Here is a 55445-nt window from a genome sequence, read left to right as displayed (position 1 = left end):
TCGTGCTCGCGGTCTACACCTTCGGCGTCACGACGCTGCTCGGGTTCATCTGGTTCGGCTTCGCCGGCGCGATGCTGGGCGCGCTCGCGGTGTTCGCGATCGGCTCCCTCGGCCGCGGCGGCCCGACCCCGGTGACGCTGGCGCTGGCCGGCACCGCGATCAGCCACCTGCTGCAGGCCATCACCTCGGCGCTGGTGATCTCCGACCAGCAGACCATGGACACCTATCGGTTCTGGAAGGTCGGCTCCATCGCGATCACCGACACCGCGGTGATCCCGCAGGTGCTGCCGTTCCTGGTGGTGGGCGTGGTGCTGGCGCTGGCCAACGCGTCGAGCCTCAACGCCCTGTCGCTCGGCGACGACGTGGCCCGCTCGCTCGGCCACCGCGTCGAGTGGGCCCGCCGGACGGGCATCGCCGCGATCGCGATCCTGGTCGGCGGCGCGGTCGCGATCTGCGGGCCGATCGGGTTCGTCGGGTTGATCGTGCCGCACGTGGCCCGCTACTTCACCGGCGCCGACTACCGCTGGCTGCTGCCCTTCGCCGGGCTGCTGGGCGCGTCGCTGGTGCTGCTCGCCGACGTGCTCGGCCGGGTCGTGGCGCGGCCGTCCGAAGTGCAGGTCGGGGTGATGCTGGCGATGGTCGGCGCACCGTTCTTCATCGCGCTCGTGCGCCGCCGGAAGTTGGTGCGGTTGTGACCCAAGTCCTCGACGACGAGCAGCCAGGCGTCTCCGGTCGCCGGTCGGTCCGGGTGGGCCCGTTCTCCGGGGTGCTGCGCTTGCGGCCGCTGCTGGCGCTGCTGGGCGGCCTGGCCGTGCTGCTGGCCGTGTTCGTGCTCAACGTCGGCCTCGGCGAGTACCAGATCAGCCCGCTGGAGGTGCTCAACACGCTGTTGGGCGGCGGCGACCGGGCGCAGCAGATCATCATCTGGGAGCTGCGGCTGCCGAGGTCGCTGACCGGCCTGCTGGTCGGCGCCGCGCTCGGCCTCGCCGGCGCGATCATGCAGGCGCTCGCCCGCAACCCGCTGGCCAGCCCGGACATGCTCGGCATCACCTGGGGCGCGGGCACCGCCGCGACGCTGGTGATCGTGCTCGGCGGCACCGCGGGCAGCCTCGCGGGCGCGCTCGCCGACTACGGCCTGCCGCTGGTGGCGCTGGCGGGCGGGCTGGTCACCGGCATCGCCGTCTACGCGCTGGCCTACCGCCGCGGCGTGGACTCCTTCCGGTTGGTGCTGGTCGGCGTCGGCGTCAGCGCGCTGGCGGGCAACGCGACCTACTGGCTGCTCACCGTCGGCGACGTCACCGAGGCGAGCCGGGCCATGGTGTGGCTGACGGGCAGCCTCAACGCGCGCGGCTGGGAGCACGTCATCCCGGTCGGGATCGCCCTGGTCGTGCTGATCCCGCTGGCCCTGATCGGCGCGCACGTGCTCGGCGCGCTGCAGTTCGACGACGACACGGTGCGCGGCCTGGGCGTCCGGATGGACTTCGCGCGGGGCGCGCTGCTGCTGGCCTCGGTCGTGCTGGCGTCGATCGCCACCGCCGCGGCCGGGCCGATCCAGTTCGTCGCGCTGGCCACCCCGCAGATCGCGCTGCGCGTGGCGCGCACCTCGCGGCCGCCGCTGCTCACCTCCGCGGTGCTCGGAGCCGCGCTCGTCGTCGGTTCGGACGTGATCTCCCGGACCGCCTTCGGCGGCACCGAGCTGCCGGTCGGCATCATCACCGCCATCCTCGGCGCCCCGTACCTGATCTACCTGCTCGTCCGTCGGTACCGGGAGGTCCGCGCATGACCGCATCCGCCACGTCCAAGACGACCGACGACGGACTCGCGGTGCCCGCTGGCGACCGGCAGCGGCTGCACGCCACGGACCTGCAGCTGGCCTACGGCGACCGCGTCATCGTCGACGGCCTGGACTTCGACGTCGTGGACGGCACCATCACCGCGGTGATCGGCCCGAACGGCTGCGGCAAGTCGACGCTGCTGCGTGCGCTGGGCAGGCTGCTGAACCCGCGGCGCGGCAGCGTGCTGCTGGACGGCAAGCAGATCCACAAGATGTCCACCAAGGAAGTCGCCAGGGTGCTCGGGGTGCTCCCGCAGTCGCCGGTGGCGCCGGAGGGCCTGACCGTCGCCGACCTGGTCGCCCGCGGCCGCCACCCGCACCAGTCCTGGTACCGGCAGTGGTCCTCCGACGACGAGTCGGCGGTGGCCGAGGCGCTGGGCATGACCGGCATCGCCGACCTCGCCGACCGCACCCTGGACGAGCTCTCCGGCGGCCAGCGGCAGCGCGCCTGGCTGTCCATGGCGCTGGCGCAGGGCACCGACCTGCTGCTGCTCGACGAGCCGACCACCTACCTGGACCTCTCGCACCAGGTGGACGTGCTGGAGCTGGTCGGGCAGCTGCACGACGAGAGCGGTCGTACCGTCGTGATGGTGCTGCACGACCTGAACCTGGCCGCCCGCTACGCCGACCGGCTGGTGGCGATGAAGGCCGGCGCCATCGTCGCCGAGGGCGAGCCGGGCGAGGTGCTCACCGAGGAATTGCTGGCCGAGGTGTTCGGGCTGAAGGCGCGGGTGATTGCTGATCCCGTCGCGGGTACCCCGATGGTGGTGCCGGTCGGCGGGAGGCGTGGCGCATCCGCCGATCAGTCCAAGTAGTAGGACCTGTTCGCGCTGAGCGGACAGGGCCAACCTATCGGTCGAAATCCGGAATCTCGCAGGCCAGCGCGCCGTTGGTGAGGGTGCCGGACAAGAATGAGGGCAGTAGGCCGTAGCGGGCACGGACCGCGACCGGGTGGGGCTACTACAGTGGTCCTCAAGAGTGCTGAACCCGTCGTGGGCATCGGCGATGCAGGAGCCGTGTCCCGCCAACGAGACCGCCGGCGCAGCAGTCAGGGAGTGCGAATGTTCGAGAGGTTCACCGACCGCGCGAGGCGGGTGGTCGTCCTGGCCCAAGAAGAGGCCCGGATGCTCAACCACAACTACATCGGCACCGAGCACATTCTCCTGGGCTTGATCCACGAGGGTGAGGGTGTCGCCGCCAAGGCGTTGGAGTCGCTGGGTATCGCGCTTGAGGGCGTGCGCCAACAGGTCGAGGAGATCATCGGCCAGGGACAGCAGGCCCCCAGCGGACACATCCCGTTCACCCCACGGGCCAAGAAGGTGCTGGAGCTGTCGTTGCGCGAGGCGCTGCAGCTCGGCCACAACTACATCGGCACCGAGCACATCCTGCTCGGGCTGATCCGCGAGGGCGAAGGCGTCGCCGCGCAGGTGCTCGTCAAGCTCGGTGCGGACCTCAACCGGGTGCGCCAGCAGGTGCTGCAGCTGCTCTCGGGCTACCAGGGCAAGGAGCCCGCGGAGGCCGGTGGCCGCGGCGAGGGAACGCCGTCGTCGTCGCTGGTGCTGGACCAGTTCGGCCGCAACCTCACGCAGAGTGCTCGCGAGGGCAAGCTCGACCCGGTCATCGGTCGGGAGAAGGAAATCGAGCGGATCATGCAGGTCCTCTCGCGGCGCACCAAGAACAACCCGGTGCTCATCGGCGAGGCCGGCGTCGGCAAGACGGCGGTCGTGGAGGGGCTGGCCCAGAAGGTCGTCAAGGGCGAGGTGCCCGAGACGCTGAAGGACAAGCAGCTCTACACCCTGGATCTGGGCTCGCTGGTCGCCGGTTCCCGGTACCGCGGTGACTTCGAAGAGCGCCTGAAGAAGGTGCTCAAGGAGATCAAGACCCGCGGCGACATCATCCTGTTCATCGACGAGATCCACACCCTGGTCGGCGCGGGCGCCGCCGAGGGCGCGATCGACGCGGCGAGCATCCTCAAGCCGATGCTGGCCCGTGGTGAGCTGCAGACCATTGGTGCCACCACGCTCGAGGAGTACCGGAAGTACGTCGAGAAGGACCCGGCTCTGGAGCGCCGCTTCCAGCCGATCCAGGTCGGCGAGCCGTCGCTGCAGCACACCGTCGAGATCCTCAAGGGCCTGCGGGACCGCTACGAGGCGCACCACCGCGTGTCGATCACCGACTCCGCGCTGGTCGCCGCGGCGAGCCTGGCCGACCGCTACATCAACGACCGCTTCCTGCCGGACAAGGCGATCGACCTGATCGACGAGGCCGGCGCCCGGATGCGCATCCGCCGCATGACCGCGCCGCCGGACCTGCGCGAGTTCGACGAGAAGATCGCCGACGTGCGCCGGGAGAAGGAGTCCGCGATCGACGCGCAGGACTTCGAGCGGGCCGCCCGCCTGCGGGACGAGGAGAAGCAGCTCCTCGGCCAGAAGGAGGAGCGGGAGAAGCAGTGGAAGGCCGGTGACCTCGACGTGGTCGCCGAGGTCGACGACGAGCAGATCGCCGAGGTGCTGGCGAACTGGACGGGCATCCCGGTGTTCAAGCTCACCGAGGAGGAGACGACCCGCCTGCTGCGCATGGAGGACGAGCTCCACAAGCGGATCATCGGCCAGAACGACGCGGTCAAGGCCGTGTCGCAGGCGATCCGCCGTACCCGCGCGGGCCTGAAGGACCCGAAGCGGCCGTCGGGGTCGTTCATCTTCGCCGGGCCGTCGGGCGTGGGCAAGACCGAGCTGTCGAAGGCGCTGGCGGAGTTCCTGTTCGGGGACGACGACGCGCTGGTGCAGATCGACATGGGCGAGTTCCACGACCGCTACACCGCCTCGCGGCTGTTCGGTGCCCCTCCGGGCTACGTCGGCTACGAGGAGGGCGGCCAGCTCACCGAGAAGGTCCGGCGCAAGCCGTTCTCGGTGGTGCTCTTCGACGAGATCGAGAAGGCGCACCAGGAGATCTACAACACGCTGCTGCAGGTGTTGGAGGACGGACGCCTGACCGACGGTCAGGGCCGCACGGTCGACTTCAAGAACACGGTGCTGATCTTCACCTCGAACCTCGGCACGCAGGACATCTCCAAGGCCGTCGGCCTGGGCTTCTCCAGTGGTCAGGGCGCTGATTCCAACTACGAGCGGATGAAGTCCAAGGTCCACGAGGAGATGAAGAAGCACTTCCGGCCGGAGTTCCTCAACCGCATCGACGACGTGATCGTCTTCCACCAGCTCACCGAGGCCGAGATCATCCAGATGGTCGACCTGCTCTCGGGTCGGGTGGAGAAGGCGCTCAAGGCCAAGGACATGGCCCTGGAGCTGACCGACAAGGCGAAGAAGCTGCTGGCCAAGCGCGGGTTCGACCCGGTGCTGGGTGCGCGGCCGCTGCGCCGGACGATCCAGCGGGAGATCGAGGACAAGCTGTCCGAGAAGATCCTGTTCGGGGAGATCCAGCCGGGTCAGATCGTGATCGTGGACGTCGAGGGCTGGGACGGCGAAGGCGCCGACGACAAGGCGCACTTCACCTTCCGCGGCGAGCAGAAGCCGTCGCTGGTCCCGGACGCCCCGCCGGTCGCGGTCTCGGCCGCCTCCGATGAGAAGTCCGAGGGCACGGACTCCGAGTCCGCCTGACGCAAGACCCAGAAGGCCCCGCGCTCCACGGCGCGGGGCCTTCTGCGTTGCGGGTCCGGGTCTTCGAGAACGGGTGGGGCCGGTGAGTGCTTTGGGGCGCTGTGGCACCTCGCGGGTAATGGACTGCGGTGACGGTGTTCCTGGAGTTGTGGAGGAGTTCGGGTGCGGGCTGAACTGGCGGAGTTCCTCAGGGACCGGCGGTCTCGCGTCGGGCCCGCCGATGTCGGGTTGGAGGCGCGCGGCGGCCGCCGGACGCCCGGGTTGCGGCGGGAGGAGGTCGCGCGACTCGCCGGGATCTCCGTCGACTACTACATCCGCATGGAGCAGGGGCGCGGGCCGCGCCCGTCCCGGCAGGTGCTCAACGCGCTCGCCGCCGCGCTGCGCCTGTCCGACGACGAGCGGAACTACCTGTTCCGCCTGGTGGGCGAGGCCCCGTCGGTCGTGTCGTCGCGGGAGGTCCCGGCGAGCGTGCTGCGGCTGCTGGAGCGGTTCGACGACGTTCCCGCGCTGGTGCTCGACGTGAAGTACGACATCCTCGCCTGGAACCGGATGGCGGTGGGCCTGATGGGCGACTTCGGCAGCCGGTCGGAGAAGGAGCGCAACATGCTCTGGTGGATGTTCTGCCACCGGCCGTCGGTGCTGGAGACCGAGCACGGGCGGCGGTTCGCCAAGTCGTGCGTGGCGAGCGTGCGCGCCGCCGGCCGCTACCCGGGCGATCCCGGCGTTCGGGCGCTGGTCGACGAGCTGGGCGAGCGGAACCCCGCCTTCGCCGAGATGTGGGCCGCCCACGAGGTCCAGGTGCAGCGCAGCACCCCGAAGCGCGGCGTGCACCCGGTCTTCGGCGAGCTGGAGCTGGACTGCGAGGTACTGCTGATACCCGAGCTGGACCAGCGGCTGATGTTCTTCACCGCCCCCGAGGGGTCGCCCACGGGGAAGGCGCTGCAGGAGCTCCGGAACTGGGATCGGCAGACCTAGGTTCGACCGGTCTCTCCCGGGCGGCCGCCGCCGCGGCGATCGTGGTGGCACATCGCTGAAGGGAGATCAGATGACGATCCTGGTGACCGGAGGACGCGGCAACGTGGCGCGCAGCGTGGTCGAGCAGCTGCTGAGCGCCGGGGAGAAGCCGCGGGTGATCAGCCGCGATCCCGCCGCCACCCGGCTGCCGGAGGAGGTCGAGGTGGTCCGCGGCGACCTAGCCGAACCGCCAGAGCCGGTGCTGGACGGGGTGTCCGCGGTGTTCCTCTACGCCGATCGCGGCGGGGTGGGCGGTTTCCTGGACGCCGCCCGGTCCGCCGGTGTCGAGCACGTCGTGCTGCTGTCGGCCAGCGTCGTCACGACCCCGGGCGACCCCGACGACCCGCTGATCGGGCTGCACGCGTCGGCGGAGCGGGCGGTGCTCGACTCCGGGCTGGCCTGGACCTTCCTGCGGCCGGGCGGCTTCGCCACGAACACCCTGGCGTGGGCCGGGTCGATCCGCGCCCGAGGCGTCGTGGCGGCGCCGTACCCCGACTCGCACGCCGACCTGATCCACGAGGCGGACATCGCGGCCGCTGCGGTGCGGGCGCTGACCGAGCCCGGCCACGAGGGCAGGGCCTACCCGCTGAGCGGGCCGCAGTCGATCACGCAGCGCGAGCAGGCCGAGGCGATCGGGGAAGCGATCGGCCGCCCCGTCGAGTTCGTGCCGCAGAGCCCGGACGAGTACCGCGCGACGATGGCCGAGCTCGGGATGGGGCACCTCGCCGACACCCTCCTGCAGCACCTCGCTGGCCAGGACGGCCGTCCGCTGCCGGTGGTGAACACGGTGGAGGTCCTGACCGGCCGCCCGGCCCGCTCCTTCGCCCAGTGGGCCGCCGACCACGCGTCGGACTTCCGCTGACCCCGGCGCGATTTCGCGGGGAACGCACCGGCCCCGGGGGTGACGATTCCTCGCGAAATCGCGTCCGGTGAGGGTCAGCGGATGCGGCGGATCTCCTCGGTCGGGGCCTCGGCGTGCACCCGGGCGAGGCGGACCGTGGGGGCTTCCGAGAGCTGGCGTTCGCGGCGGTTGTTGCGGATGCGGATCGCGATGAACGCCGCGACCGTCAGGACCGCCGTGATCAGCACGGCGCGGGAGAACAGCCCCGCGTACTCCTCGACGAGGTACCAGTTCTGGCCCAGCAGGTAGCCGGCGAGCACGAAGACGGTGTTCCAGATCAGGCTGCCGAGCGTGGTGAACAGGGCGAACGTGGTCAGGCGCATGCGTTCGACGCCGGCCGGGAGCGAGATGAAGCTGCGGAACAGCGGGATCATCCGACCGAAGAAGACCGCTTTGATGCCGTGCTTGGCGAACCAGGCCTCGGTCCGGTCGATGTCGGAGATCTTCACCAGCGGGATCTTCGCGGCGATGGCGCGGGTGCGGTCGCGGCCCAGCGTCGCGCCGATGCCGTAGAGCGCCAGCGCGCCGACCAGCGAGCCGAGGGTCGTCCACAGGATCGCGCCGATCACGGACATGTTGCCCTGGCTGGCGGTGAATCCGGCCAGCGGCAGGATCACCTCGGACGGGATGGGCGGGAAGAGGTTCTCCAGGGCGACGATCATTCCCGCGCCCGGCCCGCCGAGGGCCTCCATCACGGAGATCACCCAGGCGGTGAAGCCGGTCGGTTCGGCGGAGGTGGCGGCGAAGGTCGTCAGATCCATTCGAGCGGCTCCGGGTAGCGCCCCGCCCGGACGTGTGGAGCACGTCGGCGTGCGAGCCGTGCCGGCGGAACATGATCGGTGGTATGTCCGTTTCTTCCATGATTCCAGCCCGCGGCGGTACTCCGGCTCGGCGGGAGGTGATCTAGGACATAGTTCGCGGGCCGAGCTCGCCGGGAGGTTTTCCGAGATCGAAGCGGGCCCAACCGGGCAAAACGCTTCCCTGGCATCGGTGGGATCCGGCCCGCCGGGCGGCCGGTGATCTCCAGGGACTTGCCGTGCGGCTGCGTGCGCAAGGCCCGAAATGACAGGCGTCGGGTCGGTCCCGTCTGCGAAGCTGGTGCGGTGCGCGTGGCGTTGCTGGGGCCCTTTCGGCTGAACGCACCCGACGGTCGGGCGATAGCGGTCGGCGGCCTCCGGGTGCGGATGCTCCTCGCGCGACTCGCGCTCGACGCCGGCCGCACCGTCTCCACCGAGCTCCTCATCGCCGACCTCTGGGGCTCCGCCCAGCCGGCCGGCGCGCTGAACGCGCTCCAGTCGCTGGTGTCTCGCGCGCGCCGCGCGCTCGGGGGCGACCTGTCCTTGCGCTCCGACCAGTCGGGCTATGCCCTCCTGGTGGATCGCGACGACGTCGACGCCATCCGCTTCGCTGCGCTCGCTGCGGAGGGACGCCGCCTGCTCCGCAGCGGTCGGCACGATGCTGCCGCTGCCACGCTCCGCGAGGCGCTGGCGCTGTGGCACGGGGATGCGCTCGTCGACTTCGTCGACACGCCGTTCGCCGAGGCGCAGGCGGCGCGGCTGGCGGAGCTGCGCATCGCCGCGATCGAGGATCGGGCGGAGGCCGATCTCGGCGCCGGTCGGCATGCCGATCTGGTGCCCGAGCTGGAGGGGCTTTGCGCGCGTTTTCCGCTGCGCGAGCGGCTCACGGCGCTGCGCATTCGCGCGCTCTACGCGAGCGGCAGGCAGGCCGATGCGCTTGCCGCTTACGAGGCCTTGCGGCGCCGCCTGGACCAGGAGCTCGGGGTGTCGCCGTCGCGGGAGCTCCGGGATCTGCAGGTCGCGCTGCTGCGCGGCGCTCCCGGCCTAGCGCCGCGCCGGGAACCGCGCCCGGAGCCGGATCCGCGCGACGAGCTGCGATGGGAGCCGGTCCGGCCGGTGCTGCCGACCCGGTTGAGCAGCTTCGTCGGCCGGGAGCGGGAGATCGAGCGGGTTCGCGCGGAGCTGGCGGACTCCCGGCTGGTCACCCTGTTCGGTCCCGGCGGCGCGGGGAAGACGCGGCTGGCGGTCGAGACCGCCGCCGGGATGTCGGATCGGCGGGTGTGGTTCGTCGAGCTCGCGCCGGTGCGGGACGGGCAGGACGTGACTGCGGCGGTGCTCGCCGTGCTCGGGGTGCGCGAGACCCGGCTGCTGGAATCACCGATGAAGCACGCCTTGAGCCGGGTGGTGGACCTGTTCTCGGCGGAACCGGCGCTGCTGGTGCTGGACAACTGCGAGCAGGTGATCGAGGCCGCCGCCGAGTTCGTGCAGGAGGTGCTGAACCGGGCCCCGCAGCTGCGGGTCGTGGCGACCAGCCGGGAGCCGCTGGCGCTCACCGGTGAGCGGCTGCTGCCGGTGGGGCCGTTGGCGCTGCCGGAGGCCGAGGACGCGGCGCCGGAGGCCGCTGCGGTGCGGCTGTTCGTGGATCGGGCGGCCGCCGCCCGGCCCGGGTTCGCGCTCGACGACGGCAACACCCGCGACGTCGTGGAGATCTGCCGTCGGCTGGACGGGATGCCGCTGGCGATCGAGCTGGCGGCGGCCCGGCTGCGGGCGATGAGCGTCCGGCAGGTCGCCGAGCGGCTCGACGACCGATTCCGGTTGCTCACCAGCGGAAATCGCACCGCCATGCCGCGGCATCGGACGCTGCGCGCGGTGGTGGAGTGGAGCTGGGACCTGCTGACCGGACCGGAGCAGGTGCTGGCCGGGCGGATGTCGGTGTTCGCCGGGAACGCCTCGGCCGACGCGATCTCCGCGGTGTGCGCCGACGCCGGGATGCCTGCCGCGGACGTGTTCTACGTGCTCGTCTCGCTGGTGGAGAAGTCCCTGGTGGAAGCGGTCGATTCGGAACTCGGCATGAGGTACCGGATGCTGGAGACGGTGCGCGCGTTCTGTGCCGAGAAGCTCGTCGCGGCCGGGGAGAAGGACGCCCTGCGCAGCTCGCACGCGGCGTACTTCGTCGAGTTCGCCGAATCCGCCGCGCCCCGGCTGCACGACGAAGAGCAGATCGACTGGCTGAACCGGCTGGACGCCGATCACGACAACATCATCGCCGCGCTGCACTGGGCGACGGAATCCGGCGACGCGGACCGGGGATTCCGGTTTGGTGCGGCGCTGAGCTGGTACTGGTCGATGTCGGCGCAGTACGACGAGCTGAAGGCACGGCTGGAAGCGGTGGTCGCCTTGCCGGGCGCGGCGCCGCCGGAGAGCCGGGCGGTCGTCGACCTGATGCTGGTGATGTCCGTCGACTCCACCCCGGGCTGGGCCGAGGGCCTGCGCGCCGCGGTGACGGCCGTCCGCGACACCGGCGCGCGGTTCCGCTACCTGTACGTGACGGTGATGGAACCGATCGGCTGGATGCTGATCCGCGAACAGTCCGAATTGGACAGATGCGTCGAGCGGGCGCTGCAGCACCCGCACCCGTGGGCGCGGGCCGCGGGCCTGTTCTGCCGGGGATTCGGCGCGGAGCACAACGGAAATCCCGTCGCCGGGGAGAAGGACATGCTCGCCGCGCGCACCGAGTTCCGCGCCATCGGCGACCGGTGGGGCAGCGCGCAGACCACCACGAGCATCGCCGAGTTCCGGTCGCGGCGCGGCGACCACGAGGGCGCGATCGAGGCGTTCCAGGAATCCGTCGAAACGTTCCGCGAACTGCGCGCCACCGAGGACCTGGTGCCCGCGCTGGCGCGGATCGGCATGGAGCGGCTGCGCGGCGGCGACATCGAAGGGGCGCGCGCCGACCTGCTGCGCGCCGAACGCATCGGCCAGAACAGGTTCCTCTACCACCAGATCGTGGCGCTGACCGGACTCGCCGAGGTCGCCCGGTACGCCGGCGACCGGGACCAGGCCCGCGACTACCTGGCGGCGGCGCGCGCGGCGCTGGCCGAGGCGGCGACGGCGCCGGAGCCGCTGCGGCAGATGGAACTGCTCGGCGAAGCGCGGCTGCGCCTCGACGAAGGCGAGCTCGGCGAGGCGCGGGCGCTGCTCGCCGAAGCCTTCGCCGTGGGACTGGAGGTCCGCGACATGCCGCTGAACTCGACGATCGCGGAGCAAGCGGCGCGTGTGGAGTTCGCCGGCGGCCGACCGCAGCGGGCGGCACGCCTGATCGGCATCGCGACCGTGCTGCGCGGCCTGGTCGACGAAGGAGACCCGGAAGTGCGAGCGCTGCTGCGCGAGCTGGCCGGGAAGCACCGCGAAGAGCGCGACGGCGCAGCCGCGCTCTCGCGGGACGACGCCTTCGCGGAGCTCCGCGACGCGTTGGGGGGCTGAGGCTTTGCCGGACCTGCGGTCGGTCCCTCCCGCCCCCGACGCGGGAGGGGCCGACCGCAGGTGGTCATGAAGATTATTCCGCTCTGGCCGGGGACACCTCCCGGCGACCACCGATAGCGGCGCCGTCACCGCTGGTCAGGCGCTCGTGAGTGGGCCGGGGCCGGGTGTCCGCGGTTCGGTTTCCGCTGGTCACAGGGGCCGTGCGCGTTTTGTGCTGCTATGGCGACACAAAACGCGCACGGCCCTCTGCCTGCGGAAACGCCGCTCCGGAGCGGCGCCGATGGTCACATCCGACGGCGGTACGCCCACATCGCCAGCGGGAAGAACACCGCCACGATCGCGACCATCCAGATCAGCGTCGCCGTCAGCGGCCCGGCGACCGGGCCGCCGATCATCAGGCCGCGCGCGGTGTCCGCGAGCTTGGTGACCGGGTTGATGGTCACCCACGCCTGCAGCCAGCCCGGCATCGTCTCGGTCGGCACGAACACGTTGCTGCCCATGGTCAGCGGGAACATGAACGCCATCGCCACGCCGGGCAGCGCCTGCTGGTTCTTGATCAGCATCCCGAGGAACACCGTGATCCAGCACATCGCCAGCGCGAAGGCGATCACCACCACGATCGCGGCCAGCGCGGACAGCGGATCGGTCTGGATGCGGAAGCCCATGATGGTGGCGAAGACCAGCAGCACCGCCAGCGCCACCAGGTAGCGCACGATGTCGCCCAGCACCGCGCCGATCAGCGGCGCCGACCTCGCCACCGGCAGGCTGCGGAACCGGTCGAAGACGCCCTTGGAGATGTCGGTGTTGAGCGCCCAACCGGTGCCGAGGCTGGCGAAGACCATGTTCATCGCCATCACGCCGGGCAGCGTGAGCTGCAGGTACGAGCTGGTGTCCCCGACGATCGCCCCGCCGAAGAGGTAGACGAACATGACCAGGAACAGGATCGGCTGGATGGTGACGTCGATCAGGCCCTCGGGCGACTTGCGGATCTTGAGGATGCTGCGCCCGGCCAGCGTCAGGCCGTGCCGCAGCGCGCGGATCGGGCCGATGCGCTCCGCCGTGGTCGTCGGCGCGGCCGGCGGACGTTCGATCGTGGCGGTCATGCGGCGGTCTCCTCCTCGGCGGTCTTGCCGGTGATGGCCAGGAACACCTCGTCCAGGCTGGGCAGGCGCAGTGCGAGCTCGTCGGCGGTGATCCCGGCGTCGTCGAGCCGGCGGACCAGGGTGGACAGCAGCACCGGGTCGTCGACCGGCGTGGTCAGCAGCCCGCTGTCGTCGTTCGTGGCCGGTTCGGCGCCGGTCAGCTCGGCGAGGATCCCGCGCACCGCGGGCACGTTCGCCAGATCGGTCGGCCGCACCTGCAGGGTCTGGCCGCCGACGCGGCGCTTGAGCTCGTCGGCGCGGCCGTCGGCGACCACCCGGCCGTGGTCGATCACGCTGATCCGGTCGGCCAGCTGATCGGCCTCCTCCAGGTACTGGGTGGTCAGCAGCACCGTCACGCCCTCGGCGGACAGCGTGCGCACCATGTCCCACACCTGGTTGCGGCTGCGCGGGTCGAGCCCGGTGGTGGGCTCGTCCAGGTAGAGGATCTCGGGGCGGCCGACCAGGCTCGCCGCGAGATCCAGGCGGCGCCGCATGCCGCCGGAGTAGGTCTTGATCGCGCGGCCGCCGGCGTCGGTGAGGCCGAACCGCTCCAGCAGTTCGGCCGCCCGCGCCTTGGCGTCGCGCTTCGGCATTTCCAGCAACCGACCGATGAGCACCAGGTTCTCGATGCCGGTGAGCTCCTCGTCGACCGAGGCGTACTGGCCGGTGAGCCCGATGCGGCTGCGCACCGCGACCGGTTGGCGGAGCACGTCGTAGCCCGCGACGGTCGCGGTGCCCGCATCCGGCCGCAGCAAGGTGGCCAGGATCCGGACCGCGGTGGTCTTGCCCGCACCGTTGGGCCCGAGCACGCCGAGGATCGTCCCCGCCGGCACGGCGAGATCCACCCCGGCCAGCGCGGTGGTGGTGCCGAATCGTTTGATCAGGCCCTCGGCCTGGATCGCGAATGACATGCCTTCACCGTCCAGGGGGTTGCTGACAGGCCGCGCACAGCTCGCTGACAGGCTGGGTGACGCGGACGACATGGGGAGCCAGGATGGATCAGACGTTGGTCGTCGAGCCGGAGAGCGACGACCCACCGCGGCGCAAACCCGGTGGCCGCGTGGTCACGGTGCTGCTGGCGCTGGCCGCGATCGGCTTGCTGGCCTGGGCGACGCTGCCGCTGTCGGGCTGGGACAGCGGCCGGTACCTGGTGGCGCTGGCGGCGTTGACCCAGTACGCGGCGCTGTCCGGCATCGTGCTGGCGCTGCTCGCCGTGATCCTGCGGCGCTGGTTGACCGCGCTCGTCGTCGGCCTGGCGACCGCGATCCTGGTGCTTTCCGTGGCGCCGCGCGCCATTCCCGACGCGACTCCGGCGCAGGGCGTTGAGCTGCGGGTGATGTCGCTGAACGGCTACTTCGGCGGGGCGGATGCCGCGCAGGTCGTGGACATCGTGCGGCAGAACCAGGTCGACGTGCTGAGCCTGCAGGAACTCACGCCCGAGCTGGTCGCCGCGCTGGACGCCGCCGGGCTCGCCGAGACGCTGCCGCACCGGGTGTTCCAGCCGGGGCCCAAGGCGGGCGGTTCCGGGATCGCGTCGCGCTACCCGCTGCAGGAACTGTCGCTGGTGCCGGATTCGACGCTGGCCCAGCCGTCGGCGCGGGTGCAGCGGCCGGGCTCGCCGGCCTTCGAGATCGTCGCGGTGCACCCGCTCTACCCGATGGGCAAGGACACGGCCGCGGTCTGGGCCCAGGAGATCCGCGCGCTGCCGGCGCCGGCCACCGACGGCACGCCCCGGATGCTGGTGGGCGACTTCAACGCGACCCTCGACCACACCCGGCTCAAGTACCTGATCGGCCTGGGCTACACCGACGTCGCCGAGGCCACCGGCGACGGCCTGCACCCGACCTGGCCGGGCCCGGGCACCTGGTTCCCGCCGCCGGTCACGATCGACCACGCGCTCACCAGCGGCGGCATCGCGCCCCAGTCGTTCCGCACCATCGACGTGGCCGGCGCCGACCACCGCGCGATCCTCGCCACGGTCGTCCTGACCGGCTGATCGAGCCGTCGCGAGGCAGTGCCCGTGAATGTTCCGGGGTGCTGTGGCGCCCCGGAACACTCACGGGACCTGGGTCACTTGCCGGGGTGGGATTCCTGGACGAGCTCGAACTCCAGCAGGCTGGACCCGGAGGCCACCGGGTTCTTCGCCTCGCCCGCGTGCGCCTCCTTCGCCGGGCCGCTGGCCCACGCCTGGAACGCCTCCTCGGACTCCCACTTCGTGTACACGAAGTAGCGGTTCTCGCCCTTCACCGGGCGCAGCAGCTCGAACCCGAGGAACCCGGGAGCGCTGTCCACCGAGCCGTGCCGCGAAGCGAACCGCTTCTCCAGCTCCGGGCCCGCACCTTCAGGGATCTCGATCGCATTGATCTTCACAACAGCCATGCAGCCAGCCTACGAGCCCGCCGCGGCCACCGGCGACCGCGGCGGGCTCGCCCGCCGGCTGCCGCTCAGCCCACCCACGCCGCTACGAGCCTGGAAACAGGTTTCACAGCTCGATCTGGGGATGCAGGCGGCCGATGTTCCAGACCCGTTGGCGCTGGACCACCAGCGTTGTCAGGGCCAGGAAGACGACCAGGAAGCCCGCCAGCACCACCACGTCCTGGAGCAGGTGCTCGGTGACGCCGCCGGAGATCGTCACGCGCAGCCCGTCGACCAGGTAGGTCATCGGCAGGAACGGGTGCACGGCCTGGAACGGCGCCGGGGCGGTCTCCATCGGGTACAGCCCGCCGGAGGCGGTGAGCTGGATGATCAGCAGCACCAGCGACAGCAGGTCGCCGACGGCGCCGAGCGCGGTGCGCAGGAAGTGGTCGATCGCCACGAACGCGACCGCGGCCAGCGAGACCAGCCCGATCGTCCACCAGACGTGCACCGGGTCGAGCCCGAGCCCGAAGTCGACCACCGCGTACAGCACCAGCCCGCCGACGATGCCCAGCACCGCCGCGGGCAGCAAACCGGCGAGCGCGATGGTGAACGCCCCGACGCGATCCCCGAGCGCGCGCAGGTTCACCGGCTTGAGCAGCAGGTACGCGAACAGCCCGAAGACCCAGAGGGCGATCGCGAAGAAGAACGGCGCCAGCCCGCGCCCGTACACGTGCGCCGGGTTGAGGTTGTCGGTGCGGATCTCGGTCGGCGACCCGAGGACGTCGGCGGCCTGCGCGACCTCGGTGGGGTTCGTCGGCGGGATCTTGTCCAGCGTGTCGTCGACCAGGCCCTGCAGGTTCTTCGCGCCGTCGTTGAGCTGCCCGGCGCCGGTCTCCAGCACGCCGCTGCTCGCCGCCAGCGTGTCCAGGCCGTTGGTGATGCCGTTGGCGCCGCCGGCGAGTTCCGCGACACCCGCGCGCAGCGTGTCCGCCGGCGCGGTGAACGCGCGGATCTGGTTCTGCAGCGGGCCCATGTTGTTCTGCAGCGTCAGCGCCTGCGAGTTGGCGTCCTGCGCCGTGGCCAGGGCCTGCTGGGCGTCCTTGTCGGCGTTGCTCGCGGAATCGGCCAGCTTCTGCGCGTTGTCCAGGGCGCGCTGGTAGGCGGCGTCCTGGGCGATCTCGGGGTGCCGCTTGCCGAGTTCCTCGATCGCCGAGCGGCCCTCGGCGGCGCGCTGGCCGAGGAACCCGGTGGTGGTCTTGATCGTGCTCAGGCTGTTGACCGCGATGTTGCTCGCCTTGACCAGGGCGTTGACCGCGCCGGGCAGCCGCTCGGCGGTGAAGTTGCTGACCGCGGACAGCTGCTTGCTCAGCTGCGCGGTGGCGTCCGAGATGTCCTGCACGCCGCGCGAGACCTGGCCGGTGCCGTCGCGCACCCCGTTGAGGCCCTTGGAAAGCGCTGCGGTGCCCTGCTTGCTCAGGTCGGTGCCCTCGACGAGCTGCTTCGACGCTTCCGAGGCCAGCTGCAGCTTCTCCCGCGCCTGGTCCAGCTCGCCGTAGAGCGCGCGGGCGTAGGTGGCGTGCGCGGCGGCGTTGATCTGGTTCTGCAGCTCGGTCTGGACCGTGTCGGCCATGATCCCGGCGATGTAGCCGTTGGCGTCGTTCTTGACGATCTGCAGCGCGGCGCGTTCCGGGTTGCGGGCGGCCGCGGTCGCGAGCTTCGTGCTGAAGTCCGAGGGGACCTCGATCGTGAAGTAGTACCGGCCTTCCACGAGGCCGTGCCGCGCCTCGGCGGAATCCACGAAGTTCCAGTCGAAGATGTCGGTCGCCTTGAGCTGCTGGACGAACTGCTCGCCTGCGTTGATGTGTTCGCCGCGGGCGTCGACCGCCTGGTCGGAGTTGACCACCGCGACCGGCACCCGGTTCAACTTGCCGTAGGGATCCCAGTTCGACCACAGGTACAGCGACCCGTACAGCAGCGGGACCAGGATCAGCACGAGCGGCACGAAGCGGCGCAGCGGCCCGCGGAAGCGCCGCAGCTCCAGCCAGGCCAGCTTGATCGCTTTCACCGGGCGACCTCTTCTTCCTGCCGGTCGAGCACCTTCGTGGGCCGTTCCGGCTCGCGGACGGGCAGCGGGATCACGTCGACGTCGCCGGACGGCGGATCGGTCGCGCTGGCCAGCACCGTCATCCCGGTGCGGGTCACCTCGCGAAGCCCCGCCCACACCTGCGCGCGGCCCGCCCGGGGGAGGCCCGCGTCGACGTCGTCGACGAGGATTCCGGCGGGGGAGCCGGCGATCGTCAGCGCCACCGCGAACAGCAGTCGCTCGGCGGGGTGCAGCTCGTCGATCAGCGCGGTGCGGTCCGGGGCGATCCGGACCCGGTCGAGCGCGGCTTCCACGGCGCTCTCGGAGACGCCGCTGATCAGGCGGCGTTCCGCGATCGCCTCGCGGACCCGGTGCTTGTCCTCCAGCTCGTAGCCGGGGCGCAGCCGCGCGGGGCGGATCAGCTGCCGCACCGCCTTGGCCTGCGCGGGCAGCACGTGCCCGGAAACGTCCAGGTGCCCGGTGACGAGCGGGAGCCTGCCGGACAGCGCGAGCAGCAGCGCGGTGCGGCCCGTGCCGGACGGCCCGGCGATCACGGCCAGCGCGCCGGGTTCGACGCGCAGGTCCAGGTTGGCGAACACGATGCCCTCGGGGCCCCTGGCGGCGATTCCGCGGGCGAGGATGGCCACGCCGTCGACGTCCATTCACCCTCCTGCGTGCGCGATTTTGCTGCTCCAAAGTGGCGGCTCGCGCGGAGGTCGGCAACTCGTGATCGACGGTAGTCCACTGTGGATCGGATGTCGCGGCCCCGAGGCGTGTCGAGCACGTTCGGGTCACGCGGCCGAAATCGGCGACGGGAGGATCAGCGGGTGGTGACGGTTTCCGCCTCGCCGGTCTTGGTGTCGACGATGGCGATCTCGCCGATCCCGGCGCGCACCGGCTCCGGCGGTTGCAGCGCCCGGAAACCCGCCGCCAGCTGGTCGTCGGTGATGCCCTGGGCGAGCGTGCAGTGCGGGATCCACGTGCCCGGGAAGTAGTAGGCGGAGGGGTGCTGCACCCGCCCGGCCAGCGCGTCGTGCACTGCCGAGTGCACCGCCAGCAGCTCGGTGTCCACGACCGCACCCAGCAGTAGCACCCGCTCCTCGCCGGGGAAGGTTCCCAGCGTGTGCAGCCAAAGGTCCGGAATGGACAGCAGCTCCAGCTCGGAGCGCAGCGCCTTGCGCGCCGCGGCCGGCATGGTGCGGGCCGCGGCGAAGATGACGTGCGGGCGGTGCTTGCGCGCGGCGACGCTCGGCACCCCGGCCGCGTCCAGGCGCCGCCACAGTGCCCGGACGGCGGAATCCGCGGCGTCGTCGAAGAACGCCACCACCGCCTGCGCCATCAGTGCTCGCCGGGCAGTGCGAAGCGGCCGTCGGTGGTCTGCTCGATCAGCCCGTCCACCAGCAGGGAATCCAGGCAGCGGTCGCGCTGCCCGGCGTCCGACCAGACCGCGTCCAGCTGCTCGCGCAGCACCGGGCCGGTCGAGCCGCGCAGGACGTCCAGCAGCTTGCCACGCACCTGGCGATCGGTGCCGGCGAACTTCTGCACCTTCTTCGGCGGCCCGGCGTAGGCCGGGCGGCCGGCGTGCTGCCAGGCGCAGTCTTGCGCGATCGGGCAGGCCTCGCACAGCGGCGACCGCACGGTGCACACCACCTGGCCGAGCTCCATCAGCGCAGCCGAGAGCTTCGCGGCGCTCGCATCGTCGGCCGGGAGCAGGGCGTCGACGTCGTTGAGGTCGCGCTTGGTCGACGGCGGACCGGCGTCGCCAGCGCCGTGCACGGCGCGCGCCACCACTCGCCGGACGTTCGTGTCGACCACCGGAGCCCGCTTGCCGTATGCGAAGGCCGCCACGGCTCGGGCGGTGTAGGCGCCGATGCCCGGCAGGGCCAGCAGCGTGTCGACATCGGACGGCACGACGTCGCCGTGCTCGGCGGCGATCGTCGCGGCGGCCTCGTGCAGCCGCAGCGCCCGGCGCGGGTAGCCGAGCTTCCCCCAGGCGCGCACCACCTCGCCCTGCGGCTCGGCGGCCAGGTCGGAGGGGCGCGGCCAGCGGCGCATCCACTCCTCCCAGATCGGCTGGACCCGGTTGACCGGGGTCTGCTGCAGCATCGTCTCGCTGACCAGCACGCCCCAGCCCGTGGTGCCGGGCGCGCGCCACGGCAGCGGCCGGGCGGTGGCGGCGAACCAGTCGATGAGCTCGACCGGATCCAGGGGCGGGGCGGGATGTGCGGCGGTGGTCTTCATGGCACCACCGATCCTGCCAGGCTCCCGGTGCGCGGGAGAACACGCCCGAAAGGACCACGCGGAGTCACCCCGGCCGTCGCGCGAACCTCACTTGACTGGACTCGGAACAGCCTCGCCCACCTGCGAATATGTCCGCAGTTCCGGGCGCGGGATGCAGTTCCCCGCGAAATCGACCGGTCACTCGAGTCGGCGTCGATCTCGCGAGGAATCGCGCTGCTCCGCGCGGCGGCCGGGAGCGCGTTCGGCGGGCGCGCGTTCCCCGGCTCCGGGACCGGACCGATCGTGATGCGCCCAATTGGGTGATCGTCGGTAACGCTATTTGGAATAGCTGCCGGGTTACTGTCGTTGCCGTGATTGATCCGACCGGTCCGCTCCCGCCCGCGGTGTACTGGCGTCGCCGCGCGGTGGCGATCGGTGCGGTCGTGCTGGCGGTGGCGCTCCTCGGCTGGGGTGCGTTCGCTCTGCTGGGCGGGGCCTCGGGGCCGCAAGCCGTCCCGCCGCCGGGGCCGCCGGTCGCGGTGGCGGCCGACGCGCCGCCGCAGCCTTGCGCGGACGAGTCGATGCGCGTCGTGGCCGAGGTGGCCCGCCCGGACTTCAAGGTGGGCGAGCGGGTCGGCATGAGCATCGTGGTGACCAACGCGGGAGACCGCGCGTGCGTGCGCGACATCAACCGCCTGCTGCGCGAGCTGATGGTGTCGACCCCGGGCGGGAAGCACGTGTGGTCGAGCAGCGACTGCTACTCGGAGTCGACGAACGAGCAGGCGCTGCTGCAGCCGGGCCAGTCGGTGCGCAACGACGTCCAGTGGTCGGGCCAGACGTCCACATCGGACTGCAAGGACGGCCAGGGGAAGGCCCAGGCGGGCGACTACCAGGTGATGGCCAGGCTGGCGGCGCTCAACAGTTCCCCGACCCCGTTCCGCCTGACCGCGGCCAACTGACCGCCGCCCCGAAGCCCTCCATTTTTAGGCAAAGTCAGAGCCTTGCGGGGGTGCCGAGGTGCGATGGGGTTCCCAATTTTAGGCAAAATCGGAGCCTTGCGGGGGTGTCGGGGTGCGATGGGGTTCCCATTTTTAGGCAAAATTGGGAGTCCCGTGCTGGGCGCTCGTCAGGCGAATCGGTCCACTATGGAGGATTCCGCCAGGCGGGAGAGGCCCTCCCGGATCGCGCTCGCCCTCGCCTCGCCGATCGAATCCACCTCGCGCAGCTCGGCCACCGTCGCCGCGAGCAGCCGCTGCAGCGAGCCGAAATGCTCCACCAGCTGCCGCCGCACCGCCGCCGGCAGCCGCGGCACCCTCGCGAGCAGCCGGTAGCCGCGCGGGCTCAGGTGCTCCTCCAGCGCCTCCGGCTTGTCCGAGTAGCCGAAGGCGCCGGCGATCGCCGTCAGGTCCAGCAGTTCCGTGCCGTCGAGTTCGTGCAGCGCCGCCTCGACCTGCTCGGAGGTCGGCATCGCGCCGCTGGTCGGCAGGTACTCCTGCACGATCAGCTCGCGGTCCAGGTCGATGCCGTCCCTCGCGTGACCGCCGCGCGCCTTCCGCGAGGAGCCGATCAGCTCGTCCAGCTGCAGCTCGATCAACCGGCCGTCCTTGCCGAGCTCGACGACGTCGCCCTCGATCTCGTCGGCGATCCGCCGCACCATCTCCATCCGCTGCACGACGGTCATCGCGTCGCGCAACGTCACGTAGTCCTCGATCTCCAGCGCCGACAGCGCCTGCGCGACCTCGGCCAGCCGCGCGGTGTAGCGCTCCAGGGTCGCCATCGCCTGGTTGGCGCGGGAGAGGATCTCCGGCGAGCCGATCAGCACGTGCCGGTGGCCCTGCGTGTAGACGCTGATGATGCTCATCGACTGGCTCACCGACACGACCGGGTAGCCGGTCTGGATCGCGGTGCGCTCCGCCGTGCGGTGCCGGGTGCCGGACTCCTCGGTGGGCGTGCTCGCGTCGGGCACCAGGTGCACGTTCGCCCGCATGATCCGCGTCGCGCCCGTGGACAGCACCACCGCGCCGTCCATCTTGGACAGCTCGCGCAGCCGGGTCGCGCTGAACTCGATGTCCAGGTGGAACCCGCCGTCGCAGAGCGCCTCCACCGCCGGGTCGTAGCCGAGCACGATCAGGCCGCCGGTGCGGCCGCGCAGGATGCGCTCCAGCCCGTCCCGCAGCGCGGTTCCGGGAGCCAGCCGGGCGAGCGTGCCGCGCAGCTGCTCGTGGCTCATTTGACACCCACGATCTTGAGCGCCTCGCTGACGTTCGACACCACCGTGGCGCGCACGCCCTTCGGCAGCGGGCCCGCGTCCGGCGGCACCAGCGCCCGGTCGAACCCGAGTCTGGCCGCTTCGGCCAGCCGCCGCCCGACGCTGCTGACCCGCCGGATCTCCCCGGCGAGCCCCACCTCGCCGACCGCGATCAGGTTCGGCGGCAGCGGCTTGCCCTTCTGGGACGAGGCGATGGCCAGCGCGATCGCGAGGTCCGCGGCGGGCTCGTGCACCTTCGTGCCGCCGACCGTCGCCGCGAACACGTCGTACTCGCCGGTGGGCACCTTGCCGTGCTTGCCCAGCACGGCGAGCATCATCGACACCCGGGCCGAGTCCAGGCCGCTGACCGACCGCCGCGGCATGGCCATCTGGGTCTTCATCACCAGCGACTGGACCTCGACCAGCAGCGGGCGCTTGCCCTCGACCATCACGGTCACCGCGGTGCCGTCGACCTGGGTCTCGTTGCGGTTGATGAACAGCCCGGACGGGTCCGGGACCTCGGCGATGCCGTCGTCGCGCTGCTCGAAGCAGCCGACCTCGTCGGCGGGCCCGAACCGGTTCTTCACGCCGCGCAGCATCCGCAGCGCCGAGTGCCGGTCGCCCTCGAAGTGCAGCACCACGTCGACCAGGTGCTCCAGCACGCGCGGACCGGCCACCGCGCCGTCCTTCGTGACGTGCCCCACCAGCACCACCGGCAGGCCGCGTTCCTTGGCCAGCGACACCAGGGCCGTGGTCACCGCGCGGACCTGCGTGACGCCGCCGGGACTGCCGTCGGCCTCGGGCGACTGCACGGTCTGCACCGAGTCGACGATCAGCAGGCCGGGCTGCACCGCGTCGACATGCCCGAGCACGGCGGACAGGTTGCTTTCGGCGCCGAGGTAGAGCTCCGGGTGCACCGAATCGGTGCGCTCCGCGCGAAGTCGCACCTGACCTGCGGATTCCTCACCCGTGACGTAGAGCGATGGGCCGGGTGAGGCGCCCGCGGCCCAGCGGTGCGCGACCTCCAGCAGGAGTGTGGACTTTCCCACTCCGGGCTCGCCGGCCAGCAGCACGACCGCGCCGGGCACGATCCCGCCGCCCAGCACCCGGTCCAGCTCCCCGATGCCGGTGGACACCGCGCGGGCGGAATCGAGGTCGACCTCGGCGATCGGCCGGGCCGGGGTGGACGGGGCGCCCGCCGCGACCTTGGCCAGCACCGGTCGGGCGGCGGCGGTCTCGTCGATGGTGCCCCACGCCTGGCAGCTCGGGCAGCGACCGACCCACTTGGCGACCTCGTGGCCGCAGTCGGCGCAGCGGTATCCGGGACGGGCGGTGCGGGTGTTCTTCGGGGGCACTCGGCGAGGCTATCCGTCCGCGACGACAGGCCCGGTCACCGGCATCGCGCCGGTCCTGCGGCCGTGCCGGATTCACCGCGATCGAGTGGATCACGCGCAGTCCGCGGCTCCGCGATTTCAACGGAAATCGGACCTTCGACCTCAATGGAAATCGCGGCACCGCGAGAACGCGGAACGGGCCGCCCGCGCGTGCGGACGGCCCGTTCCGGCGAAGCCTGCGGTCAGTGACCGCCGCCCTGCTCGGCGCCCGCAGCCGGGCTGCCGTGCTCGGGGCGCGGCGAGTGGTCGGCACCCACCGGCACCTGCACGGTGACCGCGCCGGCCTTCTCGAAGACGAAGGTCACCGGGACCGTCACGCCGGGCGTGATGTCCTGCTTGAACCCGTTCAGCGTGATCTGCACCACGCGGTCCGCGGCCGTCTCGCCCTGCTGGACCTGCGCGGACCCGCCGGTGGCGTGCAGCGCCGTCCGGCTCGGCAGCTCGGTGATCCCGCCGAGGGTGGCCGACGCGGCGTACGGGCTGGTGACCTGGACCAGCTTGTCGTTCGGCCCCTCGTTGGCGATCACCAGCTGCACCGGCGCGGACGAGCCGGCCGGGTAGCGCGCGTCGGTGGTCGGGAAGGTGAAGGTGGCGTCGCGGATCGAGATCTGCTTGAGGTCACCGCTGCCACCGTTGACGGCGGCGACCTGGGTGTCGGTCTCGGTCACCTGACCTGCACTGCACCCGGCGAGGGCGACGACGGCGCCGAGCCCGATGACGGCCGGGATCAACCGCAGGCGAACGGCCTTGAGGTGCTGAGGGCGGCTCACGGATGCAGCGTCCTTCCTGATTGCCGGACAACCGCTGGAAGCTTAATCCCCACCGCGCGCGGCCGTTCCAGGGGCTAGCCGAACTACCTATTTCCGGGTTGCCGGAGGCCCGGATGGCACTCCGGCCAGACTATCCATAGTGGACGATTTCAGTGGGCCGAAAGGTGTCTCCTTGCACGTTCGGGGCATCCTTGTCAACCCCCGTCTGCCGCCTGACCTGCGAATACGGATGGTGAGGTGGTCGAGGCCCCGTTGCCCCACGTGCTAAACTGGGCATAGCGAAAGGGGCAGAGGACACATGGTTTTCAAGGTCGGAGAGACCGTCGTCTACCCGCATCACGGTGCCGCGCTCATCGAAGCAATCGAGACTCGTGTGATCAAGGGCGAGGAAAAGCAGTATCTCGTCCTCAAGGTCGCGCAGGGCGACCTGACCGTGCGCGTTCCCGCGGACAACGCCGAGATCGTCGGCGTCCGGGACGTTGTCGGCCAGGAGGGGCTCGACCGGGTCTTCGACGTGCTGCGGGCCCCGCACACCGAAGAGCCCACCAACTGGTCTCGACGGTACAAGGCCAACCTGGAGAAGCTCGCCTCCGGCGATGTGAACAAGGTGGCCGAAGTGGTGCGCGACCTCTGGCGACGCGAGAAGGATCGTGGCCTGTCCGCAGGCGAGAAGCGAATGCTCGCGAAGGCGCGGCAGATCCTGGTCAGCGAGTTGGCATTGGCCGAAGGTACTGACGAAGGCAAGGCGGAAACCCTGCTGGACGAAGTCCTCGCCACCGCAGTGTGATCATCGGGAATAGACGAGCGTGAGCGTTGTCGCGCTGGTACCCGCGGCCGGCCGCGGGGTGCGCCTGGGTGCCGGGATGCCGAAGGCGCTGGTTCCGGTGATCGGTGAATCGTTGTTGTTGCGCGCGGTCCGCGGCCTGTTGGCCTCGGGCCGCGTGCAGCACGTCGTGGTCGCGGCCCCGGCCGATCAGGTCGAGGTGGTGACCGCGGAGCTGGCCGCGTTGCCGTCCGCGCACGTGGTCGCCGGGGGAGCGGAGCGGACCGACTCCGTGCGGCGCGCGCTCGACGCGGTCGAGCAGATCGCGCCCGATGCGCGGGTCGTGCTGGTGCACGACGCCGCACGTGCTTTCACCCCGGCTTCGATGATCCGGGACGTCGTGTCCGCGGTAGAGCAGGGCGCTCCCGCGGTGATCCCGGTGCTGCCGGTGACCGACACGATCAAGCAGGTCGACGACGCGGGCGACGTCGTCTCGACCGTGGACCGCTCGCAGTTGCGGGCGGTGCAGACACCCCAAGGTTTCGCCATTGACGTGCTGCGGGAGGCCTACGCCGCGGCCGGTGATGTGGCCACCGACGACGCCGGGCTCGTCGAGCGGGTCGGCGGCAAGGTGCACACCGTCGCCGGGCACCCGCACGCCCTGAAGATCACCACCGCCTTCGATCTGGCCATCGCCGAATCGGTGCTGGCCGTGGCTGGAGAACCCGAGTGACCGAGCTGCTGCCCCGAGTCGGCCAGGGCGTCGACGTCCACCCCGTCGAAGCCGGGCGCGACTGCTGGATGGCGGGCCTGCTCTGGCCGGGCGTGGACGGCTGCGCCGGGCACTCCGACGGTGACGTCGCGGCGCACGCGCTGTGCGACGCGCTGCTGTCGGCGGCAGGGCTCGGCGATCTCGGCGCGGTGTTCGGCACCGACGACGACCGCTGGGCCGGTGCCCACGGCGCGGACTTCCTGATCGAGGTGCGGAACCGGGTCGCCGCGGCGGGTTTTCGGATCGGCAACGCGACCGTGCAGGTGATCGGCAACGCGCCGCGCATCGGCAAGCGCCGCGACGAGGCGCAGCAGGTGCTTTCGGAGGCGATCGGCGCGCCGGTGTCGGTGTCCGGCACGACTTCCGACGGCCTGGGCCTCACCGGCCGCGGAGAAGGCATCGCCGCCGTCGCCACCGCCCTGGTCTTCCCGGCGGCCTGACGATTCCGGCTGGCCACGGGGCCGTGCGCACTTTGTGCTGCGATAGCGACACGAAGTACGCACGGCACCTGATCGGCGGTTGAGCCTGGCCTGTCGAGTAACGGGCGGATAGCTGGGCGTGACGGATAGGCGGAGTCAGGGAAAACTCAGGGCTCGCGGTCTGGAATGCCGGGGTCGGTGCGCGCCATGCTCGACGCATGGTGATCGAGCGGAACCGGTGGGTGCGTCGGCTGCTCGTAGTGCAGCCGGTGTTGGTGTGGCCAGGGTCGTTCGTGTTGTGGTCCGGGGGCAGCGGCCTCGGTCTGGCGGCGGCCGTGATCCTGTTGTGGGTGAGTGCGGCGATCTGCATCGCGGGCATCGTCGTCCCGATGCGCAGCCACCAGACGCCGCGCTGCTGACTGCGGCGGAGGAGTGGGCCGGGTCGTGAGCTTGACCGCATGTCGGTGCCCGGCCCGGTCCAGGCCACCTACCGTTGGTGTCGTGACTTCGCGCGCGGTGCTCTTCGATTTCTCCGGCACGCTGTTCCGTCTCGAAGAAGACGAGTCCTGGTTCACCGACCTCGCCGACGGCGACGGCGCCCCGTTCGACCTGGAGGCGCAGGCCGAGGTGATGCGCCGGATGACGGCGCCGGTCGGCCAGATCGTGCAGCTCGGCCCGGAATTCCAGGACGCGTGGGACAACCGCGACCTCGATCCGGCCCTGCACCGCAAGGTCTACGTGGAGGTGCTGCGCAGCTCCGGCGTGCAGGACGGCCAGGCCGTGGGCCTCTACGAGCGGCTGATCGATCCCGACTACTGGACGGCGTACCCGGACACCTTCGAGGTGATGCGCCGGCTGCACGAGTCGGGCACCAAGATCGGCGTGATCAGCAACATCGCCTTCGACATCCGGCCCGCGTTCGAGCGGATCGGCGTCGCCGGCTACGTCGACGAGTTCCTGCTGTCCTACCTCGAAGGCGTCATCAAGCCGGACCCGAAGATCTTCCTGCGCGCCTGCGAGCGGCTCGGCGTCGCGCCGGAGGAGGCGCTGATGGTCGGCGACAGCGAGGAGGCCGACGGCGGCGCGGCGGCGGTCGGCTGCCGGGTGGCGATCGTCGACCCCGTGTCCACCACCGAGCGGCCGGACGGATTGCTGACCGCCGTCGCCGACGTATTGCGCTGACGATCACTACCCCTTGACGCGCCAGCCCCTGTCGTGATTGCGCGCCGACCTGCCCCCGTACCATCAGGGGCGTGAGCCTGCACCTGCACGACACCGCGACCCGCACGACGCGCGAATTCCACCCGCGCTGCGACGGAGTGGCGTCGATCTACGTCTGTGGTGCCACCGTGCAGGGCATTCCGCACGTCGGCCACGTCCGCAGCGGCCTGAACTTCGACGTGCTGCGTCGCTGGCTGCAGCGGGGCGGCTACGACGTGCGCCTGGTCCGCAACGTCACCGACATCGACGACAAGATCCTCACCAAGGCCGGTGAAGCCGGTCGGCCGTGGTGGGAGTGGGCCGCGACGCACGAGCGCGCCTTCGAGCTGGCCTACGACCAGCTCGGCTGCCAGCCGCCGTCGGTGCTGCCGCGAGCGACCGGGCACGTCACGCAGATGGTCGACCTGATCCAGCGGCTGATCGACAAGGGTCACGCCTACGCGGCGGGCGGCGACGTCTACTTCTCGGTGGCCTCCTACGCCGATCACTACGGCAAGCTATCCGGTCAGCGCCTCGAAGAGGTGCAGCAGGGCGAGACCCTGGCCAGCGGCAAGCGCGACCCGCGCGACTTCACGCTGTGGAAGGGCGCGAAGCCGGGCGAGCCGAGCTGGCCGACGCCGTGGGGTCACGGCCGCCCGGGCTGGCACCTGGAATGCTCCGCGATGGCCACCTTCTACCTCGGCGGCGAGTTCGACATCCACGGCGGCGGCTTGGACCTGGTGTTCCCGCACCACGAGAACGAGCTGGCCCAGTCGAACGCGGCCGGAGACGGCTTCGCGCGGTACTGGATGCACAACGCCTGGGTGACCATGAGCGGCGAGAAGATGTCGAAGTCGCTCGGCAACACGCTGTCCATCCCGGCGGTGCTCAAGCGCGCCCGCGCGGCCGAGCTGCGCTACTACCTGGTCACGCCGCACTACCGGTCGACGATCGAGTTCTCCGAGGGTGGGCTGGCCGAAGCGGTCGCCGCTTACCGGCGCATCGAGTCGTTCGTGCGACGCGTCGGGCAGCGCGCCGGCAACGTCGAGCCGGGCGCGGTGGCCGCGGAGTTCGCCGAGGCGATGGACGACGACCTGTCGACGCCGCAGGCGATCGCGGCGGTGCACAACGTGGTCCGGGAGGGCAACGCGGCGCTGGACCGCGGTGACGACGAGGCGGCTCGCGACGCGGCGGCGTCGGTGCGGGCCATGATGGACGTGCTCGGGTTGGACCCGCTGTCCGAGAAGTGGGCCGAGGACGCCGGTTCGGACGACGCCGCGCACACCGCGCTGGCCGACCTGGTCCAGGTGATGCTGGACCAGCGCCAGCAGGCCCGCAAGGAGCGCGACTTCGCCACCGCCGACCTGCTGCGCGATCGGTTGCAGGCCAGCGGGATTGCCGTCGAGGACACCCCCGACGGTCCGATGTGGACATTGAAAGACGGGTAACACGTGGCCGGCAACGACAAACGCCGCGGCGGCATGCGCAAGAGCAACAAGAAGGGCATGGTCGTCGGATCCGGCGGGCAGCGTCGTCGGGGACTGACCGGCAAGGGGCCGACGCCGAAGGCGGAGAACCGGGTCAGCCACCCCGCGAAGCGGCGCGCCGACGCGCGCAGCAATGCGGAGCAGCAGCGCGCGAAGCGCAAGGCGCAGCAGGACTCGCAGCCGGAGCTGGTGGCCGGGCGCAACCCGGTGGTGGAGTGCATCCGGGCCGGCGTGCCGGCGACCGGGCTGTACGTGGCGCAGGGCATCGACATCGACGACCGGGTCACCGAGGCGGTGCGGGAGGCGAAGTCGCGCGGGATCTCCGTGGTCGACGTGCCGCGCATCGAGCTCGACCGGATGACGAACAACGCGATGCACCAGGGGCTCGCGCTCCAGGTGCCGCAGTTCTCCTACGCGCACCCGGACGACGTGCTCAGGGCGGCGCACGACTCCGGCATGCCGCCGCTGATCGTCGCGCTCGACGGCGTGACCGACCCGCGCAACCTCGGTGCGGTGATCCGCTCCGCTGCGGCGTTCGGCGCGCACGGCGTGATCGTGCCGCAGCGGCGCAGCGCCGGGATCACGGCCGTCGCCTGGCGCACCAGTGCGGGCACGGCCGCGAAGCTGCCGGTGGCCAAGGCGGTCAACCTCACCCGCACGCTGAAGGACCTGAAGGAAGCGGGGCTGATGGTCATCGGCCTGGACGCCGACGCCGACGTCACCTCGGACGAGCTGGAGCTGGCGACGGGACCGCTGGTGGTCGTCGTGGGCTCGGAGGGGCGCGGGCTGTCCCGGCTGGTCCGGGAAACCTGCGACCAGACGGTGTCGATCCCGATGGCGGGCGGCGTGGAGTCGCTCAACGCCTCGGTCGCGGCGGGCGTGGTCCTCGCCGAAGTCGCCCGCCGCCGCAGGCGCTGACCCCCGGCCAGGGCACCACCCCTCGGACCCGGCCGACCGGGAACGGTCTGTTGGTCCGCAAGTTGTCCACAGCCGTACGAGGTTGTCCACACCCTCCGGTGCGTCGTGCCCCGACACACCGGGAGGGGTGCAGTTTCCATTGAGGGTTTTTCATCCTGGTCGGGTACCGCAGCTGCGGTGTCTGACCTGCGCTTGAGTGCGTGCCGTCGCCAAGCGCCGTCAGGCGCTTTCGGGTCCACCCTCGCAACTGGCACCGCCGCGGGTTCACGGAGCCCACCCCTCTGAAGTTCCTCTGGCGAGGACGGCCCTGACGCCGTGTATTGGCATACATAAGTCAGGGCACCCACAGTCCAGGCGGACGCTGTAACTCCCGCAGGGGGGCCGCCACCCGCACCGCCACGCAAAACGAGGTTGGAAAAACCTCATTGAAACTTGAGGGTCAGTTTCAATTGAAACTGCGGGTGGGGACGTCAGGACTGGTTCTGGCTGAGGATGGTGTCGACCGTCAGGGCCGATGCGACGACCATGCTCAGCAGCGGGTCCTGGAGCGGCCGGTGGATCTGCAGGACGTAGTTGTCCGCGGTGGTGAACGCCGCCTTCGCCAGGCCCTGCCAGGTCTTGCTGATCTGACCGATCTCGGTGTCCGCGTGGTCGAGGATCTTGATGTCCCAGGCGCGCAGGTTCTCCGCGCGCATGCCGCCGATGCGCTGCCCGTTGACCTCGAAGTCGAACCTGGCCTTGCCCCAGACGTTCGCCAGCTTGATGTCCCCGACCGGCGACTGGTCCGGTCGCTGCACGTGGACCGTGCCCTTCCACATGGTCGCCGGGCGGGTCAGCACCAGGACCGGGCGGCCGGTGTTGTCGCGGATCTCCAGCGTCACGGTCATCATCGAGTCGAGCTTGGTGAGCAGCCGCAGCGCCTTCTGCGCGCCGCTCTGGCCGACCTGCATGACCGAGCCGAGCTGGCGGCCGTGCTGGTCGTAGACGGCGTACTCGTTCGCCATCTCGATCAGCTTCGCCTTCTGGTTGATCACCAGCACCGGCTCGGTGAACAGCGTGCCACCGCCGCCGCCGATCGTGCCGCCGACACCGGCGCGCTGCTGCACCTGGTGCTGGACGGACGCGGCGTCGCCGGTGCCGCCCATCGCCATCTCGATGGCCGAGGCGTCGTTGCGCTGCGCGGCCGGGTGCTGCTGCTGGACCGGCTGGGCGGGCTGGACGTGCGGGGTCCACTGCCGACCGTCCCACCAACGCACGTAACGCGGATCTGCCTGGTCCGGGTACCAGCCGGGCGGCGGCGGAGCGTTCATGAGCCCCAGGCTAGGCGATCGTCGCGGCGGCCGTCCCGGGTTTGCACTCATCGCGTTCCGGGTCGGTGACGGTCCGGGCTCGGCTAGAGTCCGACGGAGCAATTCCGCACCAGCGGGGAGGCGAGGGCCTCCCGTACCCCGAGGCCCCGATGTCGTTCGCAAGTCCGCTGTTCCTCTGGTACTTCCTGCCGGCCGTGCTCGCGGCCGTGCTGATCGCACCGCGCAGCGGACGCAACGTCGTGATCGCCGTGGCGAGCCTCCTGTTCTACGTCAGCGGCGCGGGCGGGACGACGCTGCTGCTGCTCGCCTGCATCGTGGTGAACTACTTCGCCGGTCGGCGATTGGAGCCCGACGACTGGGGTTTCGAGCAGAACCGGCGGAAGTGGCTGCTGATCGGCACGATCTCGTTCAACCTCGCGATCCTGGCGATCTGGAAGTACGCCGGGTTCGCCACCGCGCAGCTCGCGGTGCTCAGCCAGTGGTTCGGCGGCGACTTCTCGGTGCTGCACCTGGCGTTGCCGATCGGGATCTCGTTCTACACGTTCCACCACATCTCCTACGTGGTGGACATCTACCGGGGCGAGCGCCCGGCGCTGCGCGATCCGGTCTCGTTCATCACCTACATCGCGATGTTCCCGCAGCTGGTGGCCGGTCCGATCGTGCGCTACCGGGAGATCGCCGACCAGCTCCCGCAGCAGCGGACGCACCGGCTCGACGACATCGCGGCGGGCTTCCCGCGGTTCGCGTGGGGCCTGACGAAGAAGGTCGTCATCGCGGACACGCTGGCGCCAATGGTGGACGCCTGCTTCGCGACCCCGAACGAGGACATGACGTTCGCGATCGCCTGGCTCGGCGCGATCGGCTACGCGATGCAGCTGTACTTCGACTTCTCCGGCTACTCGGACATGGCGATCGGGCTGGGCCGGATGCTCGGGTTCCGGCTGCCAGAGAACTTCGCCCGGCCGTACTCGTCGGTGACGGTCACGGAGTTCTGGCGCCGCTGGCACATGTCGCTGTCCCGCTGGTTCCGGGACTACGTCTACATCCCGCTGGGCGGCAACCGCGGCGGCACGGCGCGCACCTACCGGAACCTGGCGATCATCTTCGTGCTGACCGGCTTCTGGCACGGCGCAGCGTGGACGTACCTGGTGTGGGGGCTTTTCCACGGCGCGCTGCTGGTGGTGGAGCGCGCCTTCGGCTGGTCGCACGCGCCGAGCAGCACCCGGGCCCGGCTCGGCCGCCGCGCGCTGACGATGCTGCTGGTGGTGATCGGCTGGGTGTTCTTCCGGTCGCCGGACCTGGGCAGCGCGTTCGTGATGCTGGGCCACATGCTCTTGCCGGACTTCGCGGGCCTGACGGACATCGTCGCGGCGTCGGTGACGAACCAGCGCCTGGTGTTCCTGCTGCTGGCGCTCGTGGTCGTGGCGCTGCCGGCGAACTCGGGAACGGGCCCGTTCCTGGAAGCGGTCCGGACCCCGCGGGCCTACGCGCTCCGGATCGGAGTCCTGACCCTCGGCCTCGGCTACGCGGGCCTGCTGGTCGCCACCGGCTCCTTCAGCCCCTTCCTGTATTACCAATTCTGAGCATCATCGGGGTCCTGACCAGGCGTTCGCTCGTTGGGACTTTCTGCTCTTTCGGTCCACGAATCGATGTGGCGTGGACTGGGAGTGGAGATTCCCGGCCTGTCGGGGACCGGCTGCACCACATGGGGTCCCGGCCGGACGGCGGCCGCTGGCGCAGCCCTCTCTTCGGACGAGCACGTGGAGGATCCGGAGGCGGGGACGAATGGTCACCACGAAGCAGCAGGTCGTCCAGAAGGCGATCGATAACTACATCGAAAATCAGGAGAGGGGCCTGGAGGTCGCCCAGAAGGCGCTGGCGATGCACCAGAAGATGCATCGGCCGGAGGTGCAGGAGGCCGAGGCCCTTGGAAAACCGGTGTCGGAGGTCGAGCACCTCGATGAGGAAGCGCGCGGGCTCAGCGACGAACTCCGGGACGGTCAGCGGGAGATCGAGGCGACCAGGCAACGCATCGAGGAGGCGCGGACCGCTCGCCTCAACGGGTCCCGCGCGAGCGAGGACTTCCTGAACGACCACCAAGGGGACAACTGGGCGGACCAAACCGCTTTGGACGAGTTCGGCGTGACGCCGCCCGAAGATTCCGGTCTGGGGCCGGTCGAGGGTTACGAACCGGGGCGTCCGGCCGGTGATGACGTTTCGGAGCTGCCGGTCACCGAGCCCGCGGAGCCGATGCCGAGTGCCGGCGAGCCGCCCGCGGTGGATGCGGGTGCCGGTAAGACGCCCACGTTGCGCACCGGTGATAAAGCGCCGGACTGGACCTTGAAGCCGGGCCAGGCGCAGCCGACCCCCGGACCTTCCGCGCCGCCCGTGGGACCTGACGGTGAGCCGGGTGATCAGCTGCCCCCGGCGCCGGGACCGGGTGGAGCGGAGCCTTCCGAAGGCCCGGGCGTGGTGAGCCAGATCGCGAAGTGGCTGGCGGACACGAGTCTGGTCAAGGCGGCGCAAGTCGGGTTCGAGGTCGTCAAGGGGCGTTTCAAGAAGGTCGTCGCCGTGGTGGGCACAGTGATCGCCGTCGGTGGCCTGATCTACACGTTCTGGCCGAGCGGGAGTGCTCCCGAGCCACGACCTCCCGAACCTCCCGGAGTGCAGGCCCCGCCGACACCGGCTGCACCGGAACCGCCGCCGCCGAACCCGTTCGTGCCACCTCATGTTCCGGAACCGGTGCCGCCGAACCCGTTCGGCGGACCCGAATCCGCGCCGCCGAACCCGTTCGGTGGGCCCGAATCCCCGCCCCCGAACCCGTACGTACCGCCTCACGTTCCGGAGTCGGCACCGCCGCCCCCCTTCGAGCCCGGTAAGGGCACGAACAGTGAGCCGGCGGTGCCTCCGGCAGCACCCGCACCCCCGAATCCGTTCGAGCCTGGGCAGCACGGCAGCAACCCCGGCGGCACCGACACCGGCGGCGGCACTGGCAGCGACGGCAGCACCGGCGGCCACAGCGGCACCGGCGGCGACACCGGCGGTACCGGCACCGGCGGAGGCACTGGCAGCGACACCGGAACTGGCGGCCACAGCGGTACCGGCGGGGGCACTGGCAGCGACAGCAGCACCGGCACCGGCAGCGATACCGGCACTGGCGGCGGTACCGGCACGGGTAGCGACAGCAGCACTGGCAGCGATACCGGCACTGGTACCGGCGGCGACACCAGCACGGGCACGGGCAGCGATACCGGCACGGGCACGGGTAGCGACAGCAGCACTGGCAGCGACAGCAGTACGGGCACCGGCAGCGGCACCGGCGGCACCGGTACTGGCAGCGATACCGGCACGGGCGGCCACAGCGACACCGGCGGCAGCGGCGGCAGCGGCAGCGGCAGTGACACCGGTACTAGCGGCGGCTGAGTGCACCGTGCACATAGAGATGGCGAATGAGATCAGAAGGTTCGGCCGGATGGTCGTCTGGCTCGGGCGTCGTTGACTGGCCGTCAGGCTGTGTCCAGGCCGTCCGGGACCAACAAGCAACACCGAATGTCCAACCATCACCCAAAGGCGAAAGGTGCAGTTCGGGGTCGTCAGGTGGGGATCTCCGCTGGTCCCGGATTTTCATTCATCAGTACTACTGGTTCTGATGATCAGAATGCGGCGCGGTACGGGGCCAGGAATTCGGTCAGGGTGGCGAGCATTTCCTGCGGGGCTTCTTCGGCCGGGTAGTGCCCGCAGTCGGGTAGCACCACGCTCGTGACGTCTTCGGCTGCCGGGGCCAGGGTTTCGCCGACCAGTGAGCCGACGGAGCGGGCGCCGGCGATGGTCAGCACGGGCATGGTCAGCTTTCGCTCCTTGCGCCGGGCGTTCTGCTCGATCGTCGTGTCGATCGCGCGGTAGAACTCGAAGCTGGCGCGCAGGGCGTCGCGAGCGGCGGCCAGGGCCTCGATGTAGAGATCGACGGCGTGCTCCGGCAGTTTCCGGGCCGCTTTGGTCGCGAACTGGTACCCGAAGAAGAGCCGTTCACGGCCTGCGACGAGTTCCTCGTTCAGCGAGCCGAGCCGGTTGAACCCGAAGTGCCACAGCCGATCGACGGCCTCCTGTGGCGCGAACAGCGGTGGCGAGGGGGCCAGGCCGGGGATCACGGCCTCGGCGAGGGCCAGGCGTTCCACGCGTCCCGGGTGGTCCGCGGCCAGCGCGTATCCGGTCCACATGCCGACGTCGTGGCCGACCATCGCGAAGCGGTCGTGGCCCAGCGCGCTCATCAGCCCAGCCATGTCGGCGGCGAGGGTGCCGGTGTCGTAGCCGTCGTCCGGTTTTCCGGACAGGCCCACGCCCCGGGGATCGGCGGCGACGACCGTGAAGTCCCGTGCCAGCGCGGGCATCAGCTCGCGCCACGCGTACCAGGTCTGCGGCCAGCCGGCGAGCAGCAGCAACGGCGGCCCTTCGCCGCCGGTCACGGCGTGCAGGCGCAGGTCGCCGACCTGCATCCAGCGGCTGCGGAACGTGTCGGTGAACCCGGCGGGCAGCCCTGGGGCGCCGCCGGCGGAGCCGCGGCCTGCGGGCTCGGTTTCTCTCGTGGCCATGTTCCGACCGTAAACCATCTTGGAACGATCGGTCCATGATTTTTGTACCGTTTGTTCCAAGAAGTAGGTAGGCTCACGCCGAGCGGAAGGAGGCGCATGTCGGGACGCAAGCAGTTCGACGTCGACGAAGCCCTGGACAAGGCAATGGCGGTGTTCTGGCAGCGGGGATACGCCGACGCCTCGCTGGACGTGCTCGGCACCGCCACCGGGCTGGGCCGGGGATCGCTCTACGGCGCGTTCGGCGGCAAGGACGAGTTGTTCCGCCGAGCGCTGGACCGGTACTCCGCGACGTACGGTGCCCGCTACGAAGACGCGCTTACCGCGCACCCGGGCGATCCGGCCCGAGCCGTCGAAGCCTTCTTCGGCGTCGTCCTGGCCAGGATCAACGACCCCGCCGTGCCGGAAGGCTGCCTCATCGCCCAGGCGGCCGCCCAATCGGCCGTGCTGACACCGGAAAGCGCCGCGCACGTCCGCCGCCTGCTCGACATCCAGCAGGCGCGCGTCCGAGCCGCGCTCGACGATCCGCACGCCGATCCGTCGATGCTCGACGACCTCGCCGTCTACGTCGTCGCGATCAACCAATCCCTCGCGGTGCTCAGCCGCGCCGGTGCGTCGGATCGGGAGCTGCGGGCCGTGGTGCGTTTCGCATGCGAGACCGTCGCAAGCCGGCTCGCTCCTGCGAACTGACACTCGTTCTTGAGAAGAAGCACCCCGGGTGCAGGTTCAATGCGCCTGTTGAACCTGCACCCGGGGTGTGCGTCTTGGTGCGCCGCTTTATTCGGATGTGGGGCGGCGCTTCGAAGTCAGTTCGTTCAGTCGGTCCAGACCCACAGGAGGATCGGGTCGTCGATGCCGGCCTCGATGGAGCAGTCGGTCCAGCGGCCCTGGGCCTTCCCGGCGTCGCACACCGCCCAAGCCGCTTCGTACGACGGGTAAACGCCCGCCGGGTACGGGCCACCGGAGGCCATGGCCGGGGCGCTGAAGGCGAGGAGTCCGGCGACGGCCGCGACCCCGACGGTGATCTTGCGAAGCACGATGATTCCTCCGAGATAGTAGGAATGGTTGTGCGGATCCGCTTTCGAGGAAAACGCTATCCGGGCGCGGAGTGCCCGCCCAAGAATCCGGAGCACAAACTGCCCGAAGAGGACACCCGCGTTCCCGATGACACCGCGAATGCGTGGCGTTCGTTTTTCGGCAGGTAGCGGCCCGTGTGTGGTTTGTGTCGCTATGGCAACACAAACCACTCACGGGCCAGGCCGGAAAAACGGTGTCGGTCAGGTGATCGCTGCGCCGAGGTGGATTTGGTCGTCGTCCGGGTCGGCGGCCGTGGCGATGCGTTCGCCCCAAGGGCATGTCCTGGGGTTCTTGGAGAATCGGGACGCCTGCGACACGGATGCGATCCACCGCTTCGTCGACGTCGTCGGTGTAGAGCCACAGGGCGAAATGGCGGCCGGGCCGCCGCACTTCGGGATCCTTGCCGAGGCCGAGCTTGAGGGATTCCAGGCGGAGCGTGACGAATTCGGGTTCGCCTTCGGTGGGGAACCGGTATTGCGGTTCGAATCCGAGCACGTCGCAGTAGAAGCGCATCGCGCGGCCGAGGTCGGGCGTCGACAAGATCGGGAAGGCCTCGCGGAACATGCGCGGACGCAACCGCCGAGCCCGGCCATTTCCCAGCTGTGCGCCGGAGTGCCGGGAATCCGCGAGTTCCGGGGCGGTTGCGGTGCGTGCCCGGTTAACGTGGTGCCGTGTCGCGGCAGGAGCATTCCGATCTTCCCCCGGTCCACGAGGCGTGGTTGCCGCGGGAACACCCGCTGCACCGGCCCCGGCACGGCAGGCGCCAGCTGGCCGCGCTTGTGTGCGCGGTGCTGTTCTTCACCGCGCCGGTGGTGACCTGGGTCTTCGGCGCGCGCGCCGAGCAGCTGGAGAACCGCCCGCTCGCGGCCTTCCCCAGCATCACCGAAGGCTGGGGGTTCTTCACCGGGCTGAACGCGTGGGCCACCGAAAACCTGCCGTTCCGCAAGGGCGCCGTGCAGTCGGTCGACGCGCTCAGCCGCGGCGTGTTCGGCGAGCCCGCTCGGCTGGCCGACGGCTCGCACACCTCGCCGATAGGTGCCGGGCAGGTGGACGAGAAACCGCCGATAAACGAGAACGTGTTCCCCGCCGTCATCGAGGGCAAGAACGGCTGGCTGTACCTCGGCCACGACGTGTCGTACCGGTGCGTGCCGAAGCGGACCATGGACCAGGTGATCGCCGGACTGCGCCGCTGGCGCGCCGTGGTGGAGGCGTCGGGCCGGAAGTTCCAGCTGGTCATCGCCCCGGACAAGTCCACCGTGTACCCGGAGAACATGCCCGACGCCTACGCCGGGGAGGACTGCTCGACGCAGGTCCGCGACGAGTTCTGGCGCCGGGTGCCCGCCGCGACCGGCGCGCTGGACCTGCGCGCCCAGCTGCGCGAGGTCGCGGCGCGCAACCAGCGGCCGATCTACCACGACATCGACACGCACTGGACCCACGAGGGCGGCATCGCCATGACCTACCAGCTCGCGGAGCGCCTGCAGCCGGGCGTGACGAGCAGCTGGCTGGTCCGGCCGTCCCGGCAGTACCCGCACAGCGCCGACATCCCGGACCTGCTCGGGCAGGACCGGACCGTGCCGATCCAGGCGTACTCGCTGGCGCCCGACGGCGGGCCGGAGGACAACACGCAGTTCAAGGCCAGCGACTTCCACCAGCCGCTGCACCTGGAGTCGCCGGCGCTGCCGGGCATGATCGACCGGCCGGTGCGGATGGTCGGCGACTCGTTCACCCAGTTCGCGAGCCCGTACCTGGCGGCGACGTTCACCAACATCACGGTCACGCACCCGGACAACGTCGCGGTGGACCCGGTGGCGGCGGGCCAGTTGCTGGCGGAAGGCGAAGTGGTCACCTTCGAGCTCTCGGAGCGCTTCGTCGCGGGAGGCCGCTACCCGATGCTCGACCCGGAGGTGGCCGACCAGGTGGGCGCGGTCCTCGCAGCCCACCCCATCCGCTGACCTGATGCCGAGTTCCTGCTGGCGGAAAGCGCTGTGAGGCATCTCGGACAGTTGTAGCCGGACACACGTCCTGTTTTTGCCTATCGCAGTGCCGTGCAAGCCTGGAATCCGCTAACCTAACCGCGCAGTGCGATTGCGGATCAACTGTCCGTAGCTGCACGTGCACGATGTGCCGTTGGCGGTGCATCGGCTGGGACGGGGCGGGCCGAAGGTGCCACTTCAACCCGCCCCCAGAGGGGATTAGCTGTGGTCGTCGAACCAGTTGACGATCCACCACAGCGAGACCCGCAGAAACAGCAGCAGAAGTGCCCGGGCCGTCCCACGCGGGCGGGCCGGGCGCTTTGCCGCACCCCGCCGCCGACGAGTCTGACGAGCCTTCCGGGCCTGCTTGCGGTTCACCTGTGCATGTTCCTTTCGTTGTTGAATCCGACGCTCGGCGACCGCCGAACGCGGCCCGACTGCTGTCAGGCCTGACAACAACAGGACGAGTCCTGTTGAAGCGCTGCGACAGGACTCAAGCCAGGTGGTACCGCAGGGCCTCCCTTCTGATCCCCAGGTTGGAAAATTCCGGTTACTACCGGCTTTTCGATAACGGACACCATAGGCCACGGCGTGTAACCGCCGCCACCCCACCTCTGGGGTGTGTCGGACCAATTTTCCGGGGGAATATTCCACTCGCAATTACTTACTGTTGGGTAAACCTGCTGGACCTCGGCGCCTATGAGATTGCGTTAGTCGAAATGGAGTAATGGTGCGCCTCCGAAACCAGTCGATCACGCAGCGTCGTCAGCGGCTTGTGATTCACGTCGCCGCTTGCCAACCGAATGCGCTTCCCGTTGTGAACGAAGAAGGGCACCCGCGGCCGATGTGTCGCGGGTGCCCTTCTTGCCTCGGCCAGGTCAGCGTTGGAGCGGGATCGTTCTTCTGGCGGCGACGAAGTCCGGGCGTGGGTTGCTCGCCGCGAACGGCTCCACCAGCTCGTTCTCCACGCTGTTGAACACCACGAAGATGTTCGAGCGCGGGAACGGCGTGATGTTGTTGCCCGAGCCGTGCATGCAGTTCGAGTCGAACCACAGCGCCGACCCCGCTTGGCCCGTGAACTGCTCGATGCCGTGCTCGTAGGCCAGCTTCGCGATGTCGTCCTCCGTCGGCACCCCGATGTGCTGCTGCTTCAGCGACGACTTGTAGTTGTCGTCCGGTGTTTCGCCCACGCAGGACACGAACGTCCGGTGCGAGCCCGGCATGATCATCAGCCCGCCGTTGAACGGGTAGTTGTCGGTCAGCGCGATCGAGATGCTCACCGCGCGCATCGCCGGCATGCCGTCCTCGGCGTGCCAGGTCTCGAAATCGGAGTGCCAGTAGAAGCCCGTGCCCCGGTAGCCGGGCATGTAGTTGATCCGGCTTTGGTGCACGTACACGTCCGAGCCGAGGATCTGCCTGGCCCGATCCAGCACCCGCGGATCCCGCACCAGCTCGGCGATCAGCTCGCTCATCCGGTGCACCTCGAAGATCGAGCGGACCTCCTCGGAGCTGCGCTCCACGATGGTCCGCTCGTCGGCCCGCACCGCCGGGTCCCTGGTGAGCCGTTCCAGCTCCTGCCAGTAGGTCTGGACTTCGGCCGGCGACAGCAGGCCCTCGACGACGTGGAAGCCCTTGGCCTGGTGGGCCGCGAGCTCCTCCGCGGTTGCCGGGCCGGCCGTCACGCCGGGCCAGACGGTGGGGTCTCCTCGCCGGATCAACGCCGGCTCGGCGCTCACCCGGGTCGGATAGCGATCCTGGGTGCTCAGATCAGCGACGGTCATGGTTTGCGCCTCCTTCGCGAATTCCCGCCGGAGCGGCCGGTGCAGGTGGCACCGCCGCCATTTCTCGGTTCCTCGGTTAGAAGCGGCGCACGTATGCGCCCGCAACTCCCCACGCCATCGCGTGGGAAGACCCGTCAACGCACGTGGCGGGCAACCACTTCCGGTTACCCGCCACGCGCGGTTCACAAGCTCGAACAACGAGTTCAGCCGGCGACCGGCGTCTCGTCGTCCTCCACGACCAGCGGGTACACGCCGTCCTCGTCGTGCACCTCGCGCCCGGTCACCGGCGGGTTGAACACGCACACCGTGCGCATGGTCGTCCGCGGCCGGACCTGGTGCTTGTCGTGGTTGTTCAGCAGGTACAGCGAGCCCGGCTTGAGCTGGTGGACCTCGCCGGTCGCCTTGTCCTCGATCTCGCCCTCACCTTCGGTGATGAAGACCGCCTCGATGTGGTTGGCGTACCAGAAGTCGTTCACCGTGCCGGCGTAGAGGGTGGTCTCGTGCACCGAGAAGCCGACCTTCTCCTTGGCCAGCACGATGCGCTTGCTGCGCCAGTTCTCCGTCTTGATGTCGGCGTCGGTGTCCTCGATTTCCGACAGGTGCCGGACGATCACAGTTCCTCCAGTGGATCTTCGTGGCCTTGTTCTTCAAGCGGCGCAGCCGCTTAGCCCACCCTCGCAGCTTGCTCCGCCACCCGCACCGCTACGCAGGGCGAGCCTGAAATTTAGTTTTGAGTCAGGCCAGGACAGCCTGGACCGAGTCGCGGATGATCTGAAGACCCTTCTCCAGTTCGTCATCCGAAACGGTCAACGGCGGCATGATCTTGATGACCTCGCTGCTCGGGCCGGAGGTCTCCACCAGCAGCTTGCGGTCGAAGGCCGCCTTGGAGACCTTGCCCGCAACGTTGGTGTCCTCGAAACCGAGCCCGCGCGCCAGCCCGCGGCCCTTGGCCACCGCGCCGCCGTGCTTCGCGGCGAGCTCTTCGAGCACCTCGCCGACCCGCTCGCCCTTGGCGATGGTGGCCTTCTCCAGCGAGTCGTCGGCCCAGTACTGCTTCAGGGCCTCGGTGGCGGTGACGAACGCCGGGTTGTTGCCGCGGAACGTGCCGTTGTGCTCGCCCGGCTCCCAGACGTCGTGCTCCGGCTTGATGAGCGTCAGCGCCAGCGGCAGCCCGTAGCCGCCGATGGACTTGGACAGGCAGACGATGTCCGGCTGGATGCCGGCCTCTTCGAAGCTGAAGAACGGCCCGGTGCGGCCGCAGCCCATCTGCACGTCGTCGACGATCATCAGCATGCCGTGCTTCTGGCAGAGCTCGTAGAGCCCGCGCAGCCACGCCGGCCGCGACGAGTTGATGCCGCCTTCGCCCTGCAGCGTCTCGACGATCACCGCGGCGGGCTCGTTGAGGCCGCTGCCGCTGTCCTCCAGCATCTTCTCGAAGTACAGGAAGTCGGGGACCTGACCGTCGAAGTAGTCGTCGTAGGGCATCGGCGTGGCGTGCACCAGCGGGATGCCGGCGCCGCCGCGCTTCATCGAGTTGCCCGTCACCGACAGCGAACCCAGCGTCATGCCGTGGAAGGCGTTGGTGAAGCTGATGATCGATTCCCGGCCGGTGATCTTGCGGACCAGCTTCAGCGCCGACTCCACCGAGTTGGTGCCGGTCGGGCCGGGGAACTGGACCTTGTAGTTCAGCCCGCGCGGTTCGAGCACGTTGTCCTGGAAGGTCTCCAGGAACGCGCGTTTGGCCACAGTGGACTGATCGAGGCCGTGGGTGACGCCGTCGCGCTCGATGTACTCGATGAGTTTTCGCTTCAGCAGCGGGTTGTTGTGCCCGTAGTTGAGCGCGCCGGCACCGGCGAAGAAGTCCAGGTACGGGGTGCCGTCCTCGTCGTAGAGGTAGCTGCCGCCGGCGCGGTCGAAGACCGTCGGCCAGGTGCGGCTGTAGCTGCGGACTTCCGATTCCAGGGTTGCGAAGATGTCGTTCACGATCCTCCGTCCGGCCAGGCAGCGCGGTGTGCGCGCGCCCAGCACTTCAAGAACAAGATTTCGTGCCAGGACGGCTGCCGTCAGGCTCCGGCGGCGGCCGGAACGGGCTCGAACGGCCCGATGCGGTACAGGTCCTCCCCCAGGTGCGCATCAGGGAACAGGTCGGCGGTGAACAGCTCGCTGCGCTCCAGGCCGGTCGAGCGCTTGCGCGCCAGCGCCGTGAACAGGTTGATCGATGCAGCGTTGTCGGCCGTGATCGTCGTCTCCAGGTACCGCACGCCGCGCGGCAGCACGCGATCCACCAGGTGGTCGAGGAGTCGGCCCGCCACGCCACCACCGCGCTGGGATGCATCGACGGCGATCTGCCACACGACGAGCGTGTCGGGGGCGTCCGGCCGGATGTATCCGGTCACGAATCCCACGACCGCGCCGTCGGTGCGTGCCACCGCGGAGGTCTGCGCGAAGTCCCGGCACCACAACAAATATGTGTAAGACGAGTTCACATCGAGCACCGCCGAATCACGGGTGATTCGGTAGAGCTCAGGGCCGTCCGCGACGACCGGAGTATCGATCTCCAACCGTCCGGCTGAACCGCTGTCGCCATTCCGTTTGTCGATGTTATGGCTCGGTTTGTCGCCGGTCATGCTTTGCCAACTTAACAGAACATCCGTAACGCGTCAGGCTCCCGACGCGATAACTATCCATCTACCAGGCGAGACGCAATTTTACACGTGAGAAGCACTACACAAACGTTGCAATGCGCTTCGGCGCGATGCTACCGATCGCCTGCGGATTCCTAGATCAATCCATTCAGTGTCGCTCTGACCTGCGCAAACGATGAATTCCGCGGGGCTGTCGGGATGCATCAAGAAGAAGTTATCGGATAGTCGCAAAAAAGGCTCGGATCGAGTGAACATCAATGCGCAGGCGGTCCGCCCGGGGCCTGCCGGCACCCGGGCGGACCGCCTCGCGATCTTGATCTACACGCCCGCGACGGACTGGATCCAGTCGCGGTACTCGGTGATGTTGGTGTACGCGGTGTTGTTCTGGCGGTCGCTGGTCGAGGCCACGCCCACCTGCACGTTCCCGGAGAACATCGGGCCGCCGGAGTCGCCGCCGGCCGGGATGCCGTCGCCGCGGGTGGCGCACACCGCGGTGCCACCGCGGTAGTCGCTGCACGCGATGTCGGTCACGTTCACGTCGGCGACCTTGAGGATCCGCGACTGGCACTGGATCTCGGGCTGGTCGGTGCAGGTCGCGCCCCAGCCGTAGGTCTGCACGGTCTGGCCGACCTGGACGTCGCCGACCGAGCCCAGCGGGGCGTACTCGGTCTGCACCGCGCGGTCGATGTTCACCAGCGCCAGGTCGGCGGAGTCGTGGATTTGCACCCCGCCGGGCTTGGCGTTGACCTGCTCGCCCTGCGTCTGGTCGACGTTGCCGATGTTGAAGCTGAGGGAGCCGCCACCGGCGACGCAGTGCTGGGCGGTGAGCACCCACTCCGGGGCGATGATGGTGGCGCTGCAGTTCTCCTGGCCGTTGGCGAACAGCCGCGCCGCCCAGGGTGCGCTGTCCACCTCCCGGCCGTCGATGATCTTGGTGGAGACGTCCGGCGGCGGGGTCTCCGCTTGGGCCGGGGCGGCGAAGGCGGCGATGGCCAACACGGCTCCGGCGAGTCCGGCGAGGTTTCGGGCGAGCGACACGCTGATCTCCTTCGGTTCACGAGGGCACAGCTGGTTCGAACCGAGAGGAGACTCTTCACTCGTTCGAGTGAAGATGTCCATCGCTTGGGCACAATTCGCCAATTGATGGTGAAAGATCAAAATTGATCAAGATGTCCGGAGGTCGGCAGAAGTCGAACCGCCGCCACTAATTCCCGTATTTCGCGGATCTGCGAAACGTGATCGGGATCGGTTCCCTTTTCGCCGGAACGAGTCGGACCGCGGGGCTCGGGTGTTGCCGAGCCGCGCATGATCGAATTCGGGCGAGCCCACGGAGCAGACCACTCCGACGGAGCCGACCGAACCGACGGAGCCGACCACGCCTCCGGCCTGCCCGACGGAATCGACGACCGTTCCCATGGAACCCACCGAGCCCGCCGGTTCTGCCGTGCCACCCCGGTTCGGGGTGCCCGGTGCCGCCGGACGGCACCTGTCCCGGCCCCGGCCCGACGGACGGCGTCACGCCGCCGGGCACCGGCGGCGTGACGGCGAATCGACGTCGAACCCGCACCACCTGGCGACCACCGGCTCGCCTGCGGGGCCGCTGAGCATCGCGGGCGCCGCGCTGCTGCTGGCCGGGATCCTGCTGCTTCTGGTGCTGCGCAAGCGCCGGGTCGGCGACGAGTCCTGACAGCGACGTCACATATCGATCTGGTCGTGGTGGCGGTCCTCGATTTCGGGGCCGCCACCACGCTTTGCGCGGGGCTCGCCGCGTCGGGACGTGCGATCGTTGGCGAGGACGACGGCGATCCACGGCAGCGCGCCCGTGACGACCACGATGCCGAGCGCCAGCAACCAGAAGTGCGCCAGCAGCCCGGCGGCGGTGAAGCCGACCAGGTGCACCACCATCAGCACGGCGTAGACCCGCTTGCGGTGCCGCTGCTCGTCGTCGAGGGACGGTGCCGCATCGGTGATCAGCACGGCCTCGTCGCGCCGTCGTCGCATGGCCCACCTCCGGAGCCGGCTCCGCAGTTTCAATTGAAACTGCGGAGGTCCCGGCGCATCAAGCGTGGCGCAATTCGAAGGCCTGGTCACTGGTTCCGCCGGCGCAATTCGAGGTATTCGCGGAGCACGAGCACGATGATCGCCACGTCCAGCGCCGCGAAGAACGGCAGCACCACCGACTTCGTCTGCACCGCCCGCAGCACCTCGAAGATGACGAACAGGCCCAGCGCCGCCATCGCCACCGGGTAGAGCGGCATGATCTTGCGGAGCAGGCCGATCACCAGGCCGATCTTGATGACGCCGTGGGCGATCAGGTAGGTGATCACGAACGTCCGGTTGCCGCCGGCGAAGTGCTGCAGGGCCTCCTCGAAGTGCCCGGCCAGCGGCCCGGCCGGCGGGCCCAGCAGGTCTCGCGTGACGACGGCGTGGGCGAGCCGCGTGATGGTGCTGGGAGACACGAAGATCAGCAGCACCCCGGCGACCAGCTGCACCGCCCCGTCCAGGCCCTTGAGCAGCACGGCGACGCGGAAGAGCTTGTCGGTCAACGTGGTTTCGGCGCCCATGACGCCATCATGCGGCCCCGGGCCGGGTGCGGCGATCTCGCGCGACTTTCGGTCAAATTGGTAAATACCACTTTTCCTGCAATCTTGTTTCCGGGCCCGAAATTTGTCATAAAAGTTCCTGATGAGGATCGGCTGAACACCGGACCAATTGCGGAATTGGTCCTGTCGCGAAGGGATTCGGTAATGAGCGGTCGGACGAGACGTCTGCTGAGAACCGGGCTGGTGGCGGCGTTCGTCGCCGCGTTGTCGATCCCGCAGGTCGCGGCGGGCTCCGAGGCGCAGCCGGTGGCGACCCCGGCCCCCGCGGCGGACGAGATCTGCGCGGTGAAGTCGAAGCCCGAGGGCAAGGTGCTGCACGGCTACTGGGAGAACTGGGACGGCGCGGTCAACGGCGTGCACCCACCATTCGGCTGGACGCCGATCACCGATCCGGCGATCCGCGAGCACGGCTACAACGTGATCAACGCGGCGTTCCCGGTCATCCGCTCGGACGGCACCGTCCTGTGGGAAGACGGCATGGACAGCACGGTGAAGGTGGCCACGCCCGCCGAGATGTGCGCGGCCAAGGCGAACGGGCTGACGATCCTGATGTCGATCGGCGGCGCCACGGCGGGCATCGACCTGTCGTCCAGCGCCGTCGCCGACCGGTTCGTCGAGACGGTGGTCCCGATCCTGCAGAAGTACAACTTCGACGGCATCGACATCGACATCGAGACCGGCCTCAGCGGCAGCGGCAACATCAACGAACTCTCGCCGTCGCAGGCCAACCTGATCCGCATCATCGACGGCGTGCTCGCCAAGATGCCCGCCAACTTCGGCCTGACGATGGCGCCGGAAACGGCGTACGTCACCGGCGGCAGCGTGACCTACGGATCGATCTGGGGCGCTTACCTGCCGATCGTGAAGAAGTACGCGGACAACGGCCGGCTCTGGTGGCTGAACATGCAGTACTACAACGGCAGCATGTACGGCTGCTCCGGCGACTCGTACCAGGCGGGCACGGTCGAGGGCTTCACGGTGCAGACGGACTGCCTGAACAACGGCCTGACCATCCAGGGCACCACGATCAAGGTGCCCTACGACAAGCAGGTTCCCGGCCTGCCCGCCCAGCCGGGCGCGGGCGGCGGCTACATGTCGCCGGACCTGGTGGCCCAGGCGTGGAACAACTACAACGGCGGCCTGAAGGGCCTGATGACCTGGTCGATCAACTGGGACGGCTCGAAGTCCTGGAGCTTCGGCAACAACGTCAAGTCCCTGCAGGGCCGCTGACGGTTGGGCTCGGGCGGGGCGCCGGTTTCGCGCGAAACCGTCATCTGGCACGCGTGGGAATGGCGGTTTCGCGCGAAACCGGCTCCTGCACGCGTCGGAATGACGGTTTCGCGCGAAACCGCCGCTGTGGGACCTGGACGCAGATCCTGCCCGGCCACCCGCTCGCTCATCACTTCCCAGAAAGTAAGTACCCCACTAATTAGTCGGTACTTGTCGGCCTCATCGGTTGCGGAAACGATTCCGGCATCGGAAGAAGCACTGAGGGGGGTGTCGAAGTTGAGCAACGAAAAGGATTCCCGAGCAAGCCTTCTCGGCCTGGGCGCGATGGGCGGCGCGCTGGCCGCCGCGGTCGTCGAGGCCGGGTATCCGACCACGGTCTGGAACCGGTCGGCGGGCAAGGCCGACCCGCTGGTCGACCGGGGCGCGGTCGAAGCAGGATCGGTTCGCGAGGCGGTGGCCGCCGCCGACGTGGTGGTGGCCTGCCTGTACGACGCGGCCTCGGTCCACGAGGTCCTCGACCCGGTGGTCGACGAGCTCGCCGGCCGGACGCTGGTCAACGTCACCACGACCACGCCGGAGCAGTCCCGGGAGTTCGCGGTCTGGGCCGCCGGGCACGGCGTGGTGTACCTGGACGGCGGCGTCATGGCCGTCCCGTCGATGATCGGCCTGCCGGGGTCGTCGATCCTCTACAGCGGGTCGGAGGCCGCCTTCGAGCAGCACCGGCCGCTGCTGGACCTGTGGGGCGAGAGCGCCTACTTCGGCGAGGACGCCGGGGCGGCGTCCCTCTACGACCTCGCGCTGCTGTCGGGGATGTACGTGATGTTCGCCGGATTCGTGCACGGTGCGGCCATGGTGGCGCCCGCCGGGGTGTCGGCGGGTGACTTCGCGGAGCGGTCGGCGGCCTGGTTGTCGGCCATGACCGGCGGGTTCGCCGGGTTCGCCGCCGTGATCGACGGCGGCGACTACACCGTGGGCGGGCAGCAGAGCCTGGAGTTCTCCAGCCTCGGCGACATCATCGACGCCAGCGCCGCCCAGGGCATCAGCACCGAGGTGATCGGCATGGTGCAGAACCTGATCCAGCGCCAGATCGACGCCGGCCACGGCAAGGAGGGCTTCGCTCGCATCATCGAGAGCATCAAGCACCCGAGCTGAGCGGGAACGCGATCTCCCCCGAGTCGTGAGTGGGATTCACCGGAACATCACTCACGGCTCGGGGTGGTTCCGGGGTTGGAGCAGCTGCTGCGCGAGGGCGACGAGGAAGGCCCGGTGGTCGGTGCGTTGTTCCGGGGTGTTCGTGGGCTCACCGGCGATCATGGTGGCGAGTTGGGGGACGTACAGCGTCCACTCGGCCATGCCGATCAGGAGCAGCAGGATCCGGCGGGGGTCGAGCCCCGGGTCGATGTGGCCCCGCCGTTGGGCTTCGGTGATGGCGTCCACCTTGGCCTGGTAGCTGGCCGAGCGCCTGGCGTGGTTGGGCGCCTGGTTCGCCGGTAGCGACAGGGCCTCCCACTGCACGAGGCGAACGAGTTCCGGGTGGGCGGCGCAGTAGTCGAACAGTTCGCCCACGAATTCGGGAATGCGGTCGGCGTGCAGCTCGACCTCCCCGGCCAGCCGGTCGAGTTGGTCGGCGAGCACGATGCCGAACAGCTCCCGCTTGTCGCCGAAGTGGTCGTAGATCGCGCGCTTGTTGGCTTCGGCGCGTGTTGCGATGCGGTCGATGCGCGCGCCGCTGATGCCGTGCTCGGCGAACTCGGCGACGGCGGCGGCGAGGATCCGCTTCTTGGCGGGCGTGGCGTCTCGGGGCATGGCATGGGCAGTCTGCCAAAGCCGTATCGAACGAACTAGTTCGGTTTGTACGCTCCCGCCCAACTTGATCAAGGCGGGCCGCAGAAGGCCAGCGCATCCGGGTGCTCGGCGGCGAAACGCACCTGAACCTGGTGCGCGCGATGGGAATCCCGGCGGCGCGCGAGCCCGACCTGGTGCTGGTCACCGGCGGCGAGCACCTGCGCTTCCCGCTGCGCAGCCCCGAACAGCCGCGCCCCGCCTACACCATCGAGGTGTTCCGCAGCCTGCACAGCCAGCTGGGCGGCTACGGCTTCGCGCCCGCCGGAACCCTGACCGCGCCACCGAAGAAACCGACGACGCTCGGGGAACTCGTCGAGGGCGGCTCGTTGGGCTACCAGGTCACCGTGGGAGACCGGCTGCGCGTGATGTTCCTCAGCGGCACCGCGAACTTCGTCGAGCGGGAGGTCGCCGGGGCCAGGCCGGACGTGCTCGTACTCGGCTCCAGCGGCAACGCGGCGGTGCACGACTACTTCGAACGCGTGCTCCAGGCGTTGGGCTGGCCCCGGATCGTCGTCCCCTGCCACCACGACGACCTGGTGACGGCCCTGGACAAGCCGGAAGTGCACGACGGCGTCAACCGCGAAGTCGTCGCCACCCTGCAGAACATCCTCGGAGGCCGGGGCCGGGTCCTCGACCCACGCCACCTCCAGCAATTCCAGCTCTGACCGGTCTCCCGGCGAGCGGCGGTGCTGGGTGGCCGGTCGGCGCGGGGCCTGCGCCGACCGGCCGTCCGCTCCGATGCCTCGGGGTCGGGGGGAGGCGGCATCGGGCGGAGTTCTGGGGTCACGCCGTTCGGCGATGGGGATTCGCCTTGTGGCGCAACCAGGTCCGGAGCTGGGCGGCCACGTCGGCCTCGTCCGCCCAGTCGTGACCAATGTGGACGGTGTCGATCAGGTGGGCGTCGTCGGGGGAGCTGCCGATGTCGCCGCGGTGGACGGTGAAGTAGCCCGCGCCGCGACCCCAGCGGATGGTGTAGGCCTCGGTGGGCGAGAGCCGTTCGACGCGCCAGGCCATCGGCAGGAACCGATTCGGCTTGGTCTGCTTCACCCGGACCACGCGCGGCGGCTTGGAATTCGCGGCCATGGCTACACCGCCACCCGGAACAGCCCCGGATCACGCAGCGCGTGGCGGCCGTAGCAATCCGTTGACACCTGGTCGTTTTCGACGCGCGCGATGAGGTGCTCGACGGTCAGCGCGCCGTCGCCGGAGTCGGAGTGCTGACCGGTCGGCTCGCGGCCGTTCAGTCGGCATAGCGCGATGACCAGCACGGCGAGGCCGGGCACGTATCCCGCGAAGAACCACAGCAGCCAGGTCATCCCAGTCCTCCGTTCCGAAGCAGGTCATCGCCGGGAAGCCACAGCGACCGCGACCGCGCCAGGTTCGGCGCGCCGGGCGAACCGTGCGGCGGAAGGTCGACCAGCGCGTAGACCACCTCGTCCACCGTCCCGTTCCGGTACCAGAGGGATGGTGGTGCGATGCCGAATTCGATGTCCTCAACACGGAATCTGGCTGCGCTAGCCAGGTGAGGTGCTTCTGCCAGGTACACGTCGATGGCGCCGCTCGACACGCGAATCCCTTGTATGGCGCGAAGATCGTCGAGTGCGGGCAGGTGGTGAAACTGGAAGCCCGCTCGCATGCTCGCCTCGATCGCGGCTATCGCCCCCGATGTGCGGGGTCTAGATCGCCTGGAGCAGCGTGCCATCTGATGTGGTCCATCCCCGCACCCTTCTTTCGCGATCCCTTGGTCCTCTCTTGTTTACAAGCGTCTCAAAGGGATCGTCAATTCAACTCGAAACTTTCGCGTTGACGTTCCCTAGATTGAGTGACAAGCTGCGATCTTGGCGCGCCGCGCCGTACCGGATCGGTAGAAGGAGAGACGTGGCGACAAACGACCCGCAGGTGGTGCTGATCCAACTGGGAATCATGCTGCGGAGGTTGCGGAACGCGGCTGACCTGCCCGCCAGCGCTGCGGCGAACCACCTCGACTGTTCCATAGCGAAGATCTCGAAGATGGAGAACGGCAAGCAGCGCATCCTGCCGAGCGAGGTGAGTTCGCTGCTGGAGCTCTACGGCGCCGACGACTCCCAAACGGCAGAAGCCCTTCGGCTCGCCACGGTGCCGAAGCCGCGCCGTCGCGGAACATACCGAGACTCGGTTCCGGCGTACTTTCGAAGGTTTCTCGTGCTGGAGTCCGAGGCAAGCGAGCTGTCGATTTACGAAGCCGAAGTCGTCACCGGACTGCTTCAGGCCGAGGATTACGCTCGCACGCTGCTTCGAGCGGGCAATCCGCTTGCTTCTCAACGTGAGTTGGATCAGCAGGTCGAGGTGAGAACGGGGCGCAAGTCGATCCTCACCAAGGACTCCGCGCCAACGGTGAACGTGGTGCTGCACGAAGCAACGCTCCACCGCGTCATCGGGAGCGATTCAGTCATGAAGGCGCAGATTGAGTACTTGATCGAGTTGTCGGAGCTGCCAAATCTCAACCTTCACGTACTCCCGTTCCGTCCGAAGCCGACGCCCTCGCACGATGAATCGTTCACGGCCAAGGCAGCGTTCGTGCTGCTGAAGTTGGAAGCGACGGGTGCGGTCGTCTACGTCGAAGACATGGGCGGCGCCAACTACCCGGAGGACGGCCACGTGATCCAGGCGTACGCGACGGCCTATCAGCGACTGCGTAATGCTTCCCTCTCTGCCGAGGAGTCCGTCACCCTCATGGGTAAAGTGCTGGAGGACGTATACGGCCAAGCTTGAGTCGAAAGGCGCTGCCATGACCAGCGTTGACCTGAACCTTCGCGCATGGCGGAAGTCCAGCTACAGCGGGAACGACGGCGGTAACTGCGTCGAGGTTGGCGCTGCGCCCAGCGCCCGTGGCGTTCGGGACTCCAAGCTCGGCGAGTCGAGCCCGGTCCTGGCGTTCAGCTGTGACGCTTGGGCGTCCTTCCTCGGCAAGATCAAGGCTGGTGGGTTTCGCCGGTAGGCGGTCGTGAGTGTTTTGGATCGTCATAGCGATCCAAAACACTCACGAGGCATGAGCTGCCGGAACTTCAGCGCTGGCCGTTCGAACGAATGCGCCCCGCTCGGCCGATGCCGGGCGGGGCGTTGTTGTGCTGCAATCGACAGATCGTCTGATTTCGTCAAAAGCGCTGGTCAGGTACCTTTGGAGCCGCTGAGGGGACTCGAACCCCTGACCGTCCGCTTACAAGATCTCCGGTCTGTCGTTCGCATCGATGCCCAGCGGTACAAATGCGCTGGTCAACGCCATTGCTGGAACAGAGGGGGATGGTTGGTACCGGGGCGGACTGAGACGGGAACTGAGCCGACGACGTGGATGCCCTGAGAGCCTCTGATCGTGCCAGGTGGCCTCCCAGTGCCGCTCCGCTCATCCCAGGGCGTCTACGGCGCTCTCAGCGCCTCCTGAGATGCCCTCTGGGTGCGCTTCGGTTCATGGTCAGGCTGAATGGATCGTTGGTCGATCGAGCGCGAACGACGGCCTGAGGACGCAGAACGGCCCCTCTAGGCCTAGAGGTGATGAGCTCTAGGCCTAGAGGGGCCGCTAGATGGTCTTCTACGGGCTGACCAGTCCCCTAGCGTCTAGAGGGCCAAGGCGGAAGATCGCCCCACCCCCTCTGTTCCAGCTTCCATCCCCGAGTCACTGGCTCTGGATGCTCTGAAGCTGCTCCAGATACGCCTCGGTCTCTGGCTCGTCCGCGTACCGCTCGGTCAGAACCTGCGAGAGATCGCGGGAGTGCATCGCCAACGACGGCAAGGACTTCCGGTCGCCGGACAGAGCCCGCCGGCCGTAGCCAACCGCCTCGTCGAGGTTGCCCTCCCGGGCAGCGACGATCCCGAGCGTGACCTGTGCTTCCGCGATGCGCATCGGCCAACGCTCGTTGCCGTGGAAGTCGGTACTGGCTCGGATCACCTCGTCAGACAGCTCGCGCGCCAAACGGTTCTCGCCGATCTGCCGGTAGCAGTCCATCGCGTAGAAGTCGTACTTCGATGGATCGACCATGAAATGGTTTTCGATGTTGTCCGGATACGGCATTCCGTCGAGAACGACCCGGCCGCGTTCTAACGTATCCAGCATTTCATCACGCCGCCCCATGCGTGCCAAGGCTTTGGCTTTCTGTGCAATGAGTTGCACGGTCACGCTGTGATTTCCTGCCGCCGCTTCGCCAGCATCCGCAGCAGCGATAACACCCCGGTAGTCGCCGGACGTAAGAGCGAACCAGGCGCGCATTTCGTGAGCCCACCCGAGGATCCCGCCGCTCCCTACTTCTTCGCCGAGGCTCAATGCTGAACGGCGAGTTGCTTCGGCGGCTTGCCGTTGTCCCAGGTCGTACTCAAGGCAGCCGACCAGGAGCGCAAGCCACCCGGCGAGCTCCAGCGTTTCGCGACGTTGGCGAAAGCTGAGGCGCTGCTCCTGCATTTCGACCAGTCGACGTAGCCACTGCTGGCCCTCGCGAATGAGATCTTCCGGTGGCATTCGCGAGTATTCCGAACAGAGCTTGTCGACGGTGATCCGAACGGCTTGCAGTGTCGCCTCATTGACATCGGATGCAGACAAGCGGCTCATTATTTCGAGCGTGCTCATGCCAGTTGCGCTCACCAACTCAAGGTCGCTGATGCTCTTCTGAGGTGGAAATAGGGAAGCGGTGACAGTTCCGAGGGTTGCAGCGACTACGGATGCGTAGAAGCCGCCAGGCCTGTTTTCGCCGAGTTCCCAAGCCTTCCATCGGCGGAGTAGATGGTCAGTTGCAGGAAGTTCCTTGTCGGAGTGCGCGCGCATCTGCTCTGCGGCCTGTAGCTGAGACCACCCTTTGGCCTCGCGCATTGAGCGGATACGGCGCGCCCAGGTCGGTAGGTCCTGGCTCATCCGGCCTCCTCGATGTGTGCCCGCCTGCCCAGTGTGGCACCGCCGAACGGTGCTCCGGAGGTGTCACGACAGTGATACGTGCGTGTCACCGTGTCCCTCTCGTCACACCTGCCCCAGCACTGTCAGAGGCCCCCTGCCTGCGGCGATCGTGGAGACACAGACAAGACAGGCAAGAGGGAAGGGGTTGGAGATGGCGAAGAACTCGTTGCCGATGATGCCGAAGGCCGGCGGGGGCGCGTTGTCGAAGGTGCTCTGGGCGCTGGTTGGTGTGGCACTGCTGGTGCTGGTGGTCAAGTACCCCAACGACGCCGCGACGTTTATGCGGGGTGCGTTCGACTTGGTCGGCGGCGCCGTCGAGGGACTTGTGGAGTTCTTCCGGAGTATCGCGCGGTGATGGCCTGGTCATCGACCGGAGCGCGGAAGGAGATCCTCGATGGCCGCCAGGCGGTCGTTCACCTCATCGAGCCGCTTCAGGATCTCGGCGAGGACGTCTCGGGCATCGGCATCCATCGCGTCCGCCGCGGTGGTCTCCGGAAGGACCCGCCGAACCCAGGAGCCTTCGCCTTGGCGGCTCACGATCAGCGATTCGTTTCGCAGCGTGCCCAGGGCGCTCTTCACGGTGCCGACCGACACCCCGTACTCCTCGGCGAGCTCGGCGTGCTTCGGGAGCCGGGCCCCTGGCGAGAGGACGCCGTCCCTGATCGCGGTGCGCAGGTCATCGGCAACTTGCTGGAACGGCGGCCGAGAGTCATCCGGATCGACTTTTCCCATGTCAGAGAGGGTACAGGAGAACGCAAGCTAGGCCATTTAGGTGACATCGGTTTGACTTGGTCGACTAAGTTGCCTAACGTTGCCCATGTCCCACTGATTCCCAGGGAGCCAGGGGAAACGAGAAAGCCCCGGCCGGTGCTGCAACACCAGTCGGGGCGCACATCGAAGGTTGGAGACCCGATGCAGTTCGAGCGTAACGCGTTCTACCGCGTGAAGGCAGTGGCCGAGATGTTCGACGTCTCGGTGAACACGATCTACCGGGCGATCGAGTCCGGCGAGCTGGACGCGCTGAAGCTGGGCACGGGCAAGGGCACGCTGCGGGTCCCCGGTCGGGCGCTGGACGTCTACGTCGAGAAGTGCTCGCAGGCCGCTTACGAGGCGTTCGTGACCGGGAACGAGCTGGCCGCCGAGGCCGCCGACGACACGCAGGTTGGGGAGGTGGCCTGACATGTTGTTCAACACGGACAAGGCGCAGGGCATGGTCGGCGAGAACCACGCGACGTTCTTCCCGTCGCACCGGGAGGGCAACGACAGCCCGGTCGTGATGCAGGTCAGCATGAGCCTGCCGGTGTCGCTGGAGGACATCGAGGCGGTGCTGTGGATCGCGGTCAACGGCGGCATGACGCTGGACGAGCGGGAGCTCGGTGACGACCAGTACGCGCACGAAATGGTGCTGGAGACGCTCCTGCACGAGGGCGGCAACCGCATTTACAACGCCCGGATGGACATCGAGGAGATCAAGCCCGGTGGCGGCCAGTGGGCGCTGCTGATGATGATCCGCAAGCGGGTCCGTGACCTGTACGGGCGGCCGAGTGTGCCGACGCCGCGCCGCGAGCTGGCGGGGGCGTGAGATGGCGGCGCGATTGCGCGAGTTCCGCGCTGCACGGGGCTGGGCACAGCGGCAGCTGCTGGCCAGCCTCGTGGAGGCCGCCGGCCGCCGGGGTATCCGGATCCACTCGGCCGGGACGCTGCCGGGGCTGATCTCGGAGTGGGAACGCGGCCTGCGGGTGGTATCGGTGACCTACCAGCAGCTGTTCAGCGACGTCTACGACGCGTCGGCCGAGGAGCTGGGCATCGCCGGGGAGTGGTCCCGGAATCACCCGGTGGTCACCCGCGCCGACATCGCCAACGCCACTCCGACCCCGCACGCGATCTCCAACCCGAAAGACCCGCTGATCGGCGGCCTGTCGGGCGCGGAGCGGATCGAGCTGGAAGGGGTGGCGTGATGTCGCGGGAGGCAGTGACCCGGCACGGCATGGTGACCGCGCTCTACGCCTGCCCCCTGACCCACGCCGAGCTCCTGGGCGCGGAGATCGCCGACCTGGCGC

The 55445-nt window shown here is 69.3% G+C and carries 57 protein-coding genes and 1 pseudogene (1 of these 58 running past the window's edge); 30 read left to right on the top strand and 28 right to left on the bottom strand.

Annotated features, from left to right (window positions below):
• The 6 genes from BLW84_RS21770 to BLW84_RS21745 form a co-directional block, all read left to right on the top strand.
• On the top strand, window positions 1–695 hold the 3' portion of the coding sequence (locus tag BLW84_RS21770; RefSeq protein ID WP_093267975.1) for a FecCD family ABC transporter permease. 388 nt of this gene lie to the left of the window's left edge; only the last 695 of its 1083 coding nucleotides appear in the window; its start codon lies off the left edge, out of view; the stop codon is at window positions 693–695.
• Window positions 692–1783, top strand: a complete 1092-nt coding sequence (locus BLW84_RS21765) for a FecCD family ABC transporter permease (RefSeq protein ID WP_093267972.1) — start codon at window positions 692–694, stop codon at window positions 1781–1783. Before BLW84_RS21770 ends, BLW84_RS21765 begins: the two co-directional genes overlap by 4 nt.
• On the top strand, window positions 1780–2649 hold the full coding sequence (locus BLW84_RS21760) for an ABC transporter ATP-binding protein (protein WP_093267969.1): 870 nt from the start codon (window positions 1780–1782) through the stop codon (window positions 2647–2649). The genes BLW84_RS21765 and BLW84_RS21760 overlap by 4 nt, the downstream gene beginning before the upstream one ends.
• 246 nt (window positions 2650–2895) lie before the next feature.
• Window positions 2896–5448, top strand: coding sequence for an ATP-dependent Clp protease ATP-binding subunit (locus BLW84_RS21755; protein ID WP_093267967.1), 2553 nt, complete (start codon window positions 2896–2898; stop codon window positions 5446–5448).
• 162 nt (window positions 5449–5610) lie between these two features.
• A complete protein-coding gene (locus BLW84_RS21750) occupies window positions 5611–6423 on the top strand; it encodes a helix-turn-helix transcriptional regulator (RefSeq protein WP_093267964.1) in 813 nt (270 codons plus the stop codon).
• Window positions 6424–6493: 70 nt separating this feature from the next.
• Entirely contained in the window at window positions 6494–7324 is an 831-nt protein-coding gene (locus tag BLW84_RS21745; RefSeq protein ID WP_093267962.1) for an NAD(P)H-binding protein, read from the top strand.
• A 74-nt stretch (window positions 7325–7398) separates the two neighbouring features.
• Here BLW84_RS21745 and BLW84_RS21740 read toward each other — a convergent pair whose 3' ends face one another.
• A complete protein-coding gene (locus tag BLW84_RS21740; RefSeq protein WP_093267959.1) occupies window positions 7399–8124 on the bottom strand; it encodes a DedA family protein in 726 nt (241 codons plus the stop codon).
• A gap of 342 nt (window positions 8125–8466) precedes the next feature.
• Between BLW84_RS21740 and BLW84_RS21735 the strand changes: the two genes are divergently transcribed.
• Window positions 8467–11643 carry an ATP-binding protein gene (locus BLW84_RS21735; protein WP_093267957.1) on the top strand — a complete coding sequence of 1059 codons (3177 nt, stop codon included), beginning with the start codon at window positions 8467–8469 and terminating at the stop codon, window positions 11641–11643.
• Between the two features lie 284 nt (window positions 11644–11927).
• Here BLW84_RS21735 and BLW84_RS21730 read toward each other — a convergent pair whose 3' ends face one another.
• The gene (locus BLW84_RS21730) at window positions 11928–12746 is read right to left on the bottom strand and encodes an ABC transporter permease (protein ID WP_093267954.1); all 819 of its coding nucleotides are present in this window, start codon (window positions 12744–12746) and stop codon (window positions 11928–11930) included.
• The gene (locus BLW84_RS21725; RefSeq protein WP_093267953.1) at window positions 12743–13696 is read right to left on the bottom strand and encodes an ATP-binding cassette domain-containing protein; all 954 of its coding nucleotides are present in this window, start codon (window positions 13694–13696) and stop codon (window positions 12743–12745) included. Before BLW84_RS21725 ends, BLW84_RS21730 begins: the two co-directional genes overlap by 4 nt.
• Before the next feature lie 83 nt (window positions 13697–13779).
• Here BLW84_RS21725 and BLW84_RS21720 point away from each other — a divergent pair, with 83 nt between their 5' ends.
• Entirely contained in the window at window positions 13780–14781 is a 1002-nt protein-coding gene (locus BLW84_RS21720) for an endonuclease/exonuclease/phosphatase family protein (protein WP_093267952.1), read from the top strand.
• Between the two features lie 74 nt (window positions 14782–14855).
• Here BLW84_RS21720 and BLW84_RS21715 read toward each other — a convergent pair whose 3' ends face one another.
• The 5 genes from BLW84_RS21715 to BLW84_RS21695 all read right to left on the bottom strand — a co-directional run bounded on the left by BLW84_RS21715 (window position 14856) and on the right by BLW84_RS21695 (window position 19467).
• Window positions 14856–15164: an antibiotic biosynthesis monooxygenase family protein gene (locus BLW84_RS21715; RefSeq protein WP_093267950.1), complete on the bottom strand. Its 309-nt coding sequence runs from the start codon at window positions 15162–15164 to the stop codon at window positions 14856–14858.
• A 103-nt stretch (window positions 15165–15267) separates the two neighbouring features.
• Window positions 15268–17208 carry a YhgE/Pip domain-containing protein gene (locus BLW84_RS21710; protein WP_093267949.1) on the bottom strand — a complete coding sequence of 647 codons (1941 nt, stop codon included), beginning with the start codon at window positions 17206–17208 and terminating at the stop codon, window positions 15268–15270.
• Window positions 17205–17888: an ATP-binding cassette domain-containing protein gene (locus BLW84_RS21705; protein ID WP_093267947.1), complete on the bottom strand. Its 684-nt coding sequence runs from the start codon at window positions 17886–17888 to the stop codon at window positions 17205–17207. Before BLW84_RS21705 ends, BLW84_RS21710 begins: the two co-directional genes overlap by 4 nt.
• Window positions 17889–18046: 158 nt before the next feature.
• Window positions 18047–18565 (bottom strand): 2'-5' RNA ligase family protein, encoded by a 519-nt coding sequence (locus BLW84_RS21700; RefSeq protein WP_093267945.1) that lies wholly within the window; start codon window positions 18563–18565, stop codon window positions 18047–18049.
• Window positions 18565–19467 (bottom strand): HhH-GPD family protein, encoded by a 903-nt coding sequence (locus BLW84_RS21695; RefSeq protein ID WP_093267944.1) that lies wholly within the window; start codon window positions 19465–19467, stop codon window positions 18565–18567. The genes BLW84_RS21700 and BLW84_RS21695 overlap by 1 nt, the downstream gene beginning before the upstream one ends.
• A gap of 350 nt (window positions 19468–19817) precedes the next feature.
• On the opposite strand from BLW84_RS21695, the gene BLW84_RS21690 reads away from it, so the two are divergent.
• Entirely contained in the window at window positions 19818–20405 is a 588-nt protein-coding gene (locus BLW84_RS21690) for a hypothetical protein (protein ID WP_093267942.1), read from the top strand.
• A gap of 167 nt (window positions 20406–20572) precedes the next feature.
• Here the strand turns inward: BLW84_RS21690 and disA are convergent, their stop codons facing one another.
• The 3 genes from disA to BLW84_RS21675 form a co-directional block, all read right to left on the bottom strand.
• Window positions 20573–21676: a DNA integrity scanning diadenylate cyclase DisA gene (gene disA / locus BLW84_RS21685; protein WP_093267941.1), complete on the bottom strand. Its 1104-nt coding sequence runs from the start codon at window positions 21674–21676 to the stop codon at window positions 20573–20575.
• Window positions 21673–23049 (bottom strand): DNA repair protein RadA, encoded by a 1377-nt coding sequence (gene radA / locus BLW84_RS21680; protein ID WP_093267939.1) that lies wholly within the window; start codon window positions 23047–23049, stop codon window positions 21673–21675. The genes disA and radA overlap by 4 nt, the downstream gene beginning before the upstream one ends.
• A 221-nt stretch (window positions 23050–23270) precedes the next feature.
• The gene (locus tag BLW84_RS21675) at window positions 23271–23858 is read right to left on the bottom strand and encodes a copper chaperone PCu(A)C domain-containing protein (RefSeq protein WP_177226622.1); all 588 of its coding nucleotides are present in this window, start codon (window positions 23856–23858) and stop codon (window positions 23271–23273) included.
• Between the two features lie 298 nt (window positions 23859–24156).
• Between BLW84_RS21675 and BLW84_RS21670 the strand changes: the two genes are divergently transcribed.
• The 7 genes from BLW84_RS21670 to rlmB all read left to right on the top strand — a co-directional run bounded on the left by BLW84_RS21670 (window position 24157) and on the right by rlmB (window position 29417).
• The gene (locus BLW84_RS21670) at window positions 24157–24645 is read left to right on the top strand and encodes a CarD family transcriptional regulator (RefSeq protein ID WP_009947449.1); all 489 of its coding nucleotides are present in this window, start codon (window positions 24157–24159) and stop codon (window positions 24643–24645) included.
• 19 nt (window positions 24646–24664) lie between these two features.
• Window positions 24665–25354 (top strand): 2-C-methyl-D-erythritol 4-phosphate cytidylyltransferase, encoded by a 690-nt coding sequence (gene ispD / locus BLW84_RS21665; protein ID WP_093267937.1) that lies wholly within the window; start codon window positions 24665–24667, stop codon window positions 25352–25354.
• Window positions 25351–25833, top strand: coding sequence for a 2-C-methyl-D-erythritol 2,4-cyclodiphosphate synthase (gene ispF, locus BLW84_RS21660; RefSeq protein ID WP_281247430.1), 483 nt, complete (start codon window positions 25351–25353; stop codon window positions 25831–25833). Before ispD ends, ispF begins: the two co-directional genes overlap by 4 nt.
• A 197-nt stretch (window positions 25834–26030) precedes the next feature.
• On the top strand, window positions 26031–26231 hold the full coding sequence (locus BLW84_RS21655; protein ID WP_093267935.1) for a hypothetical protein: 201 nt from the start codon (window positions 26031–26033) through the stop codon (window positions 26229–26231).
• An 82-nt stretch (window positions 26232–26313) separates the two neighbouring features.
• The gene (locus tag BLW84_RS21650; protein ID WP_093267933.1) at window positions 26314–26994 is read left to right on the top strand and encodes an HAD family hydrolase; all 681 of its coding nucleotides are present in this window, start codon (window positions 26314–26316) and stop codon (window positions 26992–26994) included.
• Between the two features lie 71 nt (window positions 26995–27065).
• Entirely contained in the window at window positions 27066–28460 is a 1395-nt protein-coding gene (gene cysS / locus BLW84_RS21645; RefSeq protein WP_093267931.1) for a cysteine--tRNA ligase, read from the top strand.
• A 3-nt stretch (window positions 28461–28463) separates the two neighbouring features.
• Window positions 28464–29417 (top strand): 23S rRNA (guanosine(2251)-2'-O)-methyltransferase RlmB, encoded by a 954-nt coding sequence (rlmB, locus tag BLW84_RS21640; protein WP_093267929.1) that lies wholly within the window; start codon window positions 28464–28466, stop codon window positions 29415–29417.
• A gap of 470 nt (window positions 29418–29887) precedes the next feature.
• Here the strand turns inward: rlmB and BLW84_RS21635 are convergent, their stop codons facing one another.
• Entirely contained in the window at window positions 29888–30727 is an 840-nt protein-coding gene (locus BLW84_RS21635) for an LURP-one-related family protein (protein WP_093267927.1), read from the bottom strand.
• A 149-nt stretch (window positions 30728–30876) separates the two neighbouring features.
• Between BLW84_RS21635 and BLW84_RS21630 the strand changes: the two genes are divergently transcribed.
• The gene (locus BLW84_RS21630; protein WP_093267925.1) at window positions 30877–32310 is read left to right on the top strand and encodes an MBOAT family O-acyltransferase; all 1434 of its coding nucleotides are present in this window, start codon (window positions 30877–30879) and stop codon (window positions 32308–32310) included.
• A 202-nt stretch (window positions 32311–32512) separates the two neighbouring features.
• Window positions 32513–34150 (top strand): hypothetical protein, encoded by a 1638-nt coding sequence (locus tag BLW84_RS21625; RefSeq protein WP_093267923.1) that lies wholly within the window; start codon window positions 32513–32515, stop codon window positions 34148–34150.
• A gap of 230 nt (window positions 34151–34380) precedes the next feature.
• Here the strand turns inward: BLW84_RS21625 and BLW84_RS21620 are convergent, their stop codons facing one another.
• A complete protein-coding gene (locus tag BLW84_RS21620; protein WP_093268147.1) occupies window positions 34381–35316 on the bottom strand; it encodes an alpha/beta fold hydrolase in 936 nt (311 codons plus the stop codon).
• A gap of 96 nt (window positions 35317–35412) precedes the next feature.
• On the opposite strand from BLW84_RS21620, the gene BLW84_RS21615 reads away from it, so the two are divergent.
• The gene (locus BLW84_RS21615; protein WP_093267921.1) at window positions 35413–36003 is read left to right on the top strand and encodes a TetR/AcrR family transcriptional regulator; all 591 of its coding nucleotides are present in this window, start codon (window positions 35413–35415) and stop codon (window positions 36001–36003) included.
• 125 nt (window positions 36004–36128) lie between these two features.
• On the opposite strand, the gene BLW84_RS49215 is transcribed toward BLW84_RS21615, so the two are convergent.
• Both BLW84_RS49215 and BLW84_RS50360 read right to left on the bottom strand, forming a co-directional pair.
• Window positions 36129–36350 carry a hypothetical protein gene (locus tag BLW84_RS49215; RefSeq protein WP_093267919.1) on the bottom strand — a complete coding sequence of 74 codons (222 nt, stop codon included), beginning with the start codon at window positions 36348–36350 and terminating at the stop codon, window positions 36129–36131.
• 364 nt (window positions 36351–36714) lie between these two features.
• A pseudogene (locus tag BLW84_RS50360) lies at window positions 36715–36903 on the bottom strand (VOC family protein); the annotation flags it as partial.
• A 158-nt stretch (window positions 36904–37061) separates the two neighbouring features.
• Between BLW84_RS50360 and BLW84_RS21600 the strand changes: the two are divergent.
• On the top strand, window positions 37062–38345 hold the full coding sequence (locus BLW84_RS21600; protein WP_093267917.1) for an alginate O-acetyltransferase AlgX-related protein: 1284 nt from the start codon (window positions 37062–37064) through the stop codon (window positions 38343–38345).
• Between the two features lie 899 nt (window positions 38346–39244).
• On the opposite strand, the gene thpD is transcribed toward BLW84_RS21600, so the two are convergent.
• The 5 genes from thpD to BLW84_RS21575 form a co-directional block, all read right to left on the bottom strand.
• Window positions 39245–40147: an ectoine hydroxylase gene (gene thpD / locus BLW84_RS21595; protein ID WP_093267915.1), complete on the bottom strand. Its 903-nt coding sequence runs from the start codon at window positions 40145–40147 to the stop codon at window positions 39245–39247.
• 203 nt (window positions 40148–40350) lie between these two features.
• A complete protein-coding gene (locus BLW84_RS21590; protein WP_093267913.1) occupies window positions 40351–40761 on the bottom strand; it encodes an ectoine synthase in 411 nt (136 codons plus the stop codon).
• A 121-nt stretch (window positions 40762–40882) separates the two neighbouring features.
• Window positions 40883–42130 carry a diaminobutyrate--2-oxoglutarate transaminase gene (gene ectB / locus BLW84_RS21585; protein WP_093268145.1) on the bottom strand — a complete coding sequence of 416 codons (1248 nt, stop codon included), beginning with the start codon at window positions 42128–42130 and terminating at the stop codon, window positions 40883–40885.
• 80 nt (window positions 42131–42210) lie between these two features.
• On the bottom strand, window positions 42211–42708 hold the full coding sequence (gene ectA / locus BLW84_RS21580; protein ID WP_093267911.1) for a diaminobutyrate acetyltransferase: 498 nt from the start codon (window positions 42706–42708) through the stop codon (window positions 42211–42213).
• 402 nt (window positions 42709–43110) lie between these two features.
• A complete protein-coding gene (locus BLW84_RS21575; RefSeq protein WP_093267909.1) occupies window positions 43111–43830 on the bottom strand; it encodes a S1 family peptidase in 720 nt (239 codons plus the stop codon).
• A gap of 376 nt (window positions 43831–44206) precedes the next feature.
• Between BLW84_RS21575 and BLW84_RS47605 the strand changes: the two genes are divergently transcribed.
• Window positions 44207–44479, top strand: coding sequence for an LPXTG cell wall anchor domain-containing protein (locus tag BLW84_RS47605; RefSeq protein ID WP_093267907.1), 273 nt, complete (start codon window positions 44207–44209; stop codon window positions 44477–44479).
• A gap of 8 nt (window positions 44480–44487) precedes the next feature.
• Here BLW84_RS47605 and BLW84_RS21565 read toward each other — a convergent pair whose 3' ends face one another.
• Window positions 44488–44793 carry a DUF3099 domain-containing protein gene (locus tag BLW84_RS21565; protein ID WP_093267905.1) on the bottom strand — a complete coding sequence of 102 codons (306 nt, stop codon included), beginning with the start codon at window positions 44791–44793 and terminating at the stop codon, window positions 44488–44490.
• Window positions 44794–44879: 86 nt separating this feature from the next.
• Entirely contained in the window at window positions 44880–45356 is a 477-nt protein-coding gene (locus BLW84_RS21560; RefSeq protein ID WP_093267904.1) for a DUF2127 domain-containing protein, read from the bottom strand.
• 183 nt (window positions 45357–45539) lie between these two features.
• Between BLW84_RS21560 and BLW84_RS21555 the strand changes: the two genes are divergently transcribed.
• Both BLW84_RS21555 and BLW84_RS21550 read left to right on the top strand, forming a co-directional pair.
• Window positions 45540–46625, top strand: a complete 1086-nt coding sequence (locus tag BLW84_RS21555) for a chitinase (protein ID WP_093267903.1) — start codon at window positions 45540–45542, stop codon at window positions 46623–46625.
• Window positions 46626–46901: 276 nt separating this feature from the next.
• Entirely contained in the window at window positions 46902–47777 is an 876-nt protein-coding gene (locus BLW84_RS21550; protein ID WP_218157407.1) for an NAD(P)-dependent oxidoreductase, read from the top strand.
• Window positions 47778–47828: 51 nt separating this feature from the next.
• Here the strand turns inward: BLW84_RS21550 and BLW84_RS21545 are convergent, their stop codons facing one another.
• Window positions 47829–48431 (bottom strand): TetR/AcrR family transcriptional regulator, encoded by a 603-nt coding sequence (locus BLW84_RS21545; protein ID WP_093267900.1) that lies wholly within the window; start codon window positions 48429–48431, stop codon window positions 47829–47831.
• A gap of 101 nt (window positions 48432–48532) precedes the next feature.
• Here BLW84_RS21545 and BLW84_RS21540 point away from each other — a divergent pair, with 101 nt between their 5' ends.
• Window positions 48533–49135, top strand: coding sequence for a hypothetical protein (locus BLW84_RS21540; RefSeq protein ID WP_093267899.1), 603 nt, complete (start codon window positions 48533–48535; stop codon window positions 49133–49135).
• 118 nt (window positions 49136–49253) lie between these two features.
• Here the strand turns inward: BLW84_RS21540 and BLW84_RS21535 are convergent, their stop codons facing one another.
• The 3 genes from BLW84_RS21535 to BLW84_RS21525 are packed head-to-tail and all read right to left on the bottom strand — an operon-like array spanning window position 49254 to window position 50106.
• Window positions 49254–49553 (bottom strand): hypothetical protein, encoded by a 300-nt coding sequence (locus BLW84_RS21535; protein WP_093267897.1) that lies wholly within the window; start codon window positions 49551–49553, stop codon window positions 49254–49256.
• A gap of 2 nt (window positions 49554–49555) precedes the next feature.
• Complete coding sequence (locus BLW84_RS21530) at window positions 49556–49786, bottom strand: hypothetical protein (protein ID WP_093267896.1); 231 nt, start codon at window positions 49784–49786, stop codon at window positions 49556–49558.
• The gene (locus tag BLW84_RS21525; RefSeq protein ID WP_093267894.1) at window positions 49783–50106 is read right to left on the bottom strand and encodes a hypothetical protein; all 324 of its coding nucleotides are present in this window, start codon (window positions 50104–50106) and stop codon (window positions 49783–49785) included. The genes BLW84_RS21530 and BLW84_RS21525 overlap by 4 nt, the downstream gene beginning before the upstream one ends.
• 242 nt (window positions 50107–50348) lie before the next feature.
• Here BLW84_RS21525 and BLW84_RS21520 point away from each other — a divergent pair, with 242 nt between their 5' ends.
• A complete protein-coding gene (locus BLW84_RS21520; RefSeq protein ID WP_218157406.1) occupies window positions 50349–51221 on the top strand; it encodes a helix-turn-helix domain-containing protein in 873 nt (290 codons plus the stop codon).
• A gap of 16 nt (window positions 51222–51237) precedes the next feature.
• A complete protein-coding gene (locus tag BLW84_RS21515; protein ID WP_093267893.1) occupies window positions 51238–51447 on the top strand; it encodes a DUF397 domain-containing protein in 210 nt (69 codons plus the stop codon).
• 672 nt (window positions 51448–52119) lie between these two features.
• Here BLW84_RS21515 and BLW84_RS21510 read toward each other — a convergent pair.
• The gene (locus tag BLW84_RS21510) at window positions 52120–53346 is read right to left on the bottom strand and encodes a tetratricopeptide repeat protein (protein ID WP_093267891.1); all 1227 of its coding nucleotides are present in this window, start codon (window positions 53344–53346) and stop codon (window positions 52120–52122) included.
• A gap of 190 nt (window positions 53347–53536) precedes the next feature.
• Here BLW84_RS21510 and BLW84_RS21505 point away from each other — a divergent pair, with 190 nt between their 5' ends.
• On the top strand, window positions 53537–53740 hold the full coding sequence (locus BLW84_RS21505; protein WP_143061044.1) for a hypothetical protein: 204 nt from the start codon (window positions 53537–53539) through the stop codon (window positions 53738–53740).
• Between the two features lie 8 nt (window positions 53741–53748).
• Here the strand turns inward: BLW84_RS21505 and BLW84_RS21500 are convergent, their stop codons facing one another.
• Window positions 53749–54117: a GntR family transcriptional regulator gene (locus BLW84_RS21500; RefSeq protein WP_093267888.1), complete on the bottom strand. Its 369-nt coding sequence runs from the start codon at window positions 54115–54117 to the stop codon at window positions 53749–53751.
• Between the two features lie 180 nt (window positions 54118–54297).
• Here BLW84_RS21500 and BLW84_RS21495 point away from each other — a divergent pair, with 180 nt between their 5' ends.
• From BLW84_RS21495 to BLW84_RS21485, 3 genes are read left to right on the top strand one after another with little or no spacing between them, the layout of a single operon-like run.
• Window positions 54298–54564: a helix-turn-helix domain-containing protein gene (locus BLW84_RS21495; protein WP_093267886.1), complete on the top strand. Its 267-nt coding sequence runs from the start codon at window positions 54298–54300 to the stop codon at window positions 54562–54564.
• A 1-nt stretch (window position 54565) separates the two neighbouring features.
• Complete coding sequence (locus BLW84_RS21490; protein WP_093267885.1) at window positions 54566–54967, top strand: hypothetical protein; 402 nt, start codon at window positions 54566–54568, stop codon at window positions 54965–54967.
• Window position 54968: 1 nt separating this feature from the next.
• Window positions 54969–55343, top strand: a complete 375-nt coding sequence (locus BLW84_RS21485) for a helix-turn-helix domain-containing protein (protein WP_093267270.1) — start codon at window positions 54969–54971, stop codon at window positions 55341–55343.
• Window positions 55344–55445: the final 102 nt, after the last annotated feature.

Source organism: Saccharopolyspora shandongensis (assembly GCF_900106995.1).
Taxonomy (GTDB): Bacteria; Actinomycetota; Actinomycetes; order Mycobacteriales; family Pseudonocardiaceae; genus Saccharopolyspora; species Saccharopolyspora shandongensis.
This window is presented reverse-complemented; position numbering and strand designations above follow the sequence as displayed.

Coding starts and splice junctions, on each gene's coding strand:
- BLW84_RS21715 (WP_093267950.1), bottom strand. CDS start 15,164: ATGGCTGTTGTGAAGATCAATGCGATCGAGATCCCTGAAGGTGCGGGC.
- BLW84_RS21620 (WP_093268147.1), bottom strand. CDS start 35,316: ATGGCCACGAGAGAAACCGAGCCCGCAGGCCGCGGCTCCGCCGGCGGC.
- BLW84_RS21670 (WP_009947449.1), top strand. CDS start 24,157: ATGGTTTTCAAGGTCGGAGAGACCGTCGTCTACCCGCATCACGGTGCC.
- BLW84_RS21485 (WP_093267270.1), top strand. CDS start 54,969: ATGGCGGCGCGATTGCGCGAGTTCCGCGCTGCACGGGGCTGGGCACAG.
- BLW84_RS21700 (WP_093267945.1), bottom strand. CDS start 18,565: ATGGCGCAGGCGGTGGTGGCGTTCTTCGACGACGCCGCGGATTCCGCC.
- BLW84_RS21510 (WP_093267891.1), bottom strand. CDS start 53,346: ATGAGCCAGGACCTACCGACCTGGGCGCGCCGTATCCGCTCAATGCGC.
- BLW84_RS21500 (WP_093267888.1), bottom strand. CDS start 54,117: ATGGGAAAAGTCGATCCGGATGACTCTCGGCCGCCGTTCCAGCAAGTT.
- BLW84_RS21505 (WP_143061044.1), top strand. CDS start 53,537: ATGGCGAAGAACTCGTTGCCGATGATGCCGAAGGCCGGCGGGGGCGCG.
- thpD (WP_093267915.1), bottom strand. CDS start 40,147: ATGACCGTCGCTGATCTGAGCACCCAGGATCGCTATCCGACCCGGGTG.
- BLW84_RS21545 (WP_093267900.1), bottom strand. CDS start 48,431: ATGCCCCGAGACGCCACGCCCGCCAAGAAGCGGATCCTCGCCGCCGCC.
- BLW84_RS21535 (WP_093267897.1), bottom strand. CDS start 49,553: ATGGCCGCGAATTCCAAGCCGCCGCGCGTGGTCCGGGTGAAGCAGACC.
- BLW84_RS21630 (WP_093267925.1), top strand. CDS start 30,877: ATGTCGTTCGCAAGTCCGCTGTTCCTCTGGTACTTCCTGCCGGCCGTG.
- BLW84_RS21695 (WP_093267944.1), bottom strand. CDS start 19,467: ATGAAGACCACCGCCGCACATCCCGCCCCGCCCCTGGATCCGGTCGAG.
- BLW84_RS21745 (WP_093267962.1), top strand. CDS start 6,494: ATGACGATCCTGGTGACCGGAGGACGCGGCAACGTGGCGCGCAGCGTG.
- BLW84_RS21705 (WP_093267947.1), bottom strand. CDS start 17,888: ATGGACGTCGACGGCGTGGCCATCCTCGCCCGCGGAATCGCCGCCAGG.
- BLW84_RS21525 (WP_093267894.1), bottom strand. CDS start 50,106: ATGCGAGCGGGCTTCCAGTTTCACCACCTGCCCGCACTCGACGATCTT.
- BLW84_RS21615 (WP_093267921.1), top strand. CDS start 35,413: ATGTCGGGACGCAAGCAGTTCGACGTCGACGAAGCCCTGGACAAGGCA.
- BLW84_RS21720 (WP_093267952.1), top strand. CDS start 13,780: ATGGATCAGACGTTGGTCGTCGAGCCGGAGAGCGACGACCCACCGCGG.
- BLW84_RS21490 (WP_093267885.1), top strand. CDS start 54,566: ATGTTGTTCAACACGGACAAGGCGCAGGGCATGGTCGGCGAGAACCAC.
- BLW84_RS21740 (WP_093267959.1), bottom strand. CDS start 8,124: ATGGATCTGACGACCTTCGCCGCCACCTCCGCCGAACCGACCGGCTTC.
- BLW84_RS21560 (WP_093267904.1), bottom strand. CDS start 45,356: ATGGGCGCCGAAACCACGTTGACCGACAAGCTCTTCCGCGTCGCCGTG.
- BLW84_RS21495 (WP_093267886.1), top strand. CDS start 54,298: ATGCAGTTCGAGCGTAACGCGTTCTACCGCGTGAAGGCAGTGGCCGAG.
- BLW84_RS21730 (WP_093267954.1), bottom strand. CDS start 12,746: ATGACCGCCACGATCGAACGTCCGCCGGCCGCGCCGACGACCACGGCG.
- BLW84_RS21760 (WP_093267969.1), top strand. CDS start 1,780: ATGACCGCATCCGCCACGTCCAAGACGACCGACGACGGACTCGCGGTG.
- disA (WP_093267941.1), bottom strand. CDS start 21,676: ATGAGCCACGAGCAGCTGCGCGGCACGCTCGCCCGGCTGGCTCCCGGA.
- BLW84_RS21555 (WP_093267903.1), top strand. CDS start 45,540: ATGAGCGGTCGGACGAGACGTCTGCTGAGAACCGGGCTGGTGGCGGCG.
- BLW84_RS21655 (WP_093267935.1), top strand. CDS start 26,031: ATGGTGATCGAGCGGAACCGGTGGGTGCGTCGGCTGCTCGTAGTGCAG.
- BLW84_RS21530 (WP_093267896.1), bottom strand. CDS start 49,786: ATGACCTGGCTGCTGTGGTTCTTCGCGGGATACGTGCCCGGCCTCGCC.
- BLW84_RS21725 (WP_093267953.1), bottom strand. CDS start 13,696: ATGTCATTCGCGATCCAGGCCGAGGGCCTGATCAAACGATTCGGCACC.
- BLW84_RS47605 (WP_093267907.1), top strand. CDS start 44,207: ATGGAACCCACCGAGCCCGCCGGTTCTGCCGTGCCACCCCGGTTCGGG.
- BLW84_RS21635 (WP_093267927.1), bottom strand. CDS start 30,727: ATGAACGCTCCGCCGCCGCCCGGCTGGTACCCGGACCAGGCAGATCCG.
- BLW84_RS21515 (WP_093267893.1), top strand. CDS start 51,238: ATGACCAGCGTTGACCTGAACCTTCGCGCATGGCGGAAGTCCAGCTAC.
- BLW84_RS21755 (WP_093267967.1), top strand. CDS start 2,896: ATGTTCGAGAGGTTCACCGACCGCGCGAGGCGGGTGGTCGTCCTGGCC.
- BLW84_RS21625 (WP_093267923.1), top strand. CDS start 32,513: ATGGTCACCACGAAGCAGCAGGTCGTCCAGAAGGCGATCGATAACTAC.
- BLW84_RS21565 (WP_093267905.1), bottom strand. CDS start 44,793: ATGCGACGACGGCGCGACGAGGCCGTGCTGATCACCGATGCGGCACCG.